53 protein-coding genes (1 of these 53 running past the window's edge) are annotated in these 57,401 nt (G+C 67.4%); 38 read left to right on the forward strand and 15 right to left on the reverse strand.

The annotated features are described in order from the left end of the window. Positions 1–130 precede the first annotated feature (130 nt). Positions 131–2,143, reverse strand: coding sequence for a M3 family metallopeptidase (locus ACFRAU_RS12290; protein ID WP_378000136.1), 2,013 nt, complete (start codon positions 2,141–2,143; stop codon positions 131–133). A 101-nt stretch (positions 2,144–2,244) separates the two neighbouring features. Between ACFRAU_RS12290 and ACFRAU_RS12295 the strand changes: the two genes are divergently transcribed. Further along, the gene (locus ACFRAU_RS12295; protein WP_378000137.1) at positions 2,245–3,495 is read left to right on the forward strand and encodes a CapA family protein; all 1,251 of its coding nucleotides are present in this window, start codon (positions 2,245–2,247) and stop codon (positions 3,493–3,495) included. Between the two features lie 28 nt (positions 3,496–3,523). Here ACFRAU_RS12295 and ACFRAU_RS12300 read toward each other — a convergent pair whose 3' ends face one another. Further along, complete coding sequence (locus ACFRAU_RS12300) at positions 3,524–4,276, reverse strand: type 1 glutamine amidotransferase (RefSeq protein ID WP_378000138.1); 753 nt, start codon at positions 4,274–4,276, stop codon at positions 3,524–3,526. Next, positions 4,273–5,562: a MurT ligase domain-containing protein gene (locus ACFRAU_RS12305; RefSeq protein WP_378000139.1), complete on the reverse strand. Its 1,290-nt coding sequence runs from the start codon at positions 5,560–5,562 to the stop codon at positions 4,273–4,275. Before ACFRAU_RS12305 ends, ACFRAU_RS12300 begins: the two co-directional genes overlap by 4 nt. Positions 5,563–5,653: 91 nt before the next feature. On the opposite strand from ACFRAU_RS12305, the gene pdxT reads away from it, so the two are divergent. From pdxT to ACFRAU_RS12350, 9 genes are all read left to right on the forward strand, one after another. Next, positions 5,654–6,385, forward strand: a complete 732-nt coding sequence (gene pdxT / locus ACFRAU_RS12310; protein ID WP_378000140.1) for a pyridoxal 5'-phosphate synthase glutaminase subunit PdxT — start codon at positions 5,654–5,656, stop codon at positions 6,383–6,385. A 3-nt stretch (positions 6,386–6,388) separates the two neighbouring features. After that, a complete protein-coding gene (locus ACFRAU_RS12315) occupies positions 6,389–7,144 on the forward strand; it encodes a YebC/PmpR family DNA-binding transcriptional regulator (protein ID WP_378000141.1) in 756 nt (251 codons plus the stop codon). Positions 7,145–7,175: 31 nt separating this feature from the next. Further along, a complete protein-coding gene (gene ruvC, locus ACFRAU_RS12320) occupies positions 7,176–7,754 on the forward strand; it encodes a crossover junction endodeoxyribonuclease RuvC (protein ID WP_377994318.1) in 579 nt (192 codons plus the stop codon). A gap of 81 nt (positions 7,755–7,835) precedes the next feature. Further along, complete coding sequence (gene ruvA, locus ACFRAU_RS12325) at positions 7,836–8,483, forward strand: Holliday junction branch migration protein RuvA (RefSeq protein WP_377994317.1); 648 nt, start codon at positions 7,836–7,838, stop codon at positions 8,481–8,483. Then, positions 8,476–9,564 carry a Holliday junction branch migration DNA helicase RuvB gene (gene ruvB / locus ACFRAU_RS12330; RefSeq protein ID WP_377994316.1) on the forward strand — a complete coding sequence of 363 codons (1,089 nt, stop codon included), beginning with the start codon at positions 8,476–8,478 and terminating at the stop codon, positions 9,562–9,564. The genes ruvA and ruvB overlap by 8 nt, the downstream gene beginning before the upstream one ends. 187 nt (positions 9,565–9,751) lie before the next feature. Continuing rightward, positions 9,752–10,150, forward strand: coding sequence for a preprotein translocase subunit YajC (yajC, locus tag ACFRAU_RS12335; RefSeq protein WP_378000142.1), 399 nt, complete (start codon positions 9,752–9,754; stop codon positions 10,148–10,150). A gap of 98 nt (positions 10,151–10,248) precedes the next feature. Continuing rightward, a complete protein-coding gene (secD, locus tag ACFRAU_RS12340; protein WP_378000143.1) occupies positions 10,249–12,006 on the forward strand; it encodes a protein translocase subunit SecD in 1,758 nt (585 codons plus the stop codon). Then, on the forward strand, positions 12,006–13,022 hold the full coding sequence (secF, locus tag ACFRAU_RS12345) for a protein translocase subunit SecF (protein ID WP_378000144.1): 1,017 nt from the start codon (positions 12,006–12,008) through the stop codon (positions 13,020–13,022). Before secD ends, secF begins: the two co-directional genes overlap by 1 nt. A 210-nt stretch (positions 13,023–13,232) precedes the next feature. After that, complete coding sequence (locus ACFRAU_RS12350; RefSeq protein WP_377994312.1) at positions 13,233–15,626, forward strand: RelA/SpoT family protein; 2,394 nt, start codon at positions 13,233–13,235, stop codon at positions 15,624–15,626. Here ACFRAU_RS12350 and ACFRAU_RS12355 read toward each other — a convergent pair. The 3 genes from ACFRAU_RS12355 to ACFRAU_RS12365 all read right to left on the reverse strand — a co-directional run bounded on the left by ACFRAU_RS12355 (position 15,507) and on the right by ACFRAU_RS12365 (position 18,971). Beyond that, positions 15,507–16,271, reverse strand: coding sequence for a hypothetical protein (locus ACFRAU_RS12355; RefSeq protein ID WP_378000145.1), 765 nt, complete (start codon positions 16,269–16,271; stop codon positions 15,507–15,509). The genes ACFRAU_RS12350 and ACFRAU_RS12355 overlap by 120 nt on opposite strands. Positions 16,272–16,358: 87 nt before the next feature. Further along, entirely contained in the window at positions 16,359–18,080 is a 1,722-nt protein-coding gene (locus ACFRAU_RS12360) for a DUF349 domain-containing protein (protein WP_378000146.1), read from the reverse strand. Positions 18,081–18,152: 72 nt separating this feature from the next. Continuing rightward, entirely contained in the window at positions 18,153–18,971 is an 819-nt protein-coding gene (locus ACFRAU_RS12365) for a peptidylprolyl isomerase (protein ID WP_378000147.1), read from the reverse strand. Between the two features lie 273 nt (positions 18,972–19,244). On the opposite strand from ACFRAU_RS12365, the gene hisS reads away from it, so the two are divergent. Continuing rightward, entirely contained in the window at positions 19,245–20,597 is a 1,353-nt protein-coding gene (gene hisS, locus ACFRAU_RS12370; RefSeq protein ID WP_378000148.1) for a histidine--tRNA ligase, read from the forward strand. Position 20,598: 1 nt separating this feature from the next. Here hisS and ACFRAU_RS12375 read toward each other — a convergent pair whose 3' ends face one another. Beyond that, a complete protein-coding gene (locus ACFRAU_RS12375) occupies positions 20,599–21,891 on the reverse strand; it encodes an APC family permease (RefSeq protein ID WP_378000149.1) in 1,293 nt (430 codons plus the stop codon). A 99-nt stretch (positions 21,892–21,990) separates the two neighbouring features. Between ACFRAU_RS12375 and aspS the strand changes: the two genes are divergently transcribed. Beyond that, the gene (gene aspS, locus ACFRAU_RS12380) at positions 21,991–23,778 is read left to right on the forward strand and encodes an aspartate--tRNA ligase (RefSeq protein WP_377994306.1); all 1,788 of its coding nucleotides are present in this window, start codon (positions 21,991–21,993) and stop codon (positions 23,776–23,778) included. 169 nt (positions 23,779–23,947) lie between these two features. Beyond that, entirely contained in the window at positions 23,948–24,778 is an 831-nt protein-coding gene (locus tag ACFRAU_RS12385; RefSeq protein WP_378000201.1) for a GNAT family N-acetyltransferase, read from the forward strand. 90 nt (positions 24,779–24,868) lie between these two features. Here ACFRAU_RS12385 and ACFRAU_RS12390 read toward each other — a convergent pair whose 3' ends face one another. The 6 genes from ACFRAU_RS12390 to ACFRAU_RS12415 form a co-directional block, all read right to left on the reverse strand. Next, complete coding sequence (locus ACFRAU_RS12390; protein WP_378000150.1) at positions 24,869–25,072, reverse strand: hypothetical protein; 204 nt, start codon at positions 25,070–25,072, stop codon at positions 24,869–24,871. 28 nt (positions 25,073–25,100) lie between these two features. After that, on the reverse strand, positions 25,101–26,486 hold the full coding sequence (locus tag ACFRAU_RS12395; RefSeq protein WP_378000151.1) for an MFS transporter: 1,386 nt from the start codon (positions 26,484–26,486) through the stop codon (positions 25,101–25,103). Positions 26,487–26,496: 10 nt separating this feature from the next. Continuing rightward, the gene (locus ACFRAU_RS12400) at positions 26,497–26,826 is read right to left on the reverse strand and encodes a Dabb family protein (protein WP_378000202.1); all 330 of its coding nucleotides are present in this window, start codon (positions 26,824–26,826) and stop codon (positions 26,497–26,499) included. A 1-nt stretch (position 26,827) separates the two neighbouring features. Further along, on the reverse strand, positions 26,828–28,519 hold the full coding sequence (locus ACFRAU_RS12405; RefSeq protein ID WP_378000152.1) for an FAD-dependent oxidoreductase: 1,692 nt from the start codon (positions 28,517–28,519) through the stop codon (positions 26,828–26,830). A gap of 69 nt (positions 28,520–28,588) precedes the next feature. Beyond that, entirely contained in the window at positions 28,589–29,350 is a 762-nt protein-coding gene (locus ACFRAU_RS12410) for an SDR family NAD(P)-dependent oxidoreductase (protein ID WP_377994302.1), read from the reverse strand. Between the two features lie 119 nt (positions 29,351–29,469). Then, the gene (locus ACFRAU_RS12415) at positions 29,470–30,255 is read right to left on the reverse strand and encodes an IclR family transcriptional regulator (protein ID WP_377994301.1); all 786 of its coding nucleotides are present in this window, start codon (positions 30,253–30,255) and stop codon (positions 29,470–29,472) included. A gap of 133 nt (positions 30,256–30,388) precedes the next feature. Here ACFRAU_RS12415 and ACFRAU_RS12420 point away from each other — a divergent pair, with 133 nt between their 5' ends. The 5 genes from ACFRAU_RS12420 (at position 30,389) to ACFRAU_RS12440 (ending at position 35,928) form a co-directional block, all read left to right on the forward strand. Next, positions 30,389–32,149, forward strand: a complete 1,761-nt coding sequence (locus ACFRAU_RS12420; RefSeq protein ID WP_378000153.1) for an FAD-dependent oxidoreductase — start codon at positions 30,389–30,391, stop codon at positions 32,147–32,149. A 20-nt stretch (positions 32,150–32,169) separates the two neighbouring features. Beyond that, positions 32,170–32,955: an IclR family transcriptional regulator gene (locus ACFRAU_RS12425; protein WP_378000154.1), complete on the forward strand. Its 786-nt coding sequence runs from the start codon at positions 32,170–32,172 to the stop codon at positions 32,953–32,955. A gap of 97 nt (positions 32,956–33,052) precedes the next feature. Then, positions 33,053–34,297 (forward strand): cytochrome P450, encoded by a 1,245-nt coding sequence (locus ACFRAU_RS12430; RefSeq protein ID WP_378000155.1) that lies wholly within the window; start codon positions 33,053–33,055, stop codon positions 34,295–34,297. Continuing rightward, the gene (locus ACFRAU_RS12435) at positions 34,290–35,579 is read left to right on the forward strand and encodes an NAD(P)/FAD-dependent oxidoreductase (RefSeq protein ID WP_378000156.1); all 1,290 of its coding nucleotides are present in this window, start codon (positions 34,290–34,292) and stop codon (positions 35,577–35,579) included. The genes ACFRAU_RS12430 and ACFRAU_RS12435 overlap by 8 nt, the downstream gene beginning before the upstream one ends. A gap of 10 nt (positions 35,580–35,589) precedes the next feature. Beyond that, positions 35,590–35,928 carry a 2Fe-2S iron-sulfur cluster-binding protein gene (locus ACFRAU_RS12440; RefSeq protein ID WP_378000157.1) on the forward strand — a complete coding sequence of 113 codons (339 nt, stop codon included), beginning with the start codon at positions 35,590–35,592 and terminating at the stop codon, positions 35,926–35,928. 94 nt (positions 35,929–36,022) lie between these two features. On the opposite strand, the gene ACFRAU_RS12445 is transcribed toward ACFRAU_RS12440, so the two are convergent. Beyond that, positions 36,023–36,694: an acVLRF1 family peptidyl-tRNA hydrolase gene (locus ACFRAU_RS12445; RefSeq protein WP_378000158.1), complete on the reverse strand. Its 672-nt coding sequence runs from the start codon at positions 36,692–36,694 to the stop codon at positions 36,023–36,025. 62 nt (positions 36,695–36,756) lie between these two features. On the opposite strand from ACFRAU_RS12445, the gene ACFRAU_RS12450 reads away from it, so the two are divergent. From ACFRAU_RS12450 to nusB, 14 genes are all read left to right on the forward strand, one after another. After that, positions 36,757–38,277: a replication-associated recombination protein A gene (locus ACFRAU_RS12450; protein ID WP_378000159.1), complete on the forward strand. Its 1,521-nt coding sequence runs from the start codon at positions 36,757–36,759 to the stop codon at positions 38,275–38,277. Between the two features lie 171 nt (positions 38,278–38,448). After that, a complete protein-coding gene (gene rpsD, locus ACFRAU_RS12455; RefSeq protein WP_215049997.1) occupies positions 38,449–39,075 on the forward strand; it encodes a 30S ribosomal protein S4 in 627 nt (208 codons plus the stop codon). Positions 39,076–39,260: 185 nt separating this feature from the next. After that, positions 39,261–39,635, forward strand: coding sequence for a DUF948 domain-containing protein (locus ACFRAU_RS12460; protein WP_003800727.1), 375 nt, complete (start codon positions 39,261–39,263; stop codon positions 39,633–39,635). A 19-nt stretch (positions 39,636–39,654) separates the two neighbouring features. Continuing rightward, the gene (locus ACFRAU_RS12465) at positions 39,655–39,885 is read left to right on the forward strand and encodes a DUF6167 family protein (RefSeq protein WP_377994293.1); all 231 of its coding nucleotides are present in this window, start codon (positions 39,655–39,657) and stop codon (positions 39,883–39,885) included. 106 nt (positions 39,886–39,991) lie between these two features. After that, positions 39,992–42,670 carry an alanine--tRNA ligase gene (gene alaS, locus ACFRAU_RS12470; RefSeq protein WP_377994292.1) on the forward strand — a complete coding sequence of 893 codons (2,679 nt, stop codon included), beginning with the start codon at positions 39,992–39,994 and terminating at the stop codon, positions 42,668–42,670. Positions 42,671–42,676: 6 nt separating this feature from the next. Next, on the forward strand, positions 42,677–43,276 hold the full coding sequence (gene ruvX / locus ACFRAU_RS12475; protein WP_377994291.1) for a Holliday junction resolvase RuvX: 600 nt from the start codon (positions 42,677–42,679) through the stop codon (positions 43,274–43,276). Further along, entirely contained in the window at positions 43,273–44,991 is a 1,719-nt protein-coding gene (mltG, locus tag ACFRAU_RS12480; protein ID WP_378000160.1) for an endolytic transglycosylase MltG, read from the forward strand. The genes ruvX and mltG overlap by 4 nt, the downstream gene beginning before the upstream one ends. Further along, the gene (locus ACFRAU_RS12485) at positions 44,988–45,848 is read left to right on the forward strand and encodes a shikimate dehydrogenase (protein ID WP_378000161.1); all 861 of its coding nucleotides are present in this window, start codon (positions 44,988–44,990) and stop codon (positions 45,846–45,848) included. Before mltG ends, ACFRAU_RS12485 begins: the two co-directional genes overlap by 4 nt. A 26-nt stretch (positions 45,849–45,874) precedes the next feature. Next, entirely contained in the window at positions 45,875–47,074 is a 1,200-nt protein-coding gene (gene aroC / locus ACFRAU_RS12490; protein WP_377994288.1) for a chorismate synthase, read from the forward strand. Next, positions 47,074–47,715 (forward strand): shikimate kinase, encoded by a 642-nt coding sequence (locus ACFRAU_RS12495; RefSeq protein WP_378000162.1) that lies wholly within the window; start codon positions 47,074–47,076, stop codon positions 47,713–47,715. The genes aroC and ACFRAU_RS12495 overlap by 1 nt, the downstream gene beginning before the upstream one ends. Beyond that, positions 47,712–48,800 (forward strand): 3-dehydroquinate synthase, encoded by a 1,089-nt coding sequence (gene aroB / locus ACFRAU_RS12500; protein ID WP_377994286.1) that lies wholly within the window; start codon positions 47,712–47,714, stop codon positions 48,798–48,800. Before ACFRAU_RS12495 ends, aroB begins: the two co-directional genes overlap by 4 nt. After that, positions 48,800–49,318 carry a tetratricopeptide repeat protein gene (locus ACFRAU_RS12505; RefSeq protein WP_377994285.1) on the forward strand — a complete coding sequence of 173 codons (519 nt, stop codon included), beginning with the start codon at positions 48,800–48,802 and terminating at the stop codon, positions 49,316–49,318. The genes aroB and ACFRAU_RS12505 overlap by 1 nt, the downstream gene beginning before the upstream one ends. A gap of 186 nt (positions 49,319–49,504) precedes the next feature. Beyond that, on the forward strand, positions 49,505–50,068 hold the full coding sequence (efp, locus tag ACFRAU_RS12510) for an elongation factor P (RefSeq protein WP_377994284.1): 564 nt from the start codon (positions 49,505–49,507) through the stop codon (positions 50,066–50,068). Continuing rightward, positions 50,068–50,478: a transcription antitermination factor NusB gene (gene nusB / locus ACFRAU_RS12515; protein ID WP_003800750.1), complete on the forward strand. Its 411-nt coding sequence runs from the start codon at positions 50,068–50,070 to the stop codon at positions 50,476–50,478. Before efp ends, nusB begins: the two co-directional genes overlap by 1 nt. A 69-nt stretch (positions 50,479–50,547) precedes the next feature. Here the strand turns inward: nusB and ACFRAU_RS12520 are convergent, their stop codons facing one another. Beyond that, the gene (locus ACFRAU_RS12520; protein ID WP_378000163.1) at positions 50,548–51,792 is read right to left on the reverse strand and encodes a PrsW family intramembrane metalloprotease; all 1,245 of its coding nucleotides are present in this window, start codon (positions 51,790–51,792) and stop codon (positions 50,548–50,550) included. Positions 51,793–51,987: 195 nt separating this feature from the next. Between ACFRAU_RS12520 and pyrR the strand changes: the two genes are divergently transcribed. The 6 genes in view from pyrR to carB are tightly spaced (at most 29 nt apart) and all read left to right on the forward strand, a layout consistent with a single transcriptional unit that may run on beyond the window. Next, the gene (pyrR, locus tag ACFRAU_RS12525) at positions 51,988–52,572 is read left to right on the forward strand and encodes a bifunctional pyr operon transcriptional regulator/uracil phosphoribosyltransferase PyrR (protein WP_377994282.1); all 585 of its coding nucleotides are present in this window, start codon (positions 51,988–51,990) and stop codon (positions 52,570–52,572) included. Next, positions 52,569–53,564 carry an aspartate carbamoyltransferase catalytic subunit gene (locus ACFRAU_RS12530; protein ID WP_377994281.1) on the forward strand — a complete coding sequence of 332 codons (996 nt, stop codon included), beginning with the start codon at positions 52,569–52,571 and terminating at the stop codon, positions 53,562–53,564. The genes pyrR and ACFRAU_RS12530 overlap by 4 nt, the downstream gene beginning before the upstream one ends. Then, positions 53,564–54,913 (forward strand): dihydroorotase, encoded by a 1,350-nt coding sequence (locus ACFRAU_RS12535; protein WP_378000164.1) that lies wholly within the window; start codon positions 53,564–53,566, stop codon positions 54,911–54,913. The genes ACFRAU_RS12530 and ACFRAU_RS12535 overlap by 1 nt, the downstream gene beginning before the upstream one ends. Further along, positions 54,913–55,422 (forward strand): hypothetical protein, encoded by a 510-nt coding sequence (locus ACFRAU_RS12540; protein ID WP_377994279.1) that lies wholly within the window; start codon positions 54,913–54,915, stop codon positions 55,420–55,422. The genes ACFRAU_RS12535 and ACFRAU_RS12540 overlap by 1 nt, the downstream gene beginning before the upstream one ends. 29 nt (positions 55,423–55,451) lie before the next feature. Continuing rightward, entirely contained in the window at positions 55,452–56,744 is a 1,293-nt protein-coding gene (gene carA / locus ACFRAU_RS12545) for a glutamine-hydrolyzing carbamoyl-phosphate synthase small subunit (protein WP_378000165.1), read from the forward strand. Further along, positions 56,744–57,401, forward strand: the start of a protein-coding gene (gene carB, locus ACFRAU_RS12550) for a carbamoyl-phosphate synthase large subunit (protein WP_378000166.1). Its footprint extends 2,687 nt past the window's final position; the window shows 658 of its 3,345 coding nt (coding positions 1–658); it begins with the start codon at positions 56,744–56,746; the stop codon falls past the right edge of the window. The genes carA and carB overlap by 1 nt, the downstream gene beginning before the upstream one ends.

A 57,401-nucleotide genomic window follows, 5' to 3' on the forward strand; every position in this document is an offset into this window, starting at 1 on the left:
CCTTCCAAGGTGACCGGCCGCCGTCGTCGTTTAAGCACTTGGAGTTTTTGTCCACATAATGGGACTTTGCCACCCCCGAAGTCGCGACAAATGGACAAAAACTCCAAGCCCTAAGGGGTGGTTGCCTTCGTTATTCGAGGCCGCGGCGCTTGAGTAACGGCTCGAGGGTGGCGTCGCGTCCGCGCAGGGTGCGGAACGACTCGAGCGGGTCGCGGCTGTTGCCGCGGGAGAGGAGTTCCGCGCGGAAACGGTCGCCGTTGGCCCGGTTGAGGCCGCCGTTTTCGGTGAACCAGTCCACGGTCTCGGCGTCCAGTACCTCGCTCCAGATGTAGGAGTAGTAGCCCGCAGCGTAGCCGTCGCCCGCGAAGATGTGCTGGAAATAGCCCGTCCGGTACCGCGGCGGAATCAGCGGATGAGCCACCCCGGCGGCGGCCAGGGCCTTCGCCTCGAACGCGAGGGCGTCCGCCGGAACGCCGTCGGCTTCCAGCACGTGCCAGGCCAGGTCAAGCAGCGCCGCGCCGAGGTACTCCGCGGTGGCGAACCCTTCGCCCCACAGGCGGGACGAATTGAGCCGGTCCACGATGTCCTGGGCCAACGGTTCCCCTGTGGCATGGTGGCGGGCGTAGTTGGCCAGCACCTCCGGCCACATGATCCACATTTCGTTGACCTGGGACGGGTACTCCACGAAGTCCCGCGGTACCGACGTGCCGGAGAAGCGTGGATAGGTGACGCTGGAGAACAGGCCGTGCAGGGCATGGCCGAACTCGTGGAACGCGGTGCGCACCTCGTCGAGCGTAAGCAGCGTCGGCTCGCCCGCGGGCGGCTTGGAGATGTTCAGGTTGTTGATGACCACCGGCTTGGTGCCCAGAAGTGCCGACTGGTCCACCAGGGAATTCATCCACGCGCCGCCCCGTTTGGTTTCGCGGGCGTAGTAGTCGCCCAGGAACAATCCCAGCTCTTTTCCGTCCGCGTCCCGGACCTCCCAGATCCGGACGTCCTCGTGATAGCCCGCGAGGTCCGCGCGCTCATGGAAGGTGATGCCGAACAGCGAGGTCGCGGCGAAAAACACGCCGTCCGTCAGCACCCGGTCCAGCTCGAAGTACGGCCTGAGGGCCTGCTCGTCCACGGCGTACCGTTCCCGTCGCACCTTGGCGGAGTAATAGGCCCAGTCCCAGGCCTCCAGCGGGTGGCCGGCTGTCTCGGCCAGGGCGGCAGCCTCGGCATCGGCGTTCCGGACGGCGGCGGGCGCCAGCCTGTTCAGCATGGTGCGGACCGCGCCGAAGTCCGGGGCCGTCTGCCGGTCCACCACTAGTTCGGCGTAGTTGGCGAAGCCCAGCAGGACGGCCTTTTCGGCGCGGAGCCGGACCATGGATTTCACGAGGTCGAGGACGTCGAGGTCACCGCCGGTGCTGCCGCGGGCCACAGAGGCCTCGAAGAGCCGCCGGCGCACGTCCCTGTTGTCCAGCGCGGCCAGGGCGGGCTGATTGCTTGGCTGGATGAGCGTCAGGAGGAACTTGCCCTCATGTCCGGCAACGCGCGCTGCTTCAGCGGCGCTGGCGATCTCGTCCGCGGGAAGGCCGGCGAGGTCATCGGCGCTGTCCAGCAGCAGGGCGGCGGACTTCATCGCTTCCTTGACGCGCTGCCCGAATTCTGTGCCTAGCCGGGACAGCTCGGCGTTCAGCAAACGGAGCCTGTCCTGGCCGGCGTCATCCAGCTGAATGCCGGACTGGCGAAATTCCTTGAGATACTCCTCCACCAGCCGTGCCGGTTCGGCGTCCAGGCCTGCGGTGTGCACGGCGGCGAACCGCTCGTAGAGCGGACGGTTGAGGTAGACGGCGTCCTGGTGGGCGGCGAAGCGGGGCGACAGTTCGGTTTCCAGCTTCCTGATGGCCTCGGAGGCGTCGGCCGAAACCAGGGTGAAGAACGACGCCGCGGCGCGGTCCAGCAGGCGGCCGGACCGTTCCATGGCCAGCGCGGTGTTCTCGAACGTGGCCGGCCCGGGGCAGTCCACGATGGCCTGGATCTCGGCCAGATGCTCGGCGAGTCCGGCATCAACCGCCTCGGCATAGTGGGCGTCGTCGATGTCGGCGAACGGCGGCAGTCCGAAGGGCAGGGCGCTGGGGGACAGGAGGGGATTGGTCATGAAGCAACCCTTTCATGCAGTCCTGCGGTGCACAACGTTTTGGGCGGCCCGCTGCGGGCCGGTTGCCCGGCGTCGGCGTTCCCCGGACATACGCTGGGGCCATGGGGAACAACAACATAGCTGGCCGTGCGCAATACGTGGCCGTCGCCGCACTGCTGACGGTGGCGCTGGCGTCCTGCGGCGTGATCGCCGAGCAGGCCAGGCCCGGCGGCGGGGCCACCGCAGCTCCAACGCCGACGGCGGCTCTAACGCCGACGGCGACCCCCAGCCCGAGTGCCGCAGCCACGCCCACGCCGGGGGCCGGCCCCGTATGCACGGCGGTCCGCTGCACGTCCGTCCTGGTCACCGGTGACATGCTGGTCCACGCCCAGCTCTGGCAACAGGCCCACGAGGACGCTGTGGCCGGCGGCGTCAAAGGGCTCGACTTCGGTCCGCTGCTGGAAGGCCAGCGGCGCTACATCGAGCAGAGCGACCTCGCCATCTGCCACCAGGAAACGCCGGTGGCCCCGCCCGGTGGCCCGTTCTCCGCATACCCGTCCTTCAACGTCCCGCCGCAGATCGCCGCGGCCGCCAAAGCCGTCGGTTACCGGGCCTGCACCACGGCCAGCAACCACACCATCGACCAAGGCACCGAGGGCCTCACCAGGACACTGGACGTGCTGGACGCAGCAGGGCTGGAGCACACCGGCTCCTACCGGACGCTGGCTGAGTCCCGCGGCATCCTCATCCTGCAGACTGAAGCCGCCCGGATTGCGGTCATCGCGGGCACCTACGGGCTCAACGGCCAGGCCCCGGAACAGCCGTGGCAGGTGGACATGCTCGACGCCCCTGCCATGATCGCCAAAGCCAAGGAAGCCCGGGAGCAGGGCGCGGACATCGTGCTTGCCGCCATGCATGCGGGGGACGAGTACTCCAGCGCCCCCAACGCGCAGCAGCTGCAGGTGGCGCACGCGCTGGCGGACAGCGGGCAGTTCACCATGGTCTACGGGCACCACACGCACTCGGTGCTCCCCGTCGAAAAGTACAAGGGAACATGGATCGCCTACGGGCTGGGCAATGGCGTGACGGAACTCTCTCCGGCGTACGTGGTCAACAACGAGGGCCTGCTGCTCCGGGCACAGTTCAGCCAGGACAGTGCCGGCAGGTGGACCGCATCCGACGTCGCCTGGGCACCGTCGGTCATCGTCAGCGCCCCCTACCGCTGGTGCTCCGTGGCCGCGGACGCCCCGCAGGGCGTCTGCGCCAGTCCAGCGGCCGACGCCGACACCCGGCTGCGGACCAAACAGGTGGTGGAGTCCATGGGCGCGGTGCAAGCCGGAGCCCACGAGCTGCTGGTCACCAAGGACCGGTGACAGGAGAGACAGCCCGGCCGGGCAGCCCCTAGCGAGGCCGGCGGGCAGCGTGCTCGCGGGCCAGGACGGCGTAGCGGTCGTCCGCTTCGCCGGGCGTGAAGGTTCCGTACTTGCGTTCGACGGCGGTCCGGATCAGGAAGTCGGCGATCGCCGGGTTCTTGGGCAGCAGGGAACCGTGCAGGTAGCTGGCCACGATGTTCCGGTACCGGGCGCCCTCCTGGCCATCGCTGCTGTTGTTGCCGGTGCCCTTCGCCACTGTCCCCAGAGGTTCGACGCCGGGGCCCAGGGTGGTCTGGCCGCTGTGGTTCTCGTAGCCGAGCACTTCGCCGAACTCGGCCGTGGTTACCCTGACGTTGCCGATCAGCCGCTCATCCGTGCCGTGGGTCTCCACGTCCAGAACGCCGATGCCGGGAATGACCGGGCCGGAGCGGGTCTTGAAGAAGCGGCCGAAAAGCTGGTAGAGCCCGCAGATGAGCAGCATCGGCGTGCCGTCCTCGGCCATCCCCTTGAGGAGGCCGGCCCGGGACTGGAGGTCATCCTGGATGACGAGCTGGCCGCTGTCCTGACCGCCACCGCCCAGGATGATGTCCACGCCCTCCGGGAATTCGTCGCCCACGTTGTACTCGAGCAGTTCCGGCGTGTAGCCGTGCCACTTGAGGCGCTGCTGCAGCACGAGCGCGTTGCCCCAGTCGCCATAGATGTTCATCTCCCGCGGGTACAGCTGGAGGACCCGGATGGTTCCCTTTGGTGCGGCGGTGCCGGCGGTCGGTTCGGGGGTCAAGAGACCACCTCCACTGTAGTGATTTTGGACAGCTCACGGCGGATGGCGAGCATCGCGGTGTAGGTGCAGAAGACCCGCTTCGGCCTGCCTTTGCCCTTGCGGATGAAGTCGGCCAGGGCGGCCGGGATGTCGGTATCCGCCGCCCCGATCTGCACTTCGTCGTACTGCAGGCGCAGGGCCATGTCGTACGCACGGGAGCCCGTGACCTGGTCCACGCCTTCTGCGCGCAGTGAGTCGAAATCGACGTCCCACAACCAGGACATGTCGCGGCCGTCAGCGTAGTTGTCGTTGATCGCGATCATGGTGGCGTAGCCGCCCGAGGGGAACGACTTGAGGCCCAGCCGGAAACCGCTGGGGTTCTTGACCAGGACCAGATCCAGCGGGAGCCCGTCCACGGTGAGGCTTTCGCCGCGTCCGAACGCCGGGGCCACCTCGGACAGGGCCTTCAGGAGGGTGCCGTGGTCCGCCGTGGCGGCGCCGCTGCCACAGATGCTGCGGGCCAGGGCCAGCGCGGCCGCGGCGTTGAAGATGTTGTAGACGCCACGGAGCTTCATCCCGGTGGTGACCGTGACGCCGTCGTACTCAAAATCGGCGTCATCGGCACCCACGCGGCGGAGGACGACGTCGGCCAGCGGCCGTTCCGGCACCGCGGGTACGGGGCTGCCCGGCCCGGCGCGTAGTTCATCGTCGCTGGGGAAGGTGCCCAGCAGGGAGTCGTCCAGGCCAAAGTAGAGGACCTCGGGACCCTGCAGCGTATCGGCGATCCGGGCCACCCGCGGGTCCTCGCGGTTCAGCACTACAGTCCCCGTGGTCTTGGAGGCGATGTGCTGGAGGAGCTGGGCGGTCTTGTCGATCTCACCGAAGCGGTCCAGCTGGTCGCGGAGGACGTTCAGCAGCAGGCTGTAGCGCGGCGGGACCCGGTTGACGAAGTGCACGGCGTGGGCCTCATCCAGTTCCAGCACGGCGATGTCGGCGTCGAGCCGTCCCCGCCAGTCGACATCGCCGAGCAGGGCAGCCGCCACGCCCCGGGTGAAGTTGCTGCCGGTGCGGTTGGTGAACACCTTCAGGCCCTGGCTTTCGAGCAGCTCCACCACCATCTTGGTGGTGGTCGTCTTGCCGTTGGTGCCGCTGACCACGGCCACGCCGTGGGGAAGGGTGGACAGGGTCCGCTGCATGAAGCCGGGATCGATTTTTTCGACCACCAGGCCGGGGAATGCAGAGCCTCCGCCCCTGAGCCGGGAAACCCGGCGGACGAACTTGCCGAGCGGAACGCTGAGGGAAAACATGCTCTGTAATATATCCCAGCAGCGGCATGCAATGTGGCGGGCCCCCGACGGCGGGACCGTCGGTTTGTGCCCGGGACACTATGCTGTTTAGATGACCAATTCCCTTTCCAGCGCCCTTCCGCGCCCGGCCGGCGTGGCCAAAAAGCCCGGGTCTGGCCTGCGCATCGGCGTTCTGGCGCTCCAGGGTGACTTTCGTGAGCACCTCCGGGCGGTCGAGACCGCCGGCGCCGCCGGCGTGGGCGTCCGCCGCCCGGCCGAGCTCGAAGGACTCGACGGGCTCATCATTCCCGGCGGCGAGTCGACGGCCATCGACAAGCTGGCCCGCGCCTTCGATCTGGCGGAGCCGCTGCGTCGGCGGATCGCCGGTGGCCTCCCGGTGTACGGCTCCTGCGCGGGCATGATCCTGCTGGCGGACGACATCGCCGACCCCGCGGCGGACCTGGCCGGAAACCCGCAGCAGACGTTCGGCGGCCTGGATATCACGGTGCGCCGCAACGCATTCGGCCGGCAGCGCGAGTCCTTCGAGACCGACCTCGACTTCAAGGGCCTGGAGTTCAGCGCCACAGAGCAGGGCGTGGCGCCGGTTCACGCGGTGTTCATCCGCGGCCCCTGGGTGGAGCGCGTCGGACCAGGCGTCGACGTCCTGGCGCAGGTGGAGCCGGCGGACCAGGAGCACGCCTCCCACGCGGCCGGTCTGCAGGGGACAGCTAGAATTGTTGCAGTGCGTTCAGGCCAACTGCTGGCCACCTCATTCCACCCGGAAGTGACAGGGGAGAAGCGCGTGCATGAACTTTTTATCCGCATGATCAGAGGAGAAGCGTAAAGCATGTCAGGCCACTCCAAATGGGCAACGACCAAGCACAAGAAGGCCATCATTGATAGCCGCCGGGCAAAGTCGTTCGCCAAGCTGATCAAGAACATCGAAGTCGCGGCCCGCATGGGCGGCCCGGACCTCGCCGGCAACCCCGGACTCGAACTGGCCGTCACCAAGGCCAAGAAGACGTCGGTTCCGAACGACAACATTGACCGCGCCATCAAGCGCGGCGCCGGGCTCACCGGCGAGGTCGTGGACTACACAGAGATCATGTACGAGTGCCGGGGCCCGCAGGGCTCGGCGCTGCTGATCGAGTGCCTTACCGACAACAAGAACCGTGCCGCGTCCGAGGTCCGGCTGGCCATCTCGCGCAACGGCGGTACCATCGCCGACCCGGGCTCGGTCAGCTACCTGTTTACCCGCAAGGGCGTGGTGACGCTGCCCAAGAACGACCTCACCGAGGACGACGTCCTCGTGGCCGTGCTGGATGCCGGTGCCGAGGAAGTCAAGGACAACGGGGACACCTTCGAGATCCACTCCGATCCGAAGGACTTGCAGGCCGTCCGCGATGCCCTCAAGGAAGCCGGCATCGACTACGACACCGACGAAGCCGAGTTCGTGCCCTCCATGGAGGTGCCGCTGGACCTCGACGCCGCCAAGAAGTTCATGAAGCTCGTTGACGCCCTTGAGGACCTCGACGACGTCCAGAACGTCTACAGCAACGCTGACCTCAGCGACGAAGTTCAGGCAGCCCTGGAAGCCGAGTGATTCTCCGCGTGGCGGACCGGGGCGGTTGCACGTGACGCTGCGCGTACTGGGCATCGACCCCGGGCTGACCCGCTGCGGCATCGGCGTGGTGGACGTCGAAAAGAACCGCCGCGCCACCATGGTGGCCGTCGGCGTGGTGGGAACGTCCCCCGAGGAAACACTCGACCAGCGGCTGCTGGTGATCGCCCTCGCCATCGACGACTGGCTCGACCGCTACGAGCCGCATGTGCTCGCGGTGGAACGCGTCTTCTCGCAGCTCAACGTCAGCACGGTCATGGGCGTAGCCCAGGCCTCCGGCGTCGTCATCGCCGCCGCCGCCCGGCGCGGCATCCCCGTGGCGCTGCACACGCCGTCGGAGGTGAAGGCGGCGGTGACGGGCAGCGGTTCCGCCAACAAGGAAGCCGTCACCAAGCTCGTCACCAAGATTCTCCGACTTGACGCGCCCCCGCGCCCCGCGGACGCGGCGGATGCCCTGGCCCTCGCCATCACGCATGCCTGGCGGGCAGGCGGCGGCGCATCCGTCGCCACCACCGGTCCCGGCAGCCAGTCGCTGACCCCGGCCCAGCGCGCCTGGGCTGAGGCGGAGGCCAAGGCGCGCCGTGCGCGCTGAATGTCGCCGGCCCTTGCTAGGGTATTCGTAGATATGTTCGGATAGTCGGTTTTTGCCGGCGCAAGTTCAGGAGCCCCGGCCTTGATTAGTTTTCTCCGCGGAACCGTGGCGCACGTCGGACTGTCCACCGCCGTCATCGATCTCAATGGCGCCGGCATGAGCGTCTACGCGACGCCGCGGACGCTCAGCAACCTGCGGACCGGCGAGGAGGGGAAGCTTTTCACCTCACTGATCGTCCGGGAGGACTCCCTGACCCTGTTCGGCTTCGCCAGCGACGACGAACGGGAAGTTTTCGACGTCCTGCTCAGTGTCAGCGGTGTGGGTCCGCGGCTCGCCCTCGCGGTCCTCGCTGTGCATGATCCTGAGGCCATCCGTGTGGCCGCGCACACCGAGGACAGCAAGACTTTCACCAAGGTCCCGGGGATCGGCCCGAAGGTTGCCGGGCGCATCGTCCTGGAACTCGCCGGGAAATTGGTTCCGCACGGCACGGCTGCTCCCGCCGGAGCTCCCGCTCCGTCATCCGAAGGGGTCTGGAAGCCGCAGGTCGTGGCCGCCATGACCAGCCTGGGCTGGTCCGAAAAGGACGCCTCCGGCAGCATCGACAAGGCCCTGGCAGATGCCCCGGACCTCGCCGGCGAAGGCAATGTTGCCGAGATCCTGCGCACCACGCTGCGCTGGCTCGGCCAGGACGGAGCGCGGGCAGGCAACAGGGTAGGCAGCCGTGGCTGAGCCGTCCCTGGTCGCCGGGGGAGAAGAGCCGGAAGAACGGGCCATCGAGGCAGCGCTCCGGCCCAAGAACCTCGACGACTTCGTGGGTCAGCACAGGGTCCGCAAACAGCTGTCCCTGGTGTTGAAGGCATCCCGGATGCGCGGGCGCAGCGCAGACCATGTGCTCTTTTCCGGACCCCCCGGCCTCGGCAAGACCACACTCGCCATGATTGTTGCTTCGGAGATGAACGCGCCGCTGCGGATCAGCAGCGGCCCGGCCATCCAGCACGCCGGAGACTTGGCCGCCATACTTTCCTCGCTGTCCGAAGGCGAAGTCCTCTTCCTGGACGAGATCCACCGAATGTCCCGCCCGGCCGAGGAAATGCTCTACATGGCCATGGAGGACTTCCGCGTTGACATCGTGGTGGGCAAGGGCGCCGGGGCCACGGCCATTCCGCTGGAGCTGCCGCCCTTCACGCTGGTGGGTGCCACCACCCGTGCCGGGCTCCTTCCGGGTCCGCTCCGGGACCGCTTCGGCTTCACGGGGCATCTGGAGTTTTATTCGGTGGAGGAGCTGGAGCTGGTGCTCCGCCGGTCTGCCGGCCTTTTGGACCTGAAGGTAAACTCGGCCGGCTTCACTGAGATCGCCGGCCGCTCACGCGGCACGCCCCGTATCGCCAACCGGCTGCTGCGGCGGGTCCGGGACTGGGCGCTGGTCCACGGCATCGAACAGATTGACGCCCGGTCAGCCTCCGCCGCGCTGGACATGTACGAGGTAGACAAGCGCGGGCTGGACCGGCTGGACCGTTCCGTGCTGGAGGCGCTGATTACAAAATTCGGCGGCGGTCCGGTGGGCCTGTCCACCCTTGCCATTGCCGTGGGGGAAGAGCCGGAGACTGTAGAGACGGTTGCCGAGCCGTACCTGGTCCGGGAAGGGCTGCTGGGCAGGACGCCGAGGGGTCGGATCGCCATGGCCCCGGCATGGGCGCACCTTGGACTGGCAGCACCGGCAGGAGTCTTTGGCCAGGAGACCCTGAACCTTTTCGAAGCCGGGCCGGGCGATGAACAATCGTCATCCGAATGGGTTTCCAACACCCAATAGCAGCGCCCTCCCAGCTTTTCCCTCTAGACTGGAGAGACGCTCGGCACGTCCGGGCTTTGTTTCCGTGTCCCGCTTCGGCGGGCCGCCCGCGGCCGGTCTGCCGTGTCAGGGCGGGCAGCCCGGTGCAAAGCGGACGTCGTCGTACACCAATACGCCAGTACAGATCGGAAACTTCCCCGTGGATCCAATGAACATCGTCTTGTTCGCCATGCTCGGACTATTTGTCTTCATGATGTTCCGCCGCAACAAGAAGACCAAGGAGCAGCAGGCAACGCTGCAGTCCCAGTTCGAGCCTGGGGTCGAGGTCATGACCAGCTTCGGTCTGTTTGGCCGGATTGTCTCCATGGATGACGAAGAGAACAAAGTGGTGCTGGAACTCTCTCCTGGCAACCTCGCCACAGTCCACCGCCAGGCCGTGACCAAGATCGTGGAGCCCGCCGCCGAAGCGCAGGCCCTTCCCGATGAGGCGCTGGCCGTTCGCGATGACGCCTCGTCTCTGGCGGCTGATGAAAAGGCAATCGCGGCCGACGAGACGCCGGACGAAACCCTCAAGCGCCTCAATGACGAGGGCAAGAAGGACATCTAGTCCGCCGCTTCCGCACAACAGCTGTCTACGGCTGCGGAGCCGCCGGCTGCGACAAGGCTCGCTCCGGCGGCCCTCCGCAATTAATAGAAAGATAGGCAATGGCACGAACTGGCCGCAATAAACCATCCCTTCGGGTGCTGGTCTGGCTTGGCGTAATCCTGGCTGCCATGACGGCCGTCCTTGCGGGCGGCACAATGTCCGGGGTTGCCAGCTGGAGCCCGAAGCTTGCCCTGGACCTGGAGGGCGGCACCCAGATGATCCTGGCTCCCAAGATTGAGGGTGGCTCGGACATCAACGAGGAGCAGCTCAACCAGGCGGTGGCCATCATCCGCCAGCGCGTGGACGGCTCGGGTGTCGCAGAGGCTGAAATCAGCACGCAGTCCGGCCGGAACGTGGTGGTGAGCCTTCCCGGTACGCCGTCCACGGAGACCCGCGCCCTCATCCAGGCTTCCGCGGACATGAACTTCCGCCCCGTCCTCGTCACCGGCGCGGGTGCGGCGGTTCCCGCCGCGCAGCGGACACCTGCTGCCCAGCTGCCGAAGCCGACGGCCAAGCCGACCAACGCCAGCGATTCGAACTGGATCACCGCGGACGTCCAGAAGCAGTTCGAAGCCCTCGACTGCGACAACCCGGCGCAGGACAAGCAGCAGCGTTCCGACCCGGCCAAGCCGCTGGTCACCTGTGAGCCCGCCACCGACCAGACTCCTGCGATCAAGTACATCCTGGGGCCGGTCGAGGTCAAGGGTGTGGAAATCCAGGGCTCGACGTTCCAGCTTCAGCAGGGCGCCCAGGGTGCCGTCACCAACGAATGGGCTGTGAACATCCAGTTCAACGCGGAGGGCACGGCCAAGTTCAAGACGGTCACCGAACGCCTCAACCAGTTCTATGTTGCTGCCGGCGGTGAGACCGGCAGCGACCCCAAGTCGCAGTTCGCCATCGTCCTGGATGACCAGGTCATTTCGGCCCCGCGGTCCCAGGCCGTAATCACCGATGGTCGCCCGCAGATCACCGGCGGCTTCACGGAAAAGTCCGCCAAGGCGCTATCCGACCAGCTCCGGTTCGGTGCCCTGCCCATCAGCTTCGACATCCAGAGCGAACAGCAGATTTCCGCCACCCTCGGTGGTGAGCAGCTCCGGATGGGCCTGCTCGCGGGCCTGATCGGTTTGCTGCTGGTGGTTGTCTACTCGCTGTTCCAGTACCGCGCGCTCGGATTTGTCACCATCTTCTCGCTCGTGGTGGCGGGTGCGCTCACCTACCTTGCCATTGCCATCCTCGGCTGGACCGAAAACTACCGGCTGTCCCTCGCCGGCGTCGCCGGTCTCATCGTGGCCATCGGCCAGACAGCTGACTCGTTCATCGTTTACTTCGAACGCATCCGCGATGAGCTCCGCGAAGGCCGGGGCCTGGTGTCGGCAGTGGAGAACGGCTGGAAGCGGGCCAAGCGGACCGTCCTGGCATCCAAGGCGGTCAACCTCCTGGCTGCACTCGTGCTGTACTTCGTGGCCGTCGGCAACGTGCGGGGTTTTGCCTTCACGCTCGGCCTGACCGCCATCGCCGACCTCATCGTCGTGTTCATGTTCACCCACCCCACGCTGCAGCAGCTGGCCAGGACCCGGTTCTTTGGCGAAGGCCACAAGTTCTCCGGCCTTGACCCCGAGCGTCTCGGCGCGGTGCCGCTCTACCGCGGCGCCGGCAGGCTCCGCAGCCCCGAGGACAAGCCGTCAGTGGTGCGCGCCAAGAACACCGGAGCTGCGGCTGAGGCTGAGCGCCGGATGACCATCGCTGAACGCCGTCGCGCGGAGCAGCAGGAGCAGCTCGCCGGTTCCTCCAAGGGCCCGGCCAAGGAGGGCAAGTAATGTCCAGTTTCGCGAAATTCGGTAACGAGCTCTACACGGGCAAGCGTTCCTACGACTTCGTCGGGGCCAAGAAAATCTGGTTCATCGTGGCCGCTGTGGCGGTTGCGCTGTCCATCCTGATCCCGGTGGTCAAGGGTGGCTTCAACCTGGGCATTGAGTTCCGTGGCGGTTCCGAGTTCACGGTGTCCAACGTCAAGACCACCGAAGCAACCGTGGGTGAGAAGGCTGTCCACGACGTCGTTCCGGGCAGTGTGCCGCGCGTCGCCAACGTCGCCGGAACCACCATGCGAATCCAGACGGACAAGCTCTCCGACGACGAGACCATCAAGATCAAGGAAGGCCTCACCAAGGCCTACGGCGTGACCGACAACGAGGTGACCTCCACTTTCGTCGGACCCACCTGGGGAGCCGACGTCACTAAGCAGGCCCTGATCGGCCTCGTGGTCTTCGTTGCCCTCGCGACGGTCCTGATGGCGCTCTACTTCCGGACCTGGAAGATGTCACTCTCGGCGATTGCGGGCATGCTCGTCACGATGTTCATCACGGCCGGTGTCTACGCCCTGAGCGACTTCGAGGTAACGCCGTCGGCGATAATCGGGTTCCTTACCGTGCTCAGCTACTCGCTGTACGACACCGTGGTGGTGTTCGACAAGATCCGTGAAAACACGGCCGATATCGACTCCTCCACGCGCCGGACCTTCGGCGAGGAAGTCAACCTGGCGGTCAACCAGACCCTGGTCCGCTCCATCAACACCATGATGGTGGCCATCCTGCCCGTCGGGGCGATCCTGTTCATCGGGGCCGGCCTGCTGGGCGCCGGTACCCTGCGCGACCTTTCACTGGCACTGTTCGTCGGGATCCTGATCGGCACCGCCGCGACGATCTTCATCGCGGCGCCGATGTACGCCTGGCTGCGCCAGGGCGAGGCGCCGCTGGTCAAGCAGGCCCAGCGTGTCAAGCAGCGCCGCGCCGACGCTGCTGCCAAGGCTGCGGCCGCCGAGCCCGCGAAAGCATAGGCCCCCGCAAAAGCGCAGAACCCCAAGACCGGATGCCGTCAGCGTGACGGCGTCCGGTCTTGGCGTTATGTACGCCTGTGCCGGACTTGCCGGGCCGCGCGCATAGCGGGCTGCGCAACCGGCTGCGCCGTTGGTGACGGACGCGGTTATCGGTCGGGCCCGGAGCGGGAATACACTGGGATAATTAAACGGGTCGTGAGGGGTACTTCATTGGAAGAAGGTTCGACGTCGGCGCCATCGGCAGCCGGAGGCAACGGTCCGGGCCAGGGACAACAGACTGGCCTGGTGGCTGCCGGGCGCCCGGCACCCGGCGTGCCCGTCGACAACTCCGGCGTCCGGCCCACATTCCCGGGCCGGCGTGAGCGCACCAGGTCCCGCCTGGCCCGGCTGACGGGCCGCAGCACCGCGACCTATTCGCCCATCCTGGAGCCGCTGCTGCGGACCGTGCGGGCGAACAACCCCAAGGAAGACTTCGACCTCATCCAGCGCGCCTTTGTGGTCGCGGAACAGAGCCACCGCGGGCAGAAGCGCAAGAGCGGTGATCCTTACATCACCCATCCCGTCGCCGTCGCGACGATCCTTGCGGAACTGGGCCTCAGCGGCACCACCCTGGCCGCGGCGCTGCTCCACGACACAGTGGAGGACACGCCCTACACCCTTGAGGACCTTCGGGCAGACTTCGGCCCTGAAGTGGCCATGCTGGTCGATGGCGTCACCAAGCTGGATAAGGTCAGCTTCGGCGAGGCAGCCCAGTCCGAGACCGTCCGCAAGATGGTCGTGGCCATGGCCAAGGACATCCGCGTCCTCATGATCAAACTCGCGGACAGGCTCCACAACGCGCGCACGTGGCGTTTCGTCTCCGCGGAATCGTCGGCCCGCAAGGCCCGGGAAACGCTGGAAATCTTCGCGCCGCTGGCACACCGGCTGGGCATGAACACCATCAAGTGGGAGCTTGAGGACCTGTCCTTCGCGGCGCTCTATCCCAAGGTGTACGAGGAAATCGTCCGCATGGTGGGCGACCGCACGCCGGAACGCGAAAAGAGCCTCAGCGTGATTCGGAACCAGATCGCCGACGACCTGCGCACGGCAAGGATCAAGGCCACGATCACCGGACGGCCCAAGCACTACTACTCGATTTACCAAAAGATGATCGTTCGGGACAAGGACTTCGACGACATCAACGACCTCATGGGCGTCCGGGTCCTGGTGGACTCGGTCCGGGACTGTTACGCCGCCCTGGGCACCCTGCATTCGCGCTGGAACCCGCTGCCTGGCCGGTTCAAGGACTACATCGCGATGCCGAAGTTCAACATGTACCAGTCCCTCCACACCACGGTGATCGGCCCCGGCGGCAAGCCGGTTGAAATTCAGATCCGCACGCATGAAATGCACCGCCGCGCGGAGTACGGTGTGGCCGCGCACTGGAAGTACAAGGACCAGCCGAACCGGACCGCCACCGGACCCGGCAGCCCGCGCGACGGCGACATGGGCTGGCTGCGCTCACTCGTGGACTGGCAGCAGGAGACCTCCGACCCCGGGGAGTTCCTCGACTCCCTCCGGTTCGAAATCAACGCCCGCGAAGTCTTCGTGTTCACCCCGAAGGGCGAGGTCATGGCGCTGCCGGCCGGCTCCACCCCGGTGGACTTCGCCTATGCCGTGCACACAGAGGTGGGCCACCGCACCATCGGCGCCCGCGTTAACGGCAAGCTCGTGCCGCTCAACAGTGAGCTTAACCATGGCGACTGGGTGGAGATCTTCACCTCGAAGGCCGAGGGTGCGGGCCCCAGCCAGGACTGGCAGCACTTCGTCAAGAGCGCCCGGGCACGCAACAAGATCCGGCAGTGGTTCAGCAAGGAACGCCGTGAAGAGGCGATCGACCGCGGCAAGGAGCTGCTGACCCGCGCCATGCGGAAGCAGAACCTTCCGCTGCAGCGTCTGATGACGCACGACGCGCTGGCCGCCGTCGCCGAGGACTTCAAGTACGTTGACATTTCCGGACTGTACGCCGGAGTGGGCGACGGCCACACCTCCGCGCAATCCGTCATGGAAAAGCTCGTCGAGAGCCTTGGCGGCAACGAAACACCCGATGACGACCTCACGGAAGTCAGCATTCCCACCCAGGTCAGCAAGGCCCGGTTCTCGGATTCCGGCGTGGTTGTCCGCGGCGTGGGCGACGTCTGGGTCAAGCTGGCCCGCTGCTGCACCCCCGTGCCGCCGGACCCGATCCTTGGCTTCGTGACGCGCGGCTCGGGAGTGTCGGTGCACCGGACCGACTGCACCAACGTGGCCGGCCTGAAAGACCAGCCTGACCGGATTGTCGACGTCGACTGGGCGCCGACGCAGTCGAGTGTGTTCCTGGTGGAGATCCAGGTGGAGGCGCTGGACCGGAAGTCCCTCCTCTCCGACGTGACGCGGGTGCTGTCCGAAAACCACGTGAACATCCTGGCGGCCAGCGTCCACACATCCACGGACCGCGTGGCCATCTCAAAGTTCGCCTTCGAGATGGGCGACCCGAAGTACCTCAGCCACGTGCTCAGTGCCGTACGGAGGATCGACGGGGTGTTCGACGTCTACCGGACCACGGGGAACCGCCGGAGAAGCTAGCAGCGAGAGCTTCTCCAGGGCTGCGTTCTTGTGCGGCAACCGGGGCATCGCCTCCACCGCCAGGACAAGTAGCCGGAGCCTGACATCGAGCTCGGGCTTGTCCAGGAGCAGCCGCAGGGCCGGAACGGCCCTCTCGGCCTCCACGTGCAAGGCGATGTCCAGTGCTGTCCTGAGCGGACTTGAGACCATCAGGCCGCCCAGGCTGACGACATCGAACGGCCCCAGCCGGACCTCGTGAAGCGTGCAGCCACGGGTGGAGCGAAGGCTGGAGATCCGGCGTTTGGCGTCCACCAGAAGGGCCAGCCGGTCCGGTTCGCGGGCGCAGCCGTAGATCCAGGCTGCCGTCATCCGTCCAGCCACCACACGCCGGCGGACCGGCGGGGGCACCCCGTGGGCCGCGGCACGCGCCCGCAGCTGTGGGGAGGCTGCCGTCCCGGGAACGGTGTAGCCGTGCTGGTAAAGCTGCGTGAGCACGCCGTCGGCCGCCATGGACTGGAGCTCCGGCCAGGTGAAAGGAAGCCCCGGCGAATAGAGCTCCAGCAGCTGGGCGGGGGAGTCCGCGGGCGGGGAGCCGCCCCGGGCCTGTGTAGCATGGGCCTGAAGCACAGCTGTCTGCGAAACAGGGGGCTGGGAGAACGGTGCCATTCCGTCATCCTGCCGGAAGCGGCGTTAACGGGTAAGGCCCCGCCCCGGCTATGTGGATAACCGGAGCGGGGCCCTTGCCGAAACTGGCTAGGAGAGCTCGCTCGCTGAACGCTGAATCTGGTCCAGCCACGCCTGGCGGGCCTCCAGGGCTTCCCTGGCAGCCTTGATCTTGCGCTGGTCGCCTGCCTTCTCTGCGTCGGCCAGGTCATCCTTCAAGCCGGCGATGGCGGATTCGAGCTGGCTCAGGGCGCTGTTGGTCCGCGCCTTGGTCTCCGGGTTGGAGCGCTGCCACTTCTCGTCCTCGGCCTGGCGGACGGCATCCTCGATCCGGCGCAGCCCGGCCTCGATCCGGCCCATGTCCGCGCGCGGAACCTTGCCGGCCTCTTCCCAGCGGTCGTGGATGGACTGCAGCGCCTTCTTGGCAGCCGTGATGTCCCTGACCGGAACGATGGATGATGCTTCCTCGAGGAGCGCCTCCTTGACCACCAGGTTCGCCGCGTACTCCTGGTCGATCTCGTCGTTGGCGGCCTGGCGCGAACTGAAGAAGACGTCCTGCGCGGCGCGGAACCGGGCCCACAGGGCGTCGTCGTCCTTGCGGCTGGCGCGCGGTGACGCCTTCCAGTCGTCCATCAGCCGGCGGTATTCCCCGGCAGCGAAACCCCAGTCCGTGGACGAGGACAGTGCCTCGGCCTCCGCAATCAGCTTCTCCTTGGCGGCCTTCGCCGCCGAGTTGTTGCTGTCCAGCTGGGAGAAGTAGGCGCGGCGGTGCCGGTCGAAGACGGTCCGGGCGGCGCGGAAACGCTTCCATAGGGCGTCCTCGTTGCTGCGGCCCAGCCGTACCCCGCTCTTCTGCGCGGCCTTCCAGCTTTCAAACAGCTCGTTCATGCGCGCGCTGGACGTCTTCCACTGAACCTGGGCCGGATCGGTGCCGGAGATCGCCTCGGCCTCGGCCACGATGGCCTCGCGGGCGGCCAGCTCGGCGGCACGAACGGCGTCGTGCTGCGCCTTTTCCGCCTTCTCCAGCTCGGTGATCTGGGTGGCCAGGGTGTCCAGCCGGCTCTCCGCAGAACGGATGTCGCCCACCATGTTCCGTTCGGCGAGTTGCTCGTGCAGGTGCGTCACGGTCTTCTGCATGTCCGTGGTGGGGGCCTTCGAGGCCACCCGCTGTTCCAGCAGGACAATCTGGGCGACGACGTCGTCATACTTCCGCGCGAAGTAGGCCAGGGCTTCGTCGTTGCTGACGTCCGGGTACTGGCCGACCGGGTGCTCTTCGCCGTCGATGGTCAGGAACACGTGGCCGTCGCCCTCAACGCGGCCCCAGCGGGCGGCTTCGGCCAGCGAGGTGGCGGGCGGTGCCTGCACCGGTGTCACCGTGGCAGCAGGACCGGCCTTGGGCCGGCCGGCAAAAGCGGCGGGCGTCGGCGCGGGCCGGGGTGTCGGCGTCGGACGCGGTGACGGTGCGGGGCTGGGTGCCGGGGCTTCCTGCGCAGCCTCGGGCTGCGGGCTGGCGGCGGCTTCGGCCGGGGCAGCGTCCTCCTGTGCCGTGTCTTCCCGCGCCGTGTCCTCCTGCGCAGCCTCGGGCTGTGGGCTTTCCGGCGTGGCTTCGGGCTGTGCTGCCTCCTCGGCCGTTTCTGCAGGCTGCGTGGCCTCGGGCTGCTCTGCAACCACAGGCGCAGCCGCATCCGCGGCCTGCACCGCCTCGGCGGGCTGCACCGCCTCGGCGGGCTGCACCGCATCCACGGATTCGGGGGAAGCCTGGACCTCGGTCACTTCGGCTGCTGTTTCGTCGGATTTCTGACTGTCTGTCACCGCTAAAAGTCTTTCGCTTGGAGGAAGATACTCATTCATAAGTCGCCCGTGGCGGCTGGCGCCACGAGGTTCCTACCTCAGAGAAAACGAGTCTATCGTGACTGCTTCCGCAGGTGCGCCGTCCGTGTCACTTTGGCCAGGCTTAAGACCCGCAGTCGCAATCTTCGTCACGACGTTAAGGCCCGAGGTCACCTTGCCCACGATGGTGTAGCCACCTGCAGAGTCCGCCGGGATGACGGTGTCCTTGTAGACAATGAAGAACTGCGTGCCGTTGCCGTAGGCGTTGTTGCCCGTTCGGGCCACCGCAATGGTTCCGGCAGGGTACTTGTTGTTTGCCGGCGTGTTCTCCAGCGGACCCCACGTGTAATTGGGGTCGCCCTGGCCATCGCCGGTCTTGGAGCCGCACTGCAGGACGCCGAAGTTCTCGGCGGTGGTGAGGCGGTGGCAGCTGACGCCCTTGTAGTAGTTCTGGTCGGCCAGGGACTTGAACACCGCGGCGGCCTGCGGGGCCTTGGTGCCGTCCAGCTGCACACCCAGGGTGCCGCTGTTCAGCTTCAGTGACCCGGTGAACGTCTTGCCGGCCGCCGTCGCGGGCTTGGGGATGTTTGCCGCATTGGTCTTCGCGGCAGTCGGAGTGGCGGAGGCGGAGGGGGCGGCCGACGGCGTGGCCAGGCCCGCCTCGGCGGCGGCGAATTCCTCTTCGGTCGGATTCGCGGCAAACACCGTTAGTTGAAGTACGACGGCGAGCACCACCGCCGCGGCTCCCGCACCTCCCGCTATCAGGTTGTCCCGCTTGCGGCGTTTCTCCTGGTCACGACGAAGCTCGCGTTTGGCCTCCATCTGCTGGATGCGCCTCTTGGCTTCGCGTGTTTCGCGTGGACTGGCCGCCACGGGTCCTCCTCATCGATCGGACTGCCCGGGCAGGCCCTGAAGGCATCCCCGGCTGCAGATTATGCTGCTGCAGATTTGAACTGCGGCAGCCCGCCGTCGCCCGTCCTCCCGCATTAGAGATGCAGGCGCCGAAAGCATAAACTGACTGCCGCACATAAGTTTATGCAGAACAGGCTGGACTCCCGCCGCTGCCGCAGCTGTTTGATTCAAAATGGCGACGCGGAATTTGGCGCAGCGGCGCCGGCCTTCGTTTACCTGAGGAGAAACTCCACCATGGCACGCACCGCCTCCCTGTCCGGATTCCCCGAGTGGCTTCCCGAGGAGCGGCTGGTGGAGCAGCATGTCCTGGACACGCTGCGCCGCACCTTCGAACTGCATGGTTTCGGCTCCATTGAGACCCGCGCCGTGGAAACCGTGGGCCAGCTGCTCCGCAAGGGCGAGATCGACAAAGAGGTCTACGGCCTGAGCCGGCTCCAGGACGATGAGGGAGAGGAAGCCAAGGGCAAGCACGATCCGCACGCCCTCGCCCTGCACTTTGACCTCACCGTGCCCTTCGCCCGGTACGTCGTGGAAAACGCCGGGTACCTGGCTTTCCCCTTCCGCCGTTACCAGATCCAGAAGGTCTGGCGCGGTGAACGCCCGCAGGAAGGCCGTGCCCGTGAGTTCACCCAGGCGGACATTGATGTGGTGGGTGACGGCGACCTGCCCTTCCGCTACGACGTCGAGATCGCTTTGGTCATCGCCGAGGCGCTGGGCGCCCTGCCGATCCCGGAGTTCCGCCTGCGCATCAACAACAGGAAGCTCGCCGAAGGCTTCTACCGCGGCATCGGCCTGACGGATACTGCGGGAGTGCTCCGCAGCATCGACAAACTGGAAAAGATCGGTCCGGAGAAGGTGGCCGAGCTCCTCAAGTCCGAGCTTGGCGCCACGGACGAGCAGGCACAGGCGGCCCTGAAGCTCGCCGGCATCAAGACCGAGGACACGTCCTTCGCGGCGCAGGTACGCTCGCTCGGGGTCAGCAACGACCTCCTCGAGGAGGGCCTGAACGAACTCGAGCAGGTGATCGAGGCCGCCGTGAAGCGGGTTCCCGGCAAGGTTGTGGCCGACCTCAGCATCGCCCGCGGACTGGACTACTACACCGGAACCGTCGTGGAAACCGTCCTGGTGGGCCACGAGCAGCTCGGCTCGATCTGTTCCGGCGGCCGCTATGACGCCCTGGCGAGCAAGGGCAACCGGAAGTTCCCCGGCGTGGGGCTGTCCATCGGTGTGACCCGGCTCGTCTCGCGCATCCTCAGCCAGGACCTGGCCAAGGCCTCCCGTTCCGTGCCCACGGCGGTGTTCGTGGCGCTCACCTCGGACGGGAGCTGGGGCGAGGCCCAGGACGTGGCTACGGAGCTGCGCAGCCGCGGCATCCCTGCCGAGGTTGCCGCCAAGGCGGAGAAGTTCGGCAAGCAGATCAAGTTCGCAGACCGCCGCGGCATCCCGTTCGTCTGGTTCACGGACGAGGAGGGCAAGCACCAGGTGAAGGACATCCGCTCCGGCGTGCAGGTCGACGCCGATCCGGCGACGTGGACGCCGTCGGACGAGGACATCCGCGTCCAGGTGCTCGCCGCGCACGCCTCTTGAGCTAGCGTTTCCCGAGCCGCCGTAGCCGTCGCCTCCGGAACGTCAGAACAACGGCGCGCCCGGCGAGTCCGGCGGCCATAACCGCTGCCATGCCGAGCGCCGAGGCAGCCGGCAGGGTGAACGCCAGGACCAGGCACCCGGCCAGCCCTGCGGCATTGAGCCACCTGGGCGCGTGCCGGTGCCGGTCCCGGAGCGTGAACGCGGCGGCATTCGTCACGGCGTAATAGAGCAGGACGCCGAAGCTGGAAAAGCCGACCACCGTCAGCACGTCGGTGGTGAGCAACAAGAGAACGACGACGGCGGCCACCGCCAGTTCGGCGGCCACCGGCACCGGATGGTGTCCGCCCAGCCGTGCCAGGGGGCCGGGAAGGTCGCGTTCGCGGGCCATCGCCATGGCCGTCCGGCCCACGCCCGTGATGAGGGCCAGCAACGCGCCGAGTGATGCGGCGGCGGCACCTGCCTGGACGAAAGGGGCTCCGGCGGCCAGCCGGGACTGCTCCACGGCGTCGAGCAGCGGCGCCGTCGATGAGGCCAGCACCTGTACCGGAAGATGCGCCAGAAGCACTGCGCCCAAGAGCAGGTAGATGACAAGCGCGCCGGCCAAGGCACCAAGGATGGCCCGCGGAATGACGCGCGCCGGGTCCTTGACCTCCTCGCCGAGCGTGGCAATGCGGGCGTAGCCCGCAAAGGCGAAGAACACCAGGCCTGCGGCGGGGAGGATGCCCCAGAAGCTGGCGGCCGGTCCGGGAAAGGCGCCGGCCGGTCCGGAAACTGTCCCGCCATCGGCAACATGCGGCCCCAGGATGCTCGCCGCGGCCACGAAGGCCAGGGTGGCCAGGACCAAGGCCAGCAGGATGCGCGTCAGGAAGGCGGTCCGGGTGATGCCCAGCAGGTTCACGCCGGTCAGTGCGGCCACCGCTGCGACGGCCACGGGGGTGGCGTAGCCCGGCGCGACGTACTGGCCGAAGGTCAGGGCCATGGCCGCGCAGGAGGCCGACTTGCCGGTGACAAAACCCCAGCCCGCGAGGAAGCCTGGCCACTCGCCCAATTGCTTCCGCCCGTAGACGTACGTTCCGCCGCTCTGCGGAAATTTCGCCGCGAGCTGCGCCGAGGCGACGGCGTTGCAATACGCCACGGCACCGGCCAGGGCGATGGCCACCAGGAGCAGCTCCCCGGCCAGCCGGGCAGCCGGTGCGAAGACGACAAAAACGCCGGCGCCAAGCATGGATCCGAGCCCGATGGCTGTTGCGTCCGCCACACCAAGTCTTCGTTGCAGCTGCTGGTGCTTGGTCATGGCGGGGCAGGAACCTTTCAAACGGGTAAACTCGGACGGGATCGTTTCCGCAACGATCGTCTTTAAACTTCATTCTGTCTTCCTTCTGAAAGGAATGCTGTGCTGCGCACACATGACCTCGGATCCCTTCGCTCCGAGCACATTGGACAAACCGTAACCCTGGCAGGCTGGGTTGGCCGCCGTCGTGATCACGGTGGTGTCGCATTCGTCGATCTGCGTGACGCCTCCGGCGTGGCGCAGGTGGTGGTCCGTGAGGAAGAGGTCTTCCACGGGCTGCGCAACGAATACGTGCTCCAGGTGACCGGCACGGTCTCCAAGCGCCCGGAAGGCAACGAGAACCCAGGCCTGGCCTCCGGCGAGGTGGAGGTCATGGCGGACAAGGTGGTCATCCTCAACACCGCGGACGCGCTGCCGTTCCAGATCGACGAGCACGTTGAGGTGGGCGAGGAGGCACGCCTGAAGCACCGCTACCTGGACCTGCGCCGCCCCGGTCCCGCCCGCAACCTGCGCCTGCGCTCGGAGGCCAACCGCGTGGCCCGCGAGCTGCTCCACCAGGACGGCTACGTGGAGATCGAGACCCCGACGCTGACCCGTTCGACGCCGGAAGGCGCCCGCGACTTTGTGGTCCCCGCACGCCTCGCGCCGGGTTCCTGGTACGCGCTGCCGCAGTCCCCGCAGCTGTTCAAGCAGCTGCTGCAGGTGGGCGGCTTCGAAAAGTACTACCAGATCGCCCGCTGCTACCGCGACGAGGACTTCCGCGCGGACCGCCAGCCCGAGTTCACCCAGCTGGATATCGAGGCCAGCTTCGTGGACCAGGACGACATCATTTCGCTGGGCGAAAACATCGTCAAGGCGCTGTGGAAGCTGATCGACGTCGAGATCCCCACCCCCATCCAGCGCATCACGTACGCCGACGCCATGGCGCGGTACGGCTCAGACAAGCCGGACCTCCGCTTTGGCGTGGAGCTCACCGAGCTGACTGAATTCTTCAAGGACACCAACTTCGGCGTTTTCAAGGCCCCGTACGTCGGCGCCGTGGTCATGCCCGGCGGGGCATCCCAGCCGCGCCGCACCCTGGACGGCTGGCAGGAATTCGCCAAGCAGCGCGGTCACAAGGGTCTGGCGTATGTCCTGTTCAAGGAAGACGGCGAGCTGGCCGGTCCGGTGGCCAAGAACCTGACGGACACTGAGCGTGCAGGCCTGGCCGGTGCCGTAGGCGCCAAGCCCGGCGACTGCATCTTCTTCGCCGCCGGTGAGAAGTCCGCAGCCCGCGCCCTGCTCGGTGCCGCCCGCGTCGAGATCGGCCACCGCACCGGCCTGATCGACCCCAGCGCCTGGGCCTTCTGCTGGGTGGTGGACGCGCCGATGTTCGAGCCCGCCGCCGCAGCCGTGGCTTCCGGCGACGTGGCCGTGGGTGCCGGCAAGTGGACGGCCGTCCACCACGCCTTCACCTCGCCCAAGCCCGAGTTCCTTGACACGTTCGACAAGGACCCGGAATCGGCCCTGTCCTACGCCTACGACATCGTCTGCAACGGCAACGAAATCGGCGGCGGTTCCATCCGTATCCACGAGCGCGATGTCCAGGAACGGGTATTCGAGCTGATGGGCCTGGACCGGGCGGACGCGCAGACCAAGTTTGGCTTCCTGCTGGAAGGCTTCAAGTTCGGTGCCCCGCCGCACGGCGGCATCGCCTTCGGCTGGGACCGCGTGGTGGCCCTCCTGGCAGGCGTGGAGTCCATCCGCGACGTAATCGCGTTCCCGAAGACCGGCAACGGCTACGACCCGCTGACCCAGGCTCCCGCGCCGATCACGCCGCAGCAGCGCAAGGAAGCCGGCGTCGACTTCAAGCCTGAGGCCAAGAAACCGGAAGAGAAGAAGGCCGACTGAGCCGCGCGGCCCGACGCGTGAGTTTACGCCAAGCTTAACCAGGAGCAGGAGGCTCCCCGGATCTGTACTGCAGATCCGGGGAGCCTCCTGCCGTTGACGAAGGAGTGCCACGGCCGTGACCGACCTGCCGGATGCCGACCTGCCAGATGCAGCTGTGCCGGGTACAGCCATGCCCGACCTGGAAACCGCCATGGATGCAGCCTGGCCCGCACCGGACCGGGAGCCGTCCGGCGGCTGGGTTCTCCGCGCGGCCGCGGGCGTGACCCAGCGCGCCAACTCCGTCTGGCCGCGGTCGGAACCCCTGGGCACGAGGGACGAACGGCTCACTGCCCTGCGGGATGCCCGGGCCTGGTACCGCCGCCGCCGGCTACCGGTGATCTTCCAGGTGTTCGACACGCCGGGAAGCTCCGCGCTGAATGCCGTCCTGGATGAGGAAGGGTTCAGCCGGCAGTCCGAGACGCTGATCATGCTGCGGAAAGCTGACATGGCACCGGCGGCCGGCGTGGATGTACCGCAACCCAGTGCCGGCGTCGAAATTACCGGGCAGCCATCGGCCGAGTGGCTGGAACTCTGGTGGTCCGTGGACGGCCGCGGCGGCGCCGCGGAATTGGAGACTGCCCGTGCCGTCCTCACCGGCTGCCCGGCGCTGTACGCCCTGGTGAGGGACGACGACGGCCAGCCGGCCGCCGTCGGACGCCTTGCCGTTGTGCCGGGCGCGGGAGTTGATCCCGGCGGTGCAATTGTTCCTGGCGTGGCAGCCAGCTGGGGCGGGCTGTACTGCATGGCCACCAGGCCCGACGCCCGGCGCCGGGGCTTCGCCAGCCGGGTCCAGCAGGCTCTGTTCCGTGAGGGTGCGGCGCGGGGGCTGGCAGGCTACTGGCTGCTGGTCATGGCGTCGAACGCCGCGGCCCGGGAGCTGTACTCCCGGGCAGGTTTCACTGAGGTGGCCCGCTATTACTACCGGCAGGAGCGGCCGCGGCGATCCCTGACCGGCTGTTGACCCGCCGTTTCGACGGTTCCCCGCCCACACGACGATGCGCAACGTCTTGCGGGCAGGGAACCGTCGAAACGGCGCGGAAGCAGCGCGGTGTTACGGGCCCTCGGTCAGATAGTGCAGGCCCATCCATGGGGCGGTGACCAGCTCGCCGTCGTGCTGTGGCTTTGCGGACTGTGCCTCGGCAACGAACGCTTGCGTGGTGGCTTGCGGCTCCTGCGGGCGGGTCGCCGGCAACCGGGGGACCTGGAGCGGCCAGTGGTGCGGGTACCTGATGCGGTGGCTGGTGTGTTGCGTCATGGTCTTTCCTTCCTTGCGGCCCAAAGGCTCAGCGGTGCTGGAGGGCGGGCTGCGCTTCGGCCTGCCGCCGGCGTGCGGTACCCGCCAGGTAGGGTCCGCCGAGCTCTTCGATCGGCGTGGCGGCGGTCTCGCGGGACCAGAACGCGGATCCTGCGGCGATGAGCATGCAGACAGTGCCGAAGATGGCCACGGGCACCCAGCCCCAGGCCCCGGGGGCCAGCAGCATCCCTGCGATCATCGGGCCAAAGCCGGCGAGGACCAGGCCCAACTGGTTCCCCAGCGCCATGCCGGAGTAACGGACGGGAGCTGCGAACTGTTCGGCGAAGAACGCCGGCCAGACGCCGTTGAAGCCGGAGTACAGCACCGTCATGTTCAGGAATGCGGCAAGGAACACCAGCACGATATTGCCGGAGGAGAGCGCCAGGAAGTACAGGAAGATCGTGATGGAGCAGCCGATCGCGGCGGTCAGCAGGAGGGGGCGCCGCCCGATCCGGTCGGACAGCCTGGCGGCGAGCGGCATGGCGAACATGGACAGACCGATGGCCACGGCGTTCACGGTCAGGATGGCGGCCCGGTCGAACCCGGCGCCGGCCGTGGCGTAGGCGAGTCCAAAGACCGTGAAGATGGTCTGCATGACGGACATGATGGACATGCCCGCCACCCGCAGCACATCCGGGGCCTGGAAGCGGAGTACTTCCTTGAGGGGCATCGGGGCCACCTGGCGCTGTTCCTGCGCTTCCTCGAAGACCGGGGTTTCATCCAGGTGCGTGCGGACCCAGTACGCGATGGCCAGCACCACGATGGAGAGCCAGAACGGGATGCGCCAGCCCCAGCTCATCATGGCCTCGCGGGGCAGTGATGTCACCGGGATGAAGACCAGCGTGGCAAGCACCATGCCGGAGGCGTACCCGGTCATCACGAAACTGGTGAAGAACCCGCGCCGGCCCTCGGGCGAGTGTTCCAGCGTCAAGGTGGACGCGCCCGCCGATTCCGCGCCGGCCGAGAAGCCCTGCGCCAGCCGGCCCGCCACCAGCAGGATGGGGGCCCAGACGCCGAGCTGGCCGTAGGTGGGCAGGAAACCGATGCCGAGGGACGCCAGGCCCATGATGCCGAGGGTCAGCAGCAGGATCTTCTTGCGGCCCAGCTTGTCGCCGAAGTGGCCCATCACCAGGCCGCCAACAGGCCGCGCCACATACGCGACGCCGAAGGTGGCGAAGGCGCCGATCAGCCCGATGGCCGGGTCCGCTGAGGGGAAGAACAGGTGGGGGAACACGAGGGCTGCCGCGGTGCCGTAGATGAAGAAGTCGTAGTACTCCAGCGTGCTGCCGAGGAAGGACGCCAGGGCGGCTTTGCGGGGCGTCTTGCGTTGAACCGGGGTCTCGTGCGGAACCTGCGGTGATGGGGTAGTGGTCACGGGAATCTCCTTAAGACTGCGTTGTCTCAATGGGTGCCGGCGTGGTGTCCGGGAGGTGGAAGTCCACCGCGAGGATCTGCCGGCTGTTGGGGAACGAGTACGCCTTCAGCGGCTCGTGGAGCGGATGCGTGTTGTACACGGCGATGTCCTCAACACTTTCGAAGTCGGCCACGATGGCGTAGTCGAAGGAGCGTTCGGTGTTCAGGACGTCCGGGCCGTGGCTGAGGCTGTGCATGCCTGGGATCTTTCCGGCCATGTTGTTGAGCCCGTCAATCCAGGCCTGCCGGTCCGCCGGCGGGAAGTCGGGCTTGAACTGGAAGAGCACGGTGTGGCGGATCATCTCAGGCACCGGCCTCCACAAGCTCGGCCACCGGTGACGGCGCGGGAGGAACATAGGCCGGGACATAGGCCGGGGACTGGCCGGCGAGGGTCCGGCCGGCGAGGTAGCCCATGGTCATGATGGGCCCGAGGGTGGCACCGGCGCCGGGGTAGCCGGCTGCGTAGGCGTTTTCGGTGGTGTTGCCGGCGGCGAACAGTCCCGGGATGGGGCGGTTGTCGACGTCCAGCACGCGGGCTGAGCCGTCGGTGGCCACGCCGCCGTTGGTGCCGAAGGCGCCGTTCACCACCTCCAGCGCGTAGAACGGGCCGGACTCGAGCGGACCCAGCGAGGGGTTCGGCCACGGGCAGTCGGCGTCGCCCCAGTACTTGTCATAGGCGCTTTCGCCGCGGCCGAAGTCGGGGTCCTCGCCCGTGACCGCGAATTCGTTGAAGCGGGCCACGGTGGCTTCCAGGTTCTCTGCAGGAACGTTGATCTTCGCGGCGAGTTCAGCCAGTGTGGGAGCCTCGATCAGGTAGTCCGGCGTCGGCTGGCCTGCGCGGTGGGCCAGGATGCCGTAGCGCTGCAGGTAGCCGCGGTCCACGATCACGTGCGCCGGGGTGTTCAGCGTGCGGTTGGCGGCGGAGTCCCAGGACTGCAGGCTGCGGGCGAGGTCGTTGTAATTCTGGGACTCGTTGGCGAAGCGGCGGCCGTGGCGGTTCACCACGATGGATCCCGGGCCCTGCCGTTCGAACCGCAGCAGCGTGCCCACCGGCTGGCCGTCACGGGTGTCGCCGGTGACGGACATCGGCGCCCACCAGGCTTCGCGCGTGCCGCGGGTCTGGCCGCCGATACGCTGCGACATCCGCAGCCCGTCGCCGGTGTTCGAGGGCGGCGAGCACATCGTGTACAGCCGGGACGCGAGCATCGAGTCGGCCAGTGCCTTGTCCCATTCGAAGCCGCCGGTGGCCAGCACCACGCCGTCGCGGGCATGGAACGCTTCACCGCTTTCCAGTTCGACGCCGGTCACCCGGCCGCCGTCGGCCAGCAGGCGGTGTCCGCGCGCCCCGGTGACCAGGGCGGCTCCGTCTCGGACCAGGCTGGCGAGCAGCATGGAAACCAGCGCCTGCCCCTTGGCAACCAGGCCTGCGTCCTGGCGGCGGGCAAGGTCCTCCCAGGGGAACTTGGTGAAGGCACCCCACTCCTCGTATTCCTGCATGGTGAAGGGCGCGCGGCCATCGCTGCGCACGTGCTCCCGGAGGCCGCCCAGGGCATCGACGCTGTTGAACAGCTCTGGCTCCACCGTGCGGCCGCCTGTCACGGCGCCGGGCAGGTCCTGCCGGTAGTCGGGGAAGTTGTCCAGGAAGATGAAGCGCACGCCGCACTCCGCCTCGACGAAGCGGAGCATCTGGTCGCCGTAGTTCAGGGCAGCATCCAGCAGTTCCTCCCGGCCCCTGCCGCGGGCGACGGCCCGGACATACTCCGCGGCCGCTGCCTTGGAATCGGTGATCCCGGCCTTCCGTGCGTGGTGGTTGTCCGCCACCCACAGCATGCCACCGGACACGGCCGACGTGCCGCCCAGGAGGTCACTCTTTTCGAGGACGACGACGGACTTGCCGGCGCGGGCGGCGGTGGCCGCCGCGGTGAGCGCTCCCGCACCGGAACCGACGACGACGACGTCGTAAGTGTCCGCGGAGGTGCCGTTGACAATTTTCATGGGGTATTGCCTTTCAAAGGAAGATGATGGGTGCTGCTGCTGTTGGCGGCTGCGTCAGGGGGCGCGGCGTCAGACAGCCGTGTAGCCGCCGTCGATGACCAGCTCGGAACCCGTGGTGAAGCGCGACTCGTCCGAGGCCAGGTAGAGCACGCCGTAGGCGATCTCGTCCGGTTCGCCCTGGCGCGGCAGCGGATTGGAGCCCACCAGTTGCTTGTAGTAGGCCTCGGGGCCGATGTCCGACTGCTCGGCTGAGCGGCGGCTCATCCTGGTGTTCATCGATCCGGGGTGGATGGAGTTGACGCGGATGCCATAGCCGCCGTACGCCGCGGCGTCCGACTTGCTCAGGAGCCGCACGGCGCCCTTGGTGGCGTGGTAGAGCGGAACGTTCCGGCCGCCGGTGAGGCCGTGGATGGACGAGAAGTTGACGATGCTGCCGGTGCCCTTCTCGATCATGCCGGGAACCACGTGCTTGGTCATCAGCCATACGCCCTTGACGTTGACGTTGAAGATCGTGTCGAAGTCGGCAGTCGAGGCGGTATGGGACGCCCCTGCCGGGCCGATGATGCCGGCGGCGTTGACGAGAATATCGGGCGTGCCCAGTTCGTCGCGGACCCGGCGGATGGCGTCGGCGACGCTGGCCTCACTGGTGACATCGACGTCGTACTCATTGATGTTTTGGTGGGCGGTGGCGGCGGGGATGCCGGCGACGTCCAGGCTGGCGACCTTTGCGCCGTGTGCGGCAAGGAGGGCGGCGGTGGCGCTGCCCAGGTCTCCGCGGCCTCCGGTGACAATGGCGGTCTTTCCGGCCACGCGTTTCTGGATGGGATTCATGTGGTGCTCCTCGTGATCCTGCAGCCTCGTCGCTGCTTCCCCGCCAGCGTGGCAGGGGATCTGTGAGCGGAACCACACGATTACCGATGAACGGCAAAAGCTGCTTTCCGTGGCTTTGGTCAGTGACTCTGGCGAAGAGTGCCCTTCAGCTCGCCCCGCCAGCCCAGGGCGCGGGAGATCCCGCGCGCCGCGGCCATCAGGACCGGCACCCGGGCAGGTGCGTTCTCCTCGTTGCGCGGCACCACCACGCTGAGCGCGGCCCGGACGGTGTTGTCGGCGCCGAACACCGGCACGGCGATGCCGCTGGACTCCGGCACGATCACCCCGGGCATTGCGGCGAAGCCGCGCTGCCGGATCTCGGCCAGGTGGCGCCGGAGCGCAGCCGGCTCGGTCAGCGTGGTCTCGGTGAACTTCGTCAGCGGCCGCGCCAGGAAAGCGTCCTGGTACGCGGCGGGGGAGTGTGCCAGCAACACCAGGCCCGAGGACGTGGCATGGACCGGCAGCCTGCCGGCGATCTTGGTGATGTCCACGATGGTCCTGTCCGAGCCGAGCCGCTCGATGTACAGGACCTCGTCCGAATCGAGGATGCCCAGCGTGGTGGAGTGCTGCACCACCGCCTGGACGTCCTCCATGAACGGCAGGGCCGCTTCCCGCAGGCCCAGCATCTTGGAGCCGCGGGAAGCCAGTTCCCACAGGCGCGTGCCGATATGGATGTCCCCGCCGGGCTCGCGTTCCAGCAGCCGTTCGAGCAGCAGGTCGTTGACCAGCCGGTACGTGGTGGTCACCGGCAGGCCGGTGCGCCGCCCCAGCTCGGCGACGCTCATGGCGGCGTGCCGGTCATCGAAGGCGCTGACGATCCTCACGAAACGGCCGATGATCGACTCGCCGGATGCGGAGTTGGCCACTGTTCCTCCTGTCGATTCCCGCTCAATGGTAATCCTCCTCCCGCCCGGCCGTGCTCCCGGCTCTACTGGGGGTTTGTCAGTCAACGCCCCCGCCGCAACGTCAGTGGCAGGCGGGCAGAACGGAGCAGGAACCATGACAGAAACCGCTAAGACGGCGGTCTGTGACGTCCTCGTCATCGGATCGGGCGTGGCCGGGATGGCCTCAGCATTGAAGGCCGCTGCGCAGGGATTGAGCGTGATCGTGGCGGAAAAGGAACAGTACTTCGGTGGAACCACGGCTATTTCCGCGGGCTGGGCCTGGGTCCCCGGCAACAAGCACGGCGTGGCACAGGGCGACACCCGCGAGGACGCCGAGACCTACCTGAAGAACCTGGCCCCTGAAACGTTCAACGAGGCAGGAGTCAGGCACTTCCTGGACACTGTGCCCGAGGCCATCTCCTTCTTCGAAAACGAAACCGACGTGAAGTTCACCTACCCGGAGAAGGCCCCGGACTACCAGATGGACCTGCCCGGGGCGAGGCTGTCCGGCCGGGCCATCCTGCCGCAGGACGTGGACGCACGCGTGCTCGGCGACAAGCGGCTCCTGATGCAGCCGTACATGAGCTCCTACACAGTCTTCGGCTACATGCCGCAGGTGGGGCCGGACATCAACGAGTTCTTCCACGTGAACCAGTCGGTCAGGTCCTTCGTCTATGTCGCGAAGAAACTGCTGCGCACTTGGACCGATGCCGCCCGCTACAAACGTCCGGTCCTGCGCTCCAACGGCAACGCCCTGATGACCCGCATGGTCAAGAGTGCCGACGGCCTGGGTGTCCGGCTGTGGAAGTCCTCACCGGCGCTGGCCCTCACCAGGGACGACGACGGCACCGTCTCTGGTGCGGTCATCGGCGGAGAGCACGCGGTGACCGTCACGGCGCGAGCCGGCGTCATCCTCGCCGCCGGCGGATTCTCCGGCAACAAAGAACTGCGGCAGCAATACTTCCCGCACGACGCCGACGGAGACGACCACTTCACTCCCACCGTGGGCCACGGGGGAGACGGCGCAACGCTGGCCATGGGCGCCGGCGGATACATCGACGATTCCGTGTTCAGCGTCGGCTCCTGGGCTCCGGTGACGGTGTTCAGGTACCTCAACGGCGAACAGCGGCTGTTTCCGCACCTGCGGGCGATCGGCCTGCCCGGGCTGATCGCCGTCGACCGCCACGGAAACCGCTTCGGCAACGAGGCCCTGAGCTACCACGACTTCGGCGGCGCCATGATCGAGCACAACAAGGACGAGGGCAGGACCTTCGGCTACGTAATCGGTGACGCCAAGACGATGCACAAATACGGCATCGGCTACGCCAAGCCCTGGCCGATGCCCCGCGGGTACTTTTACCGGACCGGCTACCTGGTCAGAGGGAACACCCTTGCTGAACTGGCCGGGAAGCTCGGCGTCGATGCCGCGGGCCTGGAAGCCACCGTTGCCGAATTCAACCCGGCTGCCGAGCGCGGCGAGGACCCGGCGTTCGGCCGCGGCTCAACCCTCTACAACAAATTCCGCGGCGACATGGACCACAAGCCGAACCCCAACCTCGCGCCGGTGGGCAAGGGCCCCTACTACGCGGCGAAGATCCAGATGGGCGACCTGGGCACCTTCGCCGGCGTCAGGGTCAACGAACACTCCGAGGTGGTCACGGCGCAGGGCTCTGCGGTCCCCGGGCTGCTTGCCGTTGGCGCCGCGGCCGTGAGCGTGTTCGGCGGCGGCTACCCGGGCTACGGGTCCCACATCGGGCCCGCTTTGGTGTTCGGCTACCGGGCCGGACGGGACATCGCGAGGCTCGCCGCGGAGCGGAACGCGGCGCGGATCGGGACACAGACCGCGGCGAGTCCGGCCAACGCAGCGGCCAGCTAGGCGCCGGGCCGGAGACCGCCATGGCCAACTCTTCCTCAGGGGAATCCGTCATCAGCCGCGTGGTGCGGCTCATGAGTGCCTTCGACCGGAACCTGCCGGCCATGACTCTCTCCGGCCTTGCCCGCCGCGCCGGCCTTCCCCTGACCACGGCACACCGGCTCGTCGACGACCTGGTCCTCCACGGCCTGATTGAGCGGCTGCCGGACGGGAACCTGTGCTCCGGGATGCGGATGTGGGAACTTGCTGCCCGGGGCTCGCGTGCCCTGAACCTTCGCGAGCTGGCGCTGCCGTTCATGGAGGACGTCCAGGCCGCCGTCCACCAGCACACCACCCTGGCCGTGCTGGACCACGGGACCGTGCTGTACGTGGAGCGGCTCTCGTCGGCGCACTCGAGCCTGGACGCGGCCCACATTGCCCAGCGGATGCCGATCCACGCGGCGTCGTCCGGCCTGGTGCTGCTGGCCTTCTCCCCGCCGGCGCTCCAGGCCGGGGTGCTCTCGAAGCCGTTAGCGCCCGTGACCTCCGAGACCATCACCGACCCTGCCCTCATTCGGAGGCACCTGGCGGATATCAGGCAGCGCGGCTACGTGGCTCTGCCCGGCATCGGCGTCACGGAATGGACGGGCATCGCCGTGCCCGTCTTCGGGCCGGGCAACACGGTCGCTGCGGCGCTCAACGCCATCGTGCCGCGGCAGGACGCGGCGGTTCCGGTGATCGTCCCCGCCCTGCTGACCGCTGCGCACGGGATCTCCCGCGCGCTGAAATCCGCCGCTCCTGAAGACGCGGCAGACTTTCGCAACCGATGAACGGAAGACCCGTGGGGGCGGGTGCGGCGGATCCCGCACTGTGGAGTGAGAGGCGGATCACATCGGATTACGCCGAAGCCAACCCGAAAGAAGGACGATGATGTCTTGCCCACTGACAGAAACTCTTCCCCCGTATTCGCACGAACTTGACTGGCCCGCGGGCATGGCGCCCTTCAAGGTGGTCGACGACGGGACCCAGGGTGATCCCTACCGCCACTACCAGTGGATGCGGGAAAACGCTCCGGTGCTCCGTGCCCATTCACCCGTGTCCGATGTCTGGTTCATCTCCCGGTACGACGACGTCCGCCGGGCCATGCGGGCACCGAAAGTTTTCTCCTCGCAGGTTGTGGACCCGGTCCCGCTGACGTTCCTGACGCTGTTCGACGCCCCCAACCACACAAGGCTCCGCCAAGTGGTGGCGCAGGCCTTCACCCCCAAGGCCATCGCGCGCTTTGAGGACCGGGTGCGGGAGAACGCGGAAATGTACCTGGCGCCCATGCTCGCCGCCGGCGGCGGGGACGCCGTGGATGACTACGCCATCCCGCTGAGCATGTCCACCATCAGCGCCCTGCTGGACGTTCCTGCCGAGGACTTCGAGAAGATGAAGTTCTGGTCCGATGAGACCTTCAGTTACTTCGGCCGGCTGGCCCGCAACGCCCAGGGCACGGGCACCGACGAGCAGAGCACCTTCGAGTTCTTCGCCTACCTCAAAGACACCATGGAGCGCCTGTACCGGGAGGAGAGCGACTCTGTTGGCGGGCACATCGCCCGGATGTGGAAGGAAGGCCAGCTCAGCGAGAAGGAAGCCAAGGAGCTCTGCGCTTTCGTCTTCGTCGCCGGCCATGACACCACCACTATCCTGCTGGCCAATGCATTCCGGGTCTTCAGCGAGCAGCCGGACCTGCTGGGCCGGATCCGCCGGAACCCGGACGACGCGAACCTCTTCGTCGAGGAACTGGCCCGCTACCGCGGCACCGTCCAGCGGGCCAGCCGGATCACCACGGCGGAGGTTGAGGTTGCCGGCGTGACGATTCCTGCCGGCGCCATTGTCCGCCTGCTCCCCGCCGCAGCGAACCGGGACAGCAGCAAGTACCCCGACGGCGAGCGCTTCGACATCGACCGCAACACCGACGGCCACCTGGGCTTCGGGCACGGGGTCCACAGCTGCCTCGGTGCGCCCCTTGCGAGGCTAGAGGTCCTGGTGACAGTGAGGCTCCTCGCGGAAAAGCTGGGGTCGCTCACGCTGGATCCGGCCAAACCCATCGAGTACGTGCGCGGCAACAACCTGACCAACTCGGGCCCGGAGCGCCTCCACGTGATGCTGGAGCAGGCCGATGCATAACGATGAATGGAGCACCGAGACCAAAGACCCGGTGGTCATCGTCGGCTCGGGTCACTCCGGCGTCGCTGTCGCCGCCGGGCTCCGTACCCGCGGCTGGGAAGGCGGCATTCTGCTCATCGACGGGGAGAGCGGACTGCCCTACGAACGGCCGCCGCTTTCCAAGGAACTCCTGAAGGACGGCGCCCCCAACGAGTCAGCCGTGCTCCGCAAGGACAAGTTCTATGCGGACAAGGGCATCGTCAGGCTCGCCGGCGTCTCTGCGGAGTCCATCGACAGGGGCGCCCGGACAGTGCTGCTTTCCGACGGGACGCGGCAGGCCTACTACCGGCTTGTCATCGCCACGGGTTCACGGGCGCGGCCCCTCACGGTGCCGGGTGCGGGTCTTCCCGGCGTCAGATCCCTGCGGACCCGGGATGACGCGCTCGAACTCAAACGGCTGCTGGTCCCGGGAGCCCGGGTGGCCATCATCGGCGCCGGATACATCGGACTGGAAGTGGCCGCAGCCGCGGCCGCGACGGGCTGTGAGGTGACAGTGCTCGAATTCCAGGACCGCGTGATGAGCCGGGTAACCTCAGCCCACGTATCGCACCACTTCGAACAGCTCCACGGGCGGCACGGGGTCCGGTTCGTCTTCGGCGCCGCGGTCACGTCGATCGACGGCGGACAACGGGCCGAACGCGTGACCGTCGCCGACGGCACCGTCTTTCCTGCCGACGTCGTCCTCGCCGGCATCGGCGTCCTGCCCAACCAGGAGCTGGCTGCGGACGCCGGCCTCGACTGCCGGGACGGCATCCTCGTGGACGGCGACGGCCGGACCTCCGATCCTGCGATCTACGCCAGCGGCGACGTCACACGGTTCACCAGTCCCATCGACGGCGCCAGCCAGCGGCTCGAGTGCATCCAGAATGTACTGGCACAGGCAGACCGGGTGGCGGCGCACGTCACCGGCCAGGCGGCCGCTGAACCGGAAATTCCCTGGTTCTGGACCGTCCAGCACGGTGTCAGGCTGCAGACCGCAGGCGTCCGTCATCCCGCGGATCAGGTGATCGTCCGCGGCGAACCCTCCGGCGGAAAATTCTCGGTGGTCTACCTCCGCGACGGCCGGTTGGCCGCCGTCGACACCATCGCCAACCTGGCCGATTTCCGCACGGCCAAACGGCTGATCGCCGAAGGGGCCCGGATCGACCCGCGACTGGCCGCTGACTCCGACATCCCTCTCGCCGAAGCCGTTTCCGGCACCCCCAAGCACTCCGACGCTGACCTCGCAGCAGCCCGATCCTAAGGAACCCGACATGAGCAACACCAGCACGAGCAGCAACACACTGACCGTCGTCGACCGCGAAGGCGCCACCCATGACGTTCAATGGGAGCCGGACCAGAGCATGATGGAGGCCCTGCGGGACAATGACCTGCCCGTGCTGGCATCGTGCGGCGGCACCGCCTCCTGTGCCACCTGCCATGTGTTCCTGGCGCAGGAGGTCTTCGACACCCTGGCGGAACGCAGCGAGGACGAACTCGAGCTGCTCGCGGAGGCCGAGGGCTACCGGGAATGCGGCTCGCGGCTCTCCTGCCAGGTGGGATTCAGCCGGGACCTCAACGGGGTCACGGTGACGCTGGCACCCGAGGAGTAGGCCGCGCCGCTCCGTTTCGACGGTTCCGTGCCCACTCGACGTTCCGCAACGTCTTGTGGGCAGGGAACCGTCGAATCGGCGGCCGGCAGCTGCACTAAGTGGGCGGGTCCGTCACCGTCACCCGTACCGCGCAGGCGTCCGCCGCGGCCTTCTTCAGGACAGCCGCCCGCGGATCGGGAACATCGAGGTAGGCCAGGCGCGGCAGCCCTGCCCAAGGTTTCAGGACAGGCAGTGCCAGGACTTCGTCGGCCAGGGCGCGGTCGCCGCCCGGGAGGATGTACTCGAAGGCCTGGCCGGCAAACACCAGCCGTGCCTGCTCCGCCACCGCCTCCACCATCGCGTCCGCCTGGTTGGCGCGGCGGCGGGCGAACCGCTGCTGCGACTGGCCGCCGGCGGCGGTGCGGGACTGCACGTATTTGGAACCCGTCTTGGCGGCGAGGATTGTCCCCTCGCTAACGACGGCCACACCGTATCCTCCGCGGCGGATCAGGAGCAGGCCCACCCTGCGCGGCTGGGACGCCAGCGAAGCCAGCCGTTCCACGAGGCCGCCTCCCCGCCCGGGCCGGCCGTCGTCGGGCCACGGCGCCACCAGCAGGGCGGTGGCGCCGTCCGCGGCGGCCAGCCGCACGCCGTCGTCGTGATCCTCGTATTCCAGATCACCGTGGCCGGCAGCGAACCGGTCAACCCAGCCGGCCAGCCGCGGGCCGGGAACGAACGCCGTCCTGGTGGGCGCCGCACGTCCCTGCGTCGGACCGCTGCCTGGCATTGCCGGTTTCCCTGCTTTCGTGGTCGGATTTTTCGTCTTGAATCTAGAAGTAGCCTATCTATGTGGATGATCTCTTTGGTTCGGCGGCACAGGACAGCGACGACGGGAACGACGGCGACGACGACGGCGCCTCTGATTCCGGGCAGTCGCGGTCAGCGCAGGCCCGTTCCACGCAGCCGCGCAGCCCGCTGGCCGTCCGGATGCGTCCCCGCACGCTGGACGAGGTGGTGGGGCAGCAGCACCTGCTGGGCCAGGGATCCCCGCTGCGGCAGCTGGCGGCAGGTGCCGACGCCGCCGGTCCGGCCGGCCCCAGCTCACTGATCCTCTGGGGGCCGCCGGGCACCGGGAAAACCACCCTGGCCCACGTCATCGCACGCGGGCCGGGGCGCAAGTTCGTGGAGCTCTCCGCCATCACCTCCGGGGTCAAGGACGTCCGCCGCGTCATGGACGACGCCCTGACCGCGCGTGACCTGTACAAGACCACCACCGTCCTCTTCCTCGACGAGATCCACCGCTTCAACAAGGCACAGCAGGACGCCCTGCTGCCCGGCGTCGAAAAGGGCTGGGTGGTTCTGGTGGCGGCAACCACGGAAAATCCGTCGTTTTCGGTGGTCTCGCCGCTGCTGTCCCGCTCCCTGCTCCTGACGCTCAAGCCGCTCACCGACGCGGACATCGAGGGCCTGCTGGTGCGGGCCGTCAAGGATCCCCGCGGGCTCAACGGCAACGTCCGGCTCAGCGACGAGGCCCTGGAACACCTCGTGCGGCTGTCCGGCGGCGACGCCCGCCGGGCGCTGACGGCGCTGGAAGCCGCCGCCGGCGTCGCGTTCGGTGACGCGGACGACGTCGAAAGTTCCGGTGCGCCGCAGGGTGACACTGAGGCGGAGGGTGACACTGACGCGGACGGCACAGTTGATAAGGGCGCAGGCCAGACCGTCACCTCTGACCCGGTCACCGTAGGGCTGCGGCACACCGAGCGTGCCCTGGACGCTGCAGCCGTCCGCTACGACCGCGCCGGCGACCAGCACTACGACGTGGCCAGCGCGTTCATCAAGTCCATCCGGGGGTCCGACGTGGACGCGGCACTGCACTACCTCGCACGGATGCTGGAGGCGGGGGAGGACCCGCGCTTCGTGGCCCGGCGCATCGTGATTTCGGCCGCGGAGGACGTGGGCATGGCGGATCCGACGGCGCTGCAGACCGCGGTGGCCGCGGCGCAGGCCGTGCAGCTCATCGGAATGCCGGAGGGCCGCATCGTGCTCGCCGAAGCCGTGGTCCACCTGGCCACGGCGCCCAAGTCGAATGCGGCGTACATGGGCATCAACAAGGCCGTCGCGGACGTTCGGGCGGGGCTGGGCAACGGGATCCCCGCGCACCTGCGCGACTCGCACTATCCCGGGTCCAAGCAGCTGGGCCACGGAGTGGGCTACAAGTACGCCCACGATGCCCCGCACTCGGTGGCCGCCCAGCAGTATCCGCCGGACGACCTCGTGGGCCGTGACTACTACGAGCCCACCGCCAACGGCGCGGAGCGGGACATCGCCGTCCGGCTCGAACGGCTGCGGAAGATCGTCCGGGGCAAGTGACCGCCGTGGTAGGATGGATGTTTGTCTGGCAAGGCACGGACGCACAATCCACCGAATTCTAGTTCGACGGAGCTGTGCCCTGTGCCCAGTAGCAAAAGGCAGCGGTTGGCCGATGCTCTCCATGATGGAGGCCAGTAACACTGACACGCCGCAGATATTGGAAGGACACAAGTGGCTAACAACACTCGTGCTCGCCGTCAGGCCCGCCTCTCGCGGTCCCTCGGCATCGCTCTGACCCCCAAGGCCGCCAAGTACATGGAGCGCCGCCCGTACGGCCCCGGTGAGCATGGCCGCGCCCGCAAGAAGCAGGACTCCGACTACGCCGTACGTCTGCGCGAAAAGCAGCGTCTGCGCGCCCAGTACGGCATCCGCGAAGCCCAGATGACCCGTGCCTTCGAAGAAGCACGCCGCACCAAGGGCCTGACCGGTGAAAACCTCATCGAACTGCTCGAAATGCGCCTCGACGCCCTCGTGCTGCGTGCCGGCTTCGCCCGCACCATCGCACAGGCCCGCCAGCTGGTTGTGCACCGCCACATCCTGGTTGACGGCATCCGCGTTGACCGCCCGTCCTTCCGCGTCGGCGAGGGCCAGCTGGTCCACGTTCACAGCCGCAGCGAAACCATGCCTCCGTTCCAGGTTGCAGCAGCCGGCGCGCACCGCGACGTCCTGCCCCAGGTTCCGGCCTACCTGGACGTCAAGCTGGACGCCCTGCAGGCCCGCCTGGTTCGCCGCCCGAAGCGCTCCGAGGTCCCCGTGACCTGCGAAGAGCAGCTCGTCGTCGAATTCTACGCACGCTAAATTCCGGCAGCGTATCCAAAGAAGCCCGTGGCAAGCGCCGCGGGCTTCTTTGTATGTAAGGTACTGAGCTTTAGGTAAGGTACTGGGCTTTGTATGTAAGGTACTGGGGGGACATTTGCGGCTGCAGCACGTCGGCCGCCGCACGCCCGGTACAGTTCCACGGAGTTTCAAGGAGATGAACGTCTATGTCTGGTGGCGATATTGCCGGCCTGATCGCGGCCGGGGTATTTGCGCTCCTGGTCCTGTTGCTGGCTGTGCCCATTCTCAAGCTGGGCCGGGTGTTCGACGAAGTGCGGACATCCATCCGCTCCATCAGTGACGGCGCCACCCCGCTCATGGACGAGGTCACCGCAACGGTCTCCACCACCAACCAGCAGCTCAAGAAAGTGGACGGCATCGCCTCCAACGTTTCGGATGCCTCGGCCAACATCTCGGCGCTGTCCTCCCTCGTGGCCGCCACTGTAGGTTCGCCCCTGATTAAGGTGGCCGCGTTCAGCTACGGCGTCCGTTCCGCGTTCGCCACCCGCAAGAAGCCCGCCACCGGCCGCCGCAGCCGCTAAGCCCACCCGGAGAACTGATATGAAACGACTTGTCTGGATGGGAATCGGCGTGGCCATTGGGGTCATCGCCTTCCGCAAGGTCACCGAGGCGCGGTCAGCGCTGGGACCCGAAGGCCTGAACCGGGCCGTGGGCCGGCTCGCCGACGGCGTGTACGACTTCGCCGACGCCGTCCGCGCCGGCATGCGTGAACGGGAAACGGACCTGCGCAGCGCGCTGGGTGTCGAATCCCAGGACGTCGTCCGCCGCTAAACGCGCGAGAATTAAAACCTGCAGTGCCCACAAACGCCGGGACTGCCTCTGAATCAAACCGTCACGCGCCAGCATGCGTGAACCAAGAAGGGTAAGTAATCAGCTCATGAAGTCGCAGGAGATCACAAAGCGCTGGGTGGATTTTTTCGTCAGCAAAGGCCACACGGCGGTTCCCTCCGCATCGCTGGTCTCAAGCGACCCCTCCCTGCTGTTCACGGTTGCCGGCATGGTTCCGTTCATCCCGTACCTGACCGCGCGCGAGGAACCGCCCTACACCCGGGCCACCAGCGTCCAGAAGTGTATCCGCACCGGTGATATCGAGGAAGTGGGCAAGACCGCCCGGCACGGCACCTTCTTCCAGATGTGCGGCAACTTCTCCTTCGGGGACTACTTCAAGGAAGACGCCATCAAGTTCGCGTGGGAGCTGCTCACCACGGGCGTTGACGACGGCGGGTACGGACTTCCGCCGGAGCTGCTGTGGGTGACGGTCTACGAAGAGGACGACGAAGCCGAGGAACTCTGGCTCAAGAACACCGGAGTGCCCGCTGAACGCATCCAGCGCATGGGCAAGTCGGACAACTACTGGTCCACCGGCCAGCCCGGCCCGGCCGGCCCCTGCTCGGAGATCTACTACGACCGCGGCCCCGCCTATGGCGCCGAGGGCGGGCCCATCGCCGACGAGAACCGCTACGTGGAGATCTGGAACCTCGTGTTCATGCAGTACCAGATCGACAACGTCCGCTCGAAGGTCGAGTTCGACATTATGGGCGAACTGCCCAAGAAGAACATCGACACCGGCCTGGGCATGGAACGCCTTGCCATGATCCTGCAGGGTGTCGAGAACATGTACGAGACCGACCAGGTCCGCCCTGTGATCGACATGGCGTCCAAGCTGTCCGGCAAGGAATACACCTCCGCCGAGACCGAGGACGATCCGCACCACACCGATGACGTCCGCATGCGCGTGGTCGGTGACCACATCCGTTCGGCCCTGATGCTCATCGCCGACGGCGTCACGCCCTCCAATGAAGGCCGCGGCTACGTGCTGCGCCGCCTCATCCGCCGTGCAGTCCGCTCCATGCGCCTGCTCGGCGTGGAACAGGCCTGCCTGCCGGACCTCCTGCCCGCCTCGCGCGACGCCATGAAGGGCGTCTACCCCATCGTGGACACGGACTTCGACCGCATCAGCCGGATCGCCTACGCCGAAGAGAAGGCGTTCCTGCGCACCATCGCCTCCGGCACGGCCCGCCTCGAGGACGCCGTCAACGAATCCAAGGCCGCCGGCCGTCCCCTCTCCGGCGCCGACGCGTTCACCCTGCACGACACCTACGGCTTCCCGATCGACCTGACGCTCGAAATGGCCGAGGAAGCCGGGCTGAAGGTGGACGAGCCCGAGTTCCGCAAGCTCATGCTCGAACAGCGGCAGCGCGCCCAGGCGGACGCCAAGGGCAAGAAGGGCGGGCACGCCGACCTCTCCGCCTTCCAGGAACTGCTGGCTGAAGGCGAGACCATCTTCACCGGCTACACCGACCTCGAGGGCGAGTCCCGTGTCCGCGGGATCCTCAGCGGCGGCAGCAAGGTGTCCCAGGCGGCCACCGGCGACGAGATCGAACTGGTGCTCTCCGAGACCCCGTTCTACGCCGAGGCCGGCGGCCAGGCAGCCGACACCGGCCTGATCACCGGCGACGGCTTCGTCGTCGAGGTCCTGGACGTCCAGCGTCCGATCAAGGGCCTGAGCGTGCACAAGGCCATCGTCCGCGAAGGCGAGATCGCTTCCGACGCGCTGGTCCGCGCTGCGGTGGACCGCGAACGGCGCCACGCTGCCGAGCAGGCGCACACTGGAACGCACATCGTGCACGCCGCGCTGCACCAGATCCTCGGCCCGCAGGCCACCCAGCGCGGTTCGTTCAACAAGGCCGGCTACCTGCGCTTCGACTTTGCCTGGGGTGAAGGACTGAGCGCCGCCACGAAGTCCGAGATCGAGGAAGTCTCCAACCTCGCCATCCGGAACAACTTCCACGTGGACACCAAGGTCATGGGCCTCGCCGAGGCCAAGGCCCTCGGCGCCATGGCGCTGTTCGGCGAAAACTACGGCAGCGAAGTCCGGGTTGTGGAGATCGACGGCGCGTGGTCCCGCGAGCTGTGCGGCGGCACCCACGTGTCCAACACCTCCCTCATCGGCAGCCTGTCCCTGCTCGGCGAGCAGTCCGTCGGGTCGGGAAACCGCCGCGTCGAGGCGTTCGTCGGCATGGATGCCTTCCGGCACCTGGCCGCCGAACGGGCCCTGGTGACCGAACTCACCGAAATGCTCAAGGTGCCTTCGGGGCAGCTGGCTGACCGCATCTCCGCGACCCTCACCAAGCTGAAGGCCACCGAAAAGGAACTCGATCGGCTCCGCAAGGAACAGCTCGCCGCTGCCGCCGCCCAGCTCGCCGGAACCGCCGTGGACGCCGCCGGCGTCCGGGTCATCGCGCACGACGCCGGCCAGGTCAGCGGCGCCGACGACATCCGCGGTCTCGCCCTGGACCTCCGCAACCGGCTGGGATCCGAAGCCTCCACGGTTGCCGTGGCCGGCGTCAGCAACGACCGCCCGGTCATCCTGGTGGCCACCAACGAAGCCGCCCGTGAAGCCGGTGTGAAGGCCGGTGCCCTGGTCCGGCTCGCCGCCGGAATCCTCGGCGGCGGCGGTGGCGGCAAGGATGACGTGGCCCAGGGCGGCGGGACCGACGCCGCCAAGGTCGGCGCCGCACTGACCGCCGTCGTCGATGCTGTCACCAGGCGCTAACCAGCCGTGACTTCTTCCGCTGAGCCGCACATCCACCCCCGGGGCATCAAACTGGGGGTGGACGTGGGGACTGTCCGCGTCGGCGTCGCCATTTGTGACCGGGACGAGATCCTCGCCACACCGCTGAAGACGCTGGACCGTAATGCCAAGAAGAATTCGGACGTCAGGGTCATTGCCGCCCTGGCAGCAGACCGGGGGGCCGTGCAGATTTTCGTGGGCCTGCCACGGACCATGAAGGGCGAGGAACACGCCTCAGCCCGCATGGCCACAGAGTACGCCCAGCTGCTCGCTGACGAACTGGACCGCACAGGTTCGGACGTCCCGGTGCACCTCGTTGACGAACGGCTCAGCACCGTCACGGCCCACCGCAACCTTCACGAAGCTGGCATGAGCAGCAAAAATCACCGTAAAGTGGTGGATCAGGTTGCGGCTGCAGGAATCTTGCAGCACGCCATCGATATGCAAAAAGCCAGGGGAACGGATGTGGGGAGCCGTGTGCGCGCGCTTCCCCGTACGGGGCTGCCCGGACACGCCACCGCAGATACGGCTGAACGGCCTGACCCGGAAAAGGAAACACGATCTTCAGAGGATGGACAGCTACAGTGAGCCCGGTCAATAGTGACGACTCCTCCGGCGACGCCTTCGCGGACGCCGGACGGCCCCTGACACGCAAGGAGATCCGCGCCCGCGAGAAGGCCATCACCGCCGAGTCCGGCGATGCCGTGCCCGAGCAGGCCTACGAGTCCGGTGAGGAGATGCACGCTGGCGTCGGCGCCGCACAGCGGACCGGGTCATCGGCTGCCGCTTCCGGTCCTGACAGCCCCCGGACGGCGGCAACAGCCACACCTCCGGCCGACGTTCCGGCGGCCCAGCCGCTTCCGGCCGACGAGGTTCCCGACGCTCCGCCGGTTCCGCCAACCATCCACGACCCCGCCGAACACGCCGACGCAGCGGTGAACGAGCACGCTGTGCACGGAGACCCTGTGCATGGGGACCCTGCAGATCTCGATACGGCGCCCGAGGTTCACGGCGCCCAGTCAGAGGACGCGCCGCACTTTGCGGAATTTGCGAACGGCCACCCGGAGGACATCCATCACGACGATGTCCACCAGGACATCCACCAGGATGGCCACCACTATGACGTGCACCATGGCGCAGTAAGTCACGAGACCTACGAGGACCATGAGCACTACGAGCAGCAGGCCGTGGGGCACCAGCTCCTGGCCGGCGCCGAAACCGCAGCCACGGTGGCACGGCCCTCCAAGAAGGTCCGGCGCCGGCGCCGCCTCGTGGCGCTCCTGCTGACCCTTGCGCTCTTCGTCACCGCAACCGTCGTCGGCGCCCAGTTCCTGAAGCCGCTGCTGGGGAACGACAAGCCGGCCGACTATCCCGGCCCCGGTACCGGCCAGGTCAAGGTATCAGTTGTTCCGGGCGAAGGTCCGGTGTCCGTCGCGGCCAAGCTCGAGGACGCGAAGGTGGTGGCCAACTCCGAAACCTTCATGGCAGCCCTGACCGCGTCCGGCGGCACCCTCAACCCGGGGGAGTACGAGTTCAAGCAGGAAATGAAGAACTCCGACGCCGTCTCAGTGCTCCTCAACGAGGGCCAGGCGAAGGTCATGTACTTCGCCCTCAGCGCGGGCCTGCGGATCGATGAATCGCTGCAGGCGATCTCGGAGGGCTCCGGGCTGTCCCTGGCCCAGCTGAAGGCACTCAGTGATTCGCCCCAGCAGTTCGGGCTTACGTCCAAGGCGAAGAACCTGGAAGGGTTCCTGTCCCCGGGTGAGTACCGCTTCCCGCTGGGATCCACCGCCAAGGAGATCCTCACCAAACTGGTCAAAGCCACCCAGGACGAACTGAAGGCACAGGGCGTCACGGATGCCGCCAAGCAGTACGACGTCGTGACCGTCGCCAGCATCGTGCAGGCAGAGGGCGGCCAGGCCGAGTACAAGGACGTGGCAGGCGCCATCTACAACCGCCTGAAACCCACCAACACGGAGACCAACGGCCTGATCCAATCCGACGCCACCGTCACCTACGGCCTGGGCAAGAAGACCTTCCACATCGACGAGGCCGAAAAGGCCGACAAGTCCAACCCGTACAACACCTATGCCATCCAGGGGCTGCCCGCCGGGCCCATCGGTTCGCCCGGCAAGACCGCCATCGATGCCGCGGCGAAGCCCAACAAGAACGACTACCTGTACTGGGTGACCATCAACCTCGACACCAAGGAGACGAAGTTCTCCAAGACGCTGGCCGAGCACAACGGCTACGTCGAGCAGTACAACGCCTGGTGTGAGGCCAACCCGGGCCGTTGCGTATGAGCCTGCGGGCGGCCGTCCTGGGGCACCCCATCGGCCATTCGAAGTCACCGGCGCTGCACCTTGCCGCTTATGCGCGGCTCGGAGCGGACATTGGCTACAGCGCCATCGACGTGACCGAGGAGTCACTTCCGGCGTTCATGGACTCCGTCCGTGCCGAGCCCGGCTGGCGGGGACTGTCCGTCACCATGCCGCTGAAGAAGGCCATGGTCAGCGAGGTGGACGAGGTCCGTGGCGTGGCCCGGGTCCTGGGCGTCATCAACACCGTGGTGTTCGAAGGCGCAGGGGAAGCCGCCCGGCGCGTCGGCTACAACACCGACGTTGCGGGGATCGTTAACGCCATCCGCAACGCCGGGGCGGCCGACGGCCCCTCGGGCGTCATTCTCGGCGGCGGCGGAACCGCCGCCGCGGCAGTGGCAGCCCTGCAGGAGCTTGGTGCGGTGTCCGTGGACCTGTACGTCCGGAACACTGCCCGGGCTGAAGAAGCCAGGGCCGCCGCCGGCGGACTCGGCATGGACATCACCGTCCATTCCCTCGATGGTGCGGTCGAAGCGATGGCCGGTGCCGGCGTCGTAATCTCCACACTGCCGCCCCGGGCGGCCGACGGTATGGCCGCAGAGCTGGCGGCCCTGGGACGGCGCACTGACGGCGTCCTGCTGGACGTTGCCTACGACCCCTGGCCCAGCAAAATCGCCGCCGCCTGGCACGCCGGCGGCGGAACAGTGGTCCCCGGCCTTGAAATGCTGCTCTACCAGGCGGTGGAGCAGGTCCGCCATTTCACCGGCCTGGCAGAGGCCGCAAGTGCCGAAGTCATAGATGTGATGTGCGACGCAGTCGGGGCACCCCGGCGGGTGTCCTGACCGCCAGACATGGCAGGATGGTTTTTATGTTGCGTTGGTTGACCGCCGGTGAATCCCATGGCCCGGCACTGGTCGGAATTATTGAAGGCGTCCCCGCAGGTGTTGAACTCACCAGCGGGCAGATCGCCGATGCCCTTGCCCGCCGCCGGCTCGGCTACGGCCGCGGGGCACGGATGAAGTTTGAGCAGGACGTCGTCACGATCCTCGGCGGTGTCCGCCACGGCATCACCCAGGGCGGGCCCGTCGCCATCCAGGTGGGCAACACCGAATGGCCCAAGTGGGAACAGATCATGTCAGCCGATCCGGTGGCCCCCGAGGAACTCGAAGGTCAGGCCCGCAACGCCCCGCTGACCCGGCCGCGCCCCGGACACGCCGACTTCACCGGCATGCAGAAGTACGGCTTCGACGAGGCCCGTCCCGTGCTGGAACGCGCCAGCGCCCGCGAAACCGCCACGCGTGTTGCCATGGGCACCGTTGCCGCCCAGTTCCTGAAGCACCTGGGGATTGAGCTGGTCAGCCACACCGTGTCCATCGCCAGCGTGACCGTTCCCGAGGGCCGTCCGCTGCCGCTGCCGGACAACGTGATCGCGCTCGACGCCGACCCGCTGCGCTGCTTCGACCGCGAAACGTCCGACGCCATGGTTGCCGAGGTGGACGCCGCCCACAAGGAAGGCGAAACCCTCGGCGGCGTGGTGGAGGTGCTCGCCTACGGCCTGCCCCCGGGACTCGGCAGCTACGTCCACTGGGACCGCCGCCTGGACTCCCGCCTGGCCGCCGCCCTCATGGGCATCCAGGCCATCAAGGGCGTTGAGGTGGGCGACGGTTTCCTCACCGCCGCACGCCGCGGGTCAGCCGCCCACGACGAGATCGTCAAGGACGCTGACGGCAGGATCATCCGCACCAGCAACCGCGCCGGCGGCATCGAAGGCGGCATGAGCATCGGCGACGTCCTGCGTGTCCGGGCCGCCATGAAGCCCATCGCCACCGTGCCGCGCGCCCTGAAGACCATCGACATCAGCACCGGTGAAGCGGCCAAGGCCCACCACCAGCGCTCGGACGTCTGTGCGGTGCCGGCTGCCGGCGTGGTGGCCGAGGCCATGGTTGCGCTGGTCCTGGCCGAGGCCGTGACCGAAAAGTTCGGCGGCGACTCCGTGGCCGAGACTGCCCGCAACATCAAGGGCTACCTCGAGAGCATTCCGGCGTCGCTGGATACGATCGGACTCTAGTGCCCCGGAGCAATACACCCTGCGCCGCAGGGGACCGGCCCATTGTGCTCATTGGGCCCATGGCGGTCGGCAAGTCGGCGATCGGGCAGCAGCTTGCGCAACAGCTGGACGCCCCGTTCGTGGACACCGACGCGGTCATCGTGGAGGGCCACGGGTCCATTGCGGATATCTTCGCCGGCCGCGGTGAGCGTGCTTTCCGGGAGATCGAAGCCAGGACAGTTGCGCGCATCATCGAGGCCGCGGCCGGCACCGCCACGGTTGTTTCCCTGGGCGGCGGCTCGGTCCTGGACTCCGGCACGCAGCAGCTGCTCGAGCGGTGCACGGTGGTCTACCTGGAGTGCGACGCCGATACCGTCGCCGCCCGGATTGCCAAGAACTCCGGCCGGCCGCTGCTGGCCGGGGACGGCATCCGGCGCTGGGAGGCGCTGTTTGCCACCCGAAAGCCGGTCTATGAACGCCTTGCGGACATCGTGCTGGATGTCCGGCAGGGAACCGTGCCGCAGCTCGGCCTGAAGCTGGAGGCGGCACTGTGCGATTTCGCCGCCGGCGGGCCGCACAAAACCAATACCCGCGAGATCAACAAAACCGCGACGACGGCAGCCAACGGAAGTGCTGCCGCGAAACAGGAAGTTGAAAAGTGAGCGAATCAACCGTCATCAAGGTCACCGGCCAGTCGGCCGGGGACAACTACGACGTCGTAGTTGGCCGCGGCCTGCTCGGCACCCTGCCGGGACTGCTGGGGGAGCGCGTCCGCCGCGTCCTCGTCATCCATCCACGGGCCCTCCGGCTCACCGGCGACACCGTCCGGGATGAACTGGCCGCCGCCGGCTTCACCGCCGTCACCGCGGAAATCCCCGACGCCGAGGAAGGCAAGCACATCCAGGTTGCCGCGTTCTGCTGGCAGGTCCTGGGACAGAACGATTTCACCCGCTCCGATGCCGTGGTGTCCGTCGGTGGTGGCGCTGTCACCGACCTCGCGGGCTTCGTGGCCGCCACCTGGCTGCGCGGCGTCAAGGTCATCCACATGCCCACCAGCCTCCTCGGCATGGTCGACGCCGCCGTGGGCGGAAAGACCGGGATCAACACGGCCGAGGGCAAGAACCTGGTTGGTTCCTTCCACCCGCCCGCGGCCGTCCTCACGGACCTGGACACGCTGAAGACCCTGCCCCGGAACGAGATCATTTCCGGCATGGCCGAGGTCATCAAGTGCGGCTTCATCGCCGATCCGGCCATCCTGGACCTCGTGGAGAAGGATCCGGACGCCGTTACGGATCCGGGCTCCGACGTGCTGCGCGAGCTGATCGAGCGCGCCATCGCCGTCAAGGCCCGCGTCGTGTCGGAGGACCTCAAGGAATCCGGACTCCGGGAAATCCTGAACTACGGGCACACCCTGGGCCATGCCATCGAACTCGTGGAACGCTACTCCTGGCGGCACGGCGCTGCCGTCTCGGTGGGCATGATGTTCGCGGCCGAACTGGCCCGCAGCGTGGGCCGGCTCAGCGACGCCGACGCCGACCGGCACCGCAGCATCCTCGAATCCCTCGGGCTGCCCGTGACCTACCGGCGCGACCGCTGGCAGGGCCTCCTGGACGGCATGCGCCGCGACAAGAAGTCCCGCGGCGACCTGCTCCGCTTCGTGGTCCTCGACGGAATCGCCAAGCCGGGGATCCTGGACGTGCCCGATACCTCCCTGCTCTTCGCCGCCTACCAGGAGATTGCTTCCTGATGCGCGACGACCAGAGCGGAACGACCGAATGGCCCGACGGCGGATTCCCGGGGATCCGGGTCAACCCGGAATCGCTGCTTCCTGAAATCACCAGCGAAGAGACGTGCGCCGCCGCGCTCCAGGCATCCACCGATCCCGCCGAGCGGGTCCTCGTGCTGCTCGTCGAGGGACGCGCCGCCGACGCGGCCGAACTGCTGGCAGAGGCCCGGTACAAGGACCCCGAATCGTTCCGGCTGCGCGCCTACGAAGCGGATGTCCTGCGCGTCTCCCACCGCTACGACCGTGCCGTCGAGCTCTTCCGGCAGCTCCTCACCGAAGCGCACGGCACGGCAAATGAGGCCCTCGCCCACCAGTACCTTGGCCGGGCGTACTTTGCCGCGGGCAACGTCGGCGCCGCAGTGGAATCCTTCACCCGGGCGCTGGATCTCCGGGTGGCGCAGTCCGCCGACGCCGCGCTCATCTACTCCTCAACGGTCGCGCTGCAGCGGGCGAGAAACGTCTTCGAACTGGCCTCCTGACCGGTTTTCCGACCGCTTCTGGCCGGCCTTCATACCGCGCCGCCAGGGGGCCCGAAAAGTGTGGCCGCCTTTTCCGCTAGAATAGTTTCTGGATTTTTGATAAACACACGCTGGCGCGCCGTTCGGCAGCCCGCTTGGCATAACAGCTGGCAGCAAGAACCAGTCAGACACAACCAGAGGAAACCAGTGGCAACCACAAACGACATCAAGAACGGGACCGTCCTGAAGCTCGAGGGCCAGCTCTGGAACGTCATCGAGTTCCAGCACGTCAAGCCGGGCAAGGGCGGCGCTTTCGTGCGCACCAAGATGCGCAACGTCATGTCCGGCAAGGTAGTGGACAAGACCTTCAACGCCGGCCTCAAGATCGAGACCGCCACCGTGGACCGCCGCGACTACCAGTACCTGTACCAGGACGGCGCCGACTTCGTCTTCATGGACACCTCGGACTTCGACCAGATCACCGTTTCCGGCGCCACTGTGGGCGATGCCACCAATTTCATGCTGGAAAACCAGATGGTCAACATCGCCATTCACGAGGGCAACCCGCTGTACATCGAGCTGCCGCCGAGCGTTGTCCTCGAAATCACCTACACCGAACCGGGCCTGCAGGGCGACCGCTCCTCCGCCGGCACCAAGCCCGCCACCCTCGAAACCGGCTACGAGATCCAGGTGCCCCTGTTCGTCGAGAACAACACCAAGGTCAAGGTCGACACCCGCGACGGCAGCTACCTGGGCCGGGTCAACGACTAGTGAGCGCCCGCGGTAAAGCCCGCAACAGGGCTCTTGAGGTCCTCTTCGAAGCCGAGCAGCGCTCGGTCTCGGCCTTCGACGTGCTGCGTGCGCGCCGCGAGAGGACCGACCAGATCGTCAATCCGTACACCCTCGAGATCGTCGAAGGCGTGGTGTCGATGCAGGCCACTATCGACGAGTTCCTGGAAACCTACTCGCAGGGCTGGACCCTGGAGCGCATGCCGTCCGTTGACCGCATCATCCTGCGGATCGGCACCTGGGAACTGCTGTACAACGACGACGTTCCCGACGGTGTAGCCGTCAGCGAGGCCGTGGCATTGGCCAAGACGCTCTCCACCGACGAGTCGCCGTCGTTCATCAACGGCCTCCTGGGGCGCCTTCAGCAGCTGAAGCCGTCCCTGCTCGCCTGAGCTGGGTCATCCCAAGCACAACAAAGCCCCTGCCGGTTCAAACCCGGCAGGGGCTTTGTGTTTGCTGCCTCACTGCTGAACGGCGGCCCGCAGCGCTGTCAGGTGGCGCAGCTGCTGCACCTCGTCCTGCTGGTGCAACGGCACATCCCTGCCACTGAGGATCCGCTGCCGTGTGAAGGCCAGCCGCGTCGCTGCCTTGACGAATTGCTTCATCTCCTCGCCCCTGTTGCAGGACGCTGCCCACCGCACAGCCTGCCGGCGGCCTCCGGGACTGGAAAGCAGATCCACCTCGGCTGGAGCGAACCACCCCGCAGCGGCGTACTCCCGGAGCCGCTGCCGGGTGAGGCGCGTTTCCGCGACCCGCAGCACCACGATGCATGCCACGGCGAGCAGGAAGATCGGGATCTGCACGAGGACGTACTGGGCCAGGAAGTCCTGGCCCATGCTGTTCCATCTGTTGTGCAGGATCATGGCCGGAACCAGGCCCACGACGAAGGCAAGGACCGAGATGCCTGAGTGCCAGCGCCGCGCTGCCAGGCCCATGACCAAGCCGGTGGTCCCGGTGAAAATGGCATGCGCGAACGGCGACATCACCCCTCGGAGGAAGAAGATCTCGACAAGGTCGCTGCCGGGTGTGCCGGACTCGGCGATCGCCCGGCCGAAGTACAGGATGTTCTCCGTGAACGCGAAGCCGCCGGCAATGGTGAAGGCAAACACCACGCCGTCGACGGGGCCGTCAAAGTTGCGGCGGGCGAACAGGAGGAGCAACAGCAGGCCCAGGGACTTCGCGAACTCCTCCACCACCGGCGCCTGCACGGTGGTCATGAAGTCGCGGAAAGACGCCTCATCGGTGGCCGGGGCGGCGAGGGCGAAGAGCGGCTGGATGAGCAGCGTCACGGCGATGGACACGGCCGCGCCCCAGGTGAAGGCAAACAGCAGCAGGCGTTTGGGCTCGGGTTCCCACCGGTCAATGACGGCGACGGCGAACAGCACCGCCGCCAGCGGGATCAGGGACGCAACAAAACCGATGACAAAGCCGGTGACGCCGGTGCTGGCCAGGAGGAACGGCACCACAAGGAACAGGCTGACAAAGGCGAGTATCCCGCCGCCCACAACCAGTCCCAGGGTCCCAGCACCCGGACGGGCGGCCACAGTGGACGCGGCCTCCGGGATCACCCGGTCCACGGCGCCGCCGCCGTGCCCGGGCGCCGGCCGGTAGTTCTGCGGCTGGACGTGCCCCATCCAGCTGGGATTCGCGGGCTGTCCGTGGGACTCCGGCCCGGGGAAGTGCCGCTGCTGCGGGTTCATCGACATAGACACGAGCCTATGTGCCCGGCGGTGGGCATCAAAGCACAAAGCACAGCGGTTGGCGGGAAACCCTGGCCCCGCACGGTGTGACGGACGACGCCCTCTGCCGGGGCCGCGGCCGGACGCCCGTGTGGTAATTTTGGAAGGCAAATGTTCCTTTTTTAATTCCGTCCCGTGAGGCGGGGAAAGGGGAGACGAGCGATGACTTCTGTCACGCAGGCACCGGTTCCGGCCAGGGTTGTACTCAACCAGGCGGACATTGACCGTGCCCTCACTCGTATCGCCCATGAAATCCTCGAGGCCAACAAGGGCTCCCAGGATCTGGTGCTGCTCGGCATTCCCCGCCGCGGCTACCCGCTGGCGGTCCGGCTCGCCCAGAAAATCGCCGCCGCCGATCCCGCCGTGGACGCCGCCGCGATCGTTGGCCAGTTGGACGTCACCATGTTCCGGGACGATCTTTCCCACCAGCCCACCCGGCCGCCGCACCGGACCCAGCTGCCGCTGACGGGCATCGACAACAAGGTCGTCGTGCTGATCGACGACGTCCTGTACTCCGGCCGGACCATCCGTGCCGCACTGGACGCGCTCGTGGACCTCGGCCGGCCGCGCATCGTGCGCCTGGCTGTCCTGATTGACCGGGGCCACCGCGAACTTCCCATCCGCGCCGACCACGTGGGCAAGAACCTGCCCACGTCCTCCGCCGAAAAGGTCCGGGTCCGGCTCGAGGAGACCGACGCCGTCGACGGCCGGGCAGTCAACGAAGTGGTTATCGAGGGCGGCGCATGAAGCACCTGCTCTCTACCGAAGACCTCAGCCTGGCCAACGCCGTCCGCATCCTCGACACCGCCGAAGAGATGTCGACCGTGGGGGAGCGCGAGGTCAAGAAGCTTCCCGCCCTCCGCGGACGGACCGTGGTGAACCTCTTCTTCGAGGATTCCACCAGGACCCGCATTTCCTTCGAGGCCGCAGCCAAGCGGCTCTCCGCGGACGTCATCAACTTCGCCGCCAAGGGATCGTCGGTTTCCAAGGGCGAGTCACTGAAGGACACCGCCCAGACGCTGTCCGCCATGGGTGCTGACGCCGTCGTAATCCGCCACTGGGCCTCCGGTGCACCGCACCGTCTGGCGGCTACCGACTGGATTGACGCGGCAGTCATCAACGCCGGTGACGGCACCCACGAACACCCCACCCAGGCACTGCTGGACGCGTTCACCATGCGCCGGCACTGGACCAAGCTCTCCGGCCTGCCCTCCACGGGGGCGGACCTGCGCGGCATGCGCGTTGCCATTGCCGGCGACGTCCTGCACTCCCGTGTGGCCCGGTCCAACGTCTGGCTCCTGCGCACGCTCGGCGCCGATGTCACCCTGGTGGCGCCGCCCACCCTGCTGCCCATCGGCGTCGAACGCTGGCCCTGCAGCATCAGCTACGACATGGACGAGACCCTGGAAAAGGGTGTCGATGCCGTGATGATGCTCCGCGTCCAGGGCGAGCGGATGAATGCCTCGTTCTTCCCGTCCACCCGGGAGTATTCCCGGCGCTGGGGTTTCGACGACAACAGGCTCCGCGCCCTGGACCGCCTGGGCCTGAAGGACACCATCATCATGCACCCCGGTCCGATGAACCGGGGCCTGGAAATTTCTGCGGCCGCCGCCGATTCGCCCCGTTCCACCGTGCTCGCACAGGTGAAGAACGGCGTCTCGATCCGCATGGCCGCCCTGTACCTGCTGCTCTCCGGGGACACCCGTGAACCAGCCGCCACCCTGAAGGAGAGCAACTGATGGCTGAAGAAACCACGTACCTTATCCGGGGCGCCGCGATCCTTGGCGGCGACGCCGAGGACCTGCTCATCCGCGACGGCGTGATCACGGCCCGGGGCACCGACCTCGCCGCGGACGGTGCCACGGTGATCGACGCCGGCGGCCTCGTCGCACTGCCGGGCATGGTCGACGTCCACACGCACCTCCGCGAACCGGGCCGCGAGGACGCCGAAACGGTGGAAACCGGCACCCGCGCCGCAGCCCTCGGCGGTTTCACCGCCGTGCACGCCATGGCCAACAGCACCCCGGTGGCGGACACCGCCGGCGTCGTGGAGCAGGTCCACAGCCTGGGCCGGGCCGCCGGCTGGGTGGACGTCCGCCCGGTGGGCGCCGTCACCGTGGGGCTCGCCGGCGAGCAGCTCGCCGAGCTCGGCGCCATGGCCGATTCCCGCGCCCAGGTCCGCATGTTCTCCGACGACGGCATCTGCGTCCACGATCCCGTCCTGATGCGCCGCGCCCTCGAGTACGTCAAGGCGTTCGACGGCGTCGTGGCCCAGCACGCGCAGGAACCGCGCCTCACCGCCGGCGCCCAGATGAACGAAGGCGAAGTGTCCGCCGTCCTCGGCCTGACCGGCTGGCCGGCAGTGGCCGAGGAAAGCATCATCGCCCGCGACGTCCTGCTGGCCCAGCACGTGGGCTCGCGGCTCCACGTCTGCCACGTGTCCACGGCGGGCTCGGTTGAGATCATCCGCTGGGCCAAGAGCCGTGGCATCAACGTCACCGCCGAAGTGACCCCGCACCATCTGCTGCTCACCGATGACCTGGTCCGGAGCTACGATCCCGTCTACAAGGTCAACCCGCCGCTGCGCACCAACGACGACGTCCAGGCACTGCGCGCCGCCCTCGCCGACGGCACCATCGACGTCGTCGGCACCGACCACGCTCCGCACCCGAGCGAGCACAAGGAGTGCGAGTGGGCGCAGGCGGCCATGGGCATGACCGGCCTGGAAACCGCCCTGTCCGTGGTCCAGCACGCCATGATCGAGACGGGCCTGATGACCTGGGCCGACTTCGCCCGGGTCACCTCCACCGCGCCGGCCGGCATCGGACGGCTCACGGACCAGGGCCGGCCGCTCGAGAAGGGCGAGCCCGCCAACATCGTCCTCGTGGACCCGGCCGCGCGCTGGACCGTGGATCCCTCCGCGATGGCAACGATGGGACGCAACTCGCCGTTCCGCGGCATGGAACTCCCCGGCAAGGTGGTAGCCACGTTCTTCAAGGGCCACCCCACGGTCCTGGACGGTAAGCTCAACACGCCGTACCGCTACCCGTCGGAAGCACCGGTTGCCGGCGCAGCAGGTGCCAACTGATGGAAAAAGTCCTTCCCGGACTTGCGATGCTGGCGGTCGTCGCCGTCGTTTTTGTCCTGATCTGGATCGGCTGGCGCAGCCGGCTGCGGCGGCAGTCCGACATCGAACAGCTGCCGGCTGTTCCTGCCGGCCTGGGCGAGCCTTTGCTCTCGGCGGACGGGCAGTACGTGGCCTCCACCACCGCGGGGGACTGGCTGGACAGGATCGCCGTGCACGGCCTCGGCATCCGCACCAACGCCGAGCTCTCCATCCATCCGGAGGGCGTGCTCCTGGACCGCTCCGGCGCGCGGCCGCTGTTCATCCCGGCGGCCTCGCTGGCCGGCATCCGGCAGGACAGCGGCATGGCCGGTAAATTTGTGGAAAAGGACGGGCTGCTGATCGTCAGCTGGATGCTCGGAACCCACGCCCTGGACACCGGCTTCCGCACCCGCAGCGCCGCGGACAAGCCGGCCATCCTCAAACAACTTCAGGAAATGATCTACCCAGGCCCCGAGGCGGGTGCCCAATAGTGGAAAGTAATAAAGTGACGGAAACCGAAGTGACAGTAAACGCAGGAACTGCGCCGCAGGCCGCAGCATCCACCCCCGCCGTCCTGGTGCTCGAGGACGGCCGCATCTTCCGCGGCCGCAGCTACGGCGCACAGGGCACCGCCCTGGGGGAAGCGGTCTTCGCCACCGGCATGACCGGCTATCAGGAGACCATTACCGACCCGTCCTACGCACGCCAGCTGGTGGTGCAGACGGCCCCGCACATCGGCAACACCGGCGTGAACAGCGAGGACGCCGAATCCCGCCGCATCTGGGTTGCAGGCTACATCGTCCGCGACGCCGCCCGTCGCCCGTCCAACTGGCGCTCCGAGCGATCTCTCGACTCCGAGCTCGTCGAGCAGGGCATCGTCGGCATCCAGGGCGTGGACACCCGTGCCATCACCCGCCACCTGCGCGAGCACAAGACCATGCGCGCCGGCATCTTCTCCGGCGAGGCAGCCAAGGCCACGGACAAGGAACTCGTCGACGCCGTACTCGCCAGTGAGCCGATGGAAGGCTCCCGGCTTGCCGAGGAAGTCAGCATCGACGAAGCCTACGTGGTGGAGCCCAAGGACCACGGCTGGGACGGCGACGCGCGCTTCAGCATCGCGGCGATCGACCTCGGCATCAAAGCCATGACGCCGGTCCGCTTCGCCGAGCGCGGCGTCCGCGTGCACGTGCTGCCCGCCACGGCCACCATCGACGACGTCAAGGCCGTCAGCCCCGACGGTTTCTTCATGTCCAACGGCCCCGGCGACCCCGCCACCGCCGACAACCAGGTCAAGCTGCTCCGCACCGTCCTGGACGAGAAGCTGCCCTACTTCGGCATCTGCTTCGGCAACCAGATCCTGGGCCGCGCGCTCGGCTTCGGCACCTACAAGCTGCGCTACGGCCACCGCGGCATCAACCAGCCGGTCATGGACCGCCGCACGGGCAAGGTGGAGATCACCTCGCAGAACCACGGCTTCGCCGTCGACGCCCCGCTGGACGGCCCCACCAACGCTCCGGAAGAGCGGTACGGACGGGTCGAGGTCAGCCACGTCAGCCTGAACGACGAGGTCGTTGAAGGCCTGGCCTGCCTGGACATCCCGGCCTTCTCGGTCCAGTACCACCCGGAAGCCGCCGCCGGCCCGCACGACGCCGCGTACCTGTTTGACCGCTTCATCGAGCTGATGGAAGGTAGCCGGGACGGCCGCACCGCCAACCTGTCCAAGGAACCCGTGGACGCCCAGCACCCCGCAGAGGCCCAGCAGAACGGCGCCCAGCCGAGCACGACTGACAACAAGACTGAGGACAAGAAGTAATGCCCAAGAGAACTGACCTTAAGAGCGTCCTGGTCATCGGTTCCGGCCCGATCGTCATCGGCCAGGCCGCTGAATTCGATTACTCCGGCACGCAGGCCCTTCGCGTCCTCAAGGAGGAGGGACTGCGCGTCATCCTCGTCAACTCCAACCCGGCCACCATCATGACCGACCCGGAGTTCGCTGACGCCACCTACATCGAGCCCATCACCCCCGAAGTGGTGGAGAAGATCATCGCCAAGGAGCGCCCGGACGCGGTGCTGCCCACCCTGGGCGGCCAGACGGCGCTCAACACGGCCATCGCGCTGGACAAGAACGGTGTGCTGGAGAAGTACAACGTGGAACTGATCGGTGCGAACATCGCCGCGATCGAGCTCGGCGAGGACCGCGAAAAGTTCAAGGGCGTCGTGGAGCGCTGCGGCGCCGAATCCGCCCGCAGCCACATCATCCACACCATGGACGAGGCCCTGACGGCAGCCGAGGACCTCGGCTACCCCATGGTGGTCCGCCCGTCCTTCACCATGGGCGGCCTCGGTTCCGGCCTGGCATACAACGAAGACGACCTCCGCCGGATCGTCGGCCAGGGCCTGCAGTACAGCCCCACCAGCGAGGTGCTGCTCGAAGAGAGCATCCTCGGCTGGAAGGAATACGAGCTCGAGA

Source organism: Arthrobacter sp. NPDC056691 (genome assembly GCF_042791415.1).
Classification (GTDB): domain Bacteria; phylum Actinomycetota; class Actinomycetes; order Actinomycetales; family Micrococcaceae; genus Arthrobacter.

What these genes read in the sequence shown, in the direction of transcription:
- ACFRAU_RS12390 (WP_378000150.1), bottom strand. Translation starts at nt 25,072, where the DNA reads ATGACGCAACACACCAGCCACCGCATCAGGTACCCGCACCACTGGCCG.
- ACFRAU_RS12290 (WP_378000136.1), bottom strand. Translation starts at nt 2,143, where the DNA reads ATGACCAATCCCCTCCTGTCCCCCAGCGCCCTGCCCTTCGGACTGCCG.
- ACFRAU_RS12355 (WP_378000145.1), bottom strand. Translation starts at nt 16,271, where the DNA reads ATGGCACCGTTCTCCCAGCCCCCTGTTTCGCAGACAGCTGTGCTTCAG.
- secF (WP_378000144.1), top strand. Translation starts at nt 12,006, where the DNA reads ATGTCCAGTTTCGCGAAATTCGGTAACGAGCTCTACACGGGCAAGCGT.
- secD (WP_378000143.1), top strand. Translation starts at nt 10,249, where the DNA reads ATGGCACGAACTGGCCGCAATAAACCATCCCTTCGGGTGCTGGTCTGG.
- ACFRAU_RS12445 (WP_378000158.1), bottom strand. Translation starts at nt 36,694, where the DNA reads ATGCCAGGCAGCGGTCCGACGCAGGGACGTGCGGCGCCCACCAGGACG.
- ACFRAU_RS12440 (WP_378000157.1), top strand. Translation starts at nt 35,590, where the DNA reads ATGAGCAACACCAGCACGAGCAGCAACACACTGACCGTCGTCGACCGC.
- pdxT (WP_378000140.1), top strand. Translation starts at nt 5,654, where the DNA reads ATGACCAATTCCCTTTCCAGCGCCCTTCCGCGCCCGGCCGGCGTGGCC.
- ACFRAU_RS12535 (WP_378000164.1), top strand. Translation starts at nt 53,564, where the DNA reads ATGGCTGAAGAAACCACGTACCTTATCCGGGGCGCCGCGATCCTTGGC.
- ACFRAU_RS12540 (WP_377994279.1), top strand. Translation starts at nt 54,913, where the DNA reads ATGGAAAAAGTCCTTCCCGGACTTGCGATGCTGGCGGTCGTCGCCGTC.
- ACFRAU_RS12485 (WP_378000161.1), top strand. Translation starts at nt 44,988, where the DNA reads ATGAGCCTGCGGGCGGCCGTCCTGGGGCACCCCATCGGCCATTCGAAG.
- aroC (WP_377994288.1), top strand. Translation starts at nt 45,875, where the DNA reads ATGTTGCGTTGGTTGACCGCCGGTGAATCCCATGGCCCGGCACTGGTC.
- ACFRAU_RS12400 (WP_378000202.1), bottom strand. Translation starts at nt 26,826, where the DNA reads ATGATCCGCCACACCGTGCTCTTCCAGTTCAAGCCCGACTTCCCGCCG.
- ACFRAU_RS12435 (WP_378000156.1), top strand. Translation starts at nt 34,290, where the DNA reads ATGCATAACGATGAATGGAGCACCGAGACCAAAGACCCGGTGGTCATC.
- ACFRAU_RS12295 (WP_378000137.1), top strand. Translation starts at nt 2,245, where the DNA reads ATGGGGAACAACAACATAGCTGGCCGTGCGCAATACGTGGCCGTCGCC.
- ACFRAU_RS12465 (WP_377994293.1), top strand. Translation starts at nt 39,655, where the DNA reads ATGAAACGACTTGTCTGGATGGGAATCGGCGTGGCCATTGGGGTCATC.
- hisS (WP_378000148.1), top strand. Translation starts at nt 19,245, where the DNA reads ATGGCACGCACCGCCTCCCTGTCCGGATTCCCCGAGTGGCTTCCCGAG.
- ACFRAU_RS12305 (WP_378000139.1), bottom strand. Translation starts at nt 5,562, where the DNA reads ATGTTTTCCCTCAGCGTTCCGCTCGGCAAGTTCGTCCGCCGGGTTTCC.
- ACFRAU_RS12530 (WP_377994281.1), top strand. Translation starts at nt 52,569, where the DNA reads ATGAAGCACCTGCTCTCTACCGAAGACCTCAGCCTGGCCAACGCCGTC.
- ACFRAU_RS12425 (WP_378000154.1), top strand. Translation starts at nt 32,170, where the DNA reads ATGGCCAACTCTTCCTCAGGGGAATCCGTCATCAGCCGCGTGGTGCGG.
- ACFRAU_RS12375 (WP_378000149.1), bottom strand. Translation starts at nt 21,891, where the DNA reads ATGACCAAGCACCAGCAGCTGCAACGAAGACTTGGTGTGGCGGACGCA.
- alaS (WP_377994292.1), top strand. Translation starts at nt 39,992, where the DNA reads ATGAAGTCGCAGGAGATCACAAAGCGCTGGGTGGATTTTTTCGTCAGC.
- ACFRAU_RS12315 (WP_378000141.1), top strand. Translation starts at nt 6,389, where the DNA reads ATGTCAGGCCACTCCAAATGGGCAACGACCAAGCACAAGAAGGCCATC.
- ACFRAU_RS12460 (WP_003800727.1), top strand. Translation starts at nt 39,261, where the DNA reads ATGTCTGGTGGCGATATTGCCGGCCTGATCGCGGCCGGGGTATTTGCG.
- ACFRAU_RS12385 (WP_378000201.1), top strand. Translation starts at nt 23,948, where the DNA reads ATGCCCGACCTGGAAACCGCCATGGATGCAGCCTGGCCCGCACCGGAC.
- ACFRAU_RS12520 (WP_378000163.1), bottom strand. Translation starts at nt 51,792, where the DNA reads ATGTCGATGAACCCGCAGCAGCGGCACTTCCCCGGGCCGGAGTCCCAC.
- ACFRAU_RS12505 (WP_377994285.1), top strand. Translation starts at nt 48,800, where the DNA reads ATGCGCGACGACCAGAGCGGAACGACCGAATGGCCCGACGGCGGATTC.
- yajC (WP_378000142.1), top strand. Translation starts at nt 9,752, where the DNA reads ATGAACATCGTCTTGTTCGCCATGCTCGGACTATTTGTCTTCATGATG.
- pyrR (WP_377994282.1), top strand. Translation starts at nt 51,988, where the DNA reads ATGACTTCTGTCACGCAGGCACCGGTTCCGGCCAGGGTTGTACTCAAC.
- ACFRAU_RS12405 (WP_378000152.1), bottom strand. Translation starts at nt 28,519, where the DNA reads ATGAAAATTGTCAACGGCACCTCCGCGGACACTTACGACGTCGTCGTC.
- ACFRAU_RS12410 (WP_377994302.1), bottom strand. Translation starts at nt 29,350, where the DNA reads ATGAATCCCATCCAGAAACGCGTGGCCGGAAAGACCGCCATTGTCACC.
- ACFRAU_RS12430 (WP_378000155.1), top strand. Translation starts at nt 33,053, where the DNA reads ATGATGTCTTGCCCACTGACAGAAACTCTTCCCCCGTATTCGCACGAA.
- ACFRAU_RS12420 (WP_378000153.1), top strand. Translation starts at nt 30,389, where the DNA reads ATGACAGAAACCGCTAAGACGGCGGTCTGTGACGTCCTCGTCATCGGA.